We start from the raw sequence: 57,671 nt of genomic DNA, 5'->3' as shown, positions 1-57,671 counted from the left end.
ATTTCGAATGGCACTCGATTGGGCTGGAAGCGCGATGCTTAATCCCTTACCTGTCCGGTTGGCGAACCGACTCGCTTCATTAATCAAACTTTCAGGTGTCGAAGACGGCCTCTGCCTGAAGGTCAGCCAAGAAAAAACTGCGCAACAGCTTGGTGTTTCTCGTCAGAGCGTCAACCGCCAGCTGAAAATTTGGGAGGCGGAAGGCTTATTGGTTGTTCGATACAGCGCCGTCACAATTCTTGATCTACGAAAACTCAGAGAGATAGCAGGCGGCGCGTAAGTATCCAGTTCCCCACGCTACAAGGGAGGTTGACTGATCCAGGCAGCGTCAGCGCTATGGCAATAAGCGGCCACCCGCATTTGAATAGCTGCTGATGACAAAGCAGGGTGAGGACTACTATTTGTCAGAAATGATGAAGATAGACGTCAACGCCAAGACGCAATCATCTGTTTATCAGATTCTGCTCCATGGGCGCTTACCTATCTGGCGTCCAGTCAATGAGCGATATCCCGATGCGATACTGAATGCTGTTAGCACTCTGCTGCCGGAGATTGAATCACGAAAGCTCTACCATTTTGCGATAGGCATGGGAGGGCTGTCCCGATTTGCTTTGGACACTCCACTAACCAGGCTCAACGATTGACCACCGCTTTTCGGCCTGAGGTGCCAACGAAATGCCCTCTCTTCGAGGGCACATCGCCTTAGACGATGACATGAGGAAGGTATATTGCCTGGACAGTTACAGGCGTTCGACTCACTGCTTATAGTGCTGCTCGAACACGGCAACTTGTGCGGGTGTAATGAGTTGAAAGGGCACCCAGACTTCAGCGTCCACGGGTTCGCCTTTGATCATTTTTATCGCCGATTGCAGCGCTATGGTTGCCTGGGCCTTTGGGTCCTGAAACACCGAGGCTGCGAGCATTCCACGCTTGATTGCCGCCAGCCCGTCCGGCAAACCGTCAATCCCCACAATCGCCACGTCCCCCTTTGCCTTGCCAGCTTGCTGCAGTGCCATGGCTGCGCCGATAGCCATCTCGTCGTTGTTGGCCACGATGGCATCGAAGGATCTGCCCGCCAGCAACCAGTTACTGGTCAGGTCCATGCCTTTATTGCGCTGCCATTCGGCCGATTGCTGTTCGACGATGCTTATTCCGGGATAGTCCTTGAGCACCTGTTTGACTCCTTCGCTGCGGTCGTGCGTGGCGTTTTGTGCCAGGTCGCCCATGATGAGCGCAATAGTGCCTTTGCCTCCCATCTTTTCTGCCAGATAGCGCATCTGCAGTTGCCCTGCCTCAATGTCGTTGGAGGCTACTGTCGTAACGCCTTTGGGCAACACGCGCTCATCCGGGTGACGGTTGACGTAGACCAGTGGCATCTTCGCTTCTACTGCGGCGCGGGTCATATTCGCCGTGGCCGCGGTGTCTACCGGCAAGACGATGACTGCATCCACTTTCTGGCTCAGAAAACCCTGGACCTGATTGATCTGGCGGACCACATCGCCTTGAGCGTCCTCGAACTGGAGCTGGACGTTCTCTTTTCTGGCAGCGTCTTCCAGGCCACTGCGCACATAGGTCATGAAGTTATCGTCGACCCTGGCGATCGTGACGCCAATGCGATAGCTGGCAGTAGCCCATTGGCTGGAGGCCAGTAACAGCGTGGCGATAAGCAGTTTGCAAAGGGGCATGACAGGTTTCCTTTTGTTGTTATGAGTAAACGCTCGTCAGATAAACCGCGCAAATCCAGCGCTTCTCAAGAACGAGTGCGCCAGATGCATTTTCAATCCAGCGTGAATGCCTTTTTGAAGCGTTCGAGCGCCGCTTCACTGTCGCCGCTGGCCCAGCCCTCAAGCCCTACGACGCCGGTGTAGCCCATGTCAAACAGGGCTTTGGCGATCGCCGGGTAATGAATTTCACCCGTACCAGGCTCCTGGCGGCCAGGGACATCCGCGACCTGAATTTCTCCGATGGCGCTGCCGGATCGCTGGATGAGTTCGATCAGGTTTCCTTCACCGATCTGCGCGTGGTACAGGTCCAGGTTCATCTTCAGGTGCGGACTGCCCACGGCTTCTATCAGCGCCAGTGTGTCTTCGGCGCGGGCGAACGGCGTGCCGGGGTGATCCACGTGGGTGTTCAGGTTCTCCAGCAAGAACACCCGGCCAGCTTCCTCGCCAAGGCGGGCGAGTTTTTCCAGCGTTTTGCAGGCGCTCAACCACATGCGTCCGGTGACGCGGGCCACAGGCTTGACCGGCAAACCCTTGTCGTTCAGGCCCGTGCCATGCAGGTTCAGGCTCGGGCAATCGAGACGGGCCGCAACCGCCAGTGATTCGCGAGCGCTGTCGAGCAGGTGCCCGATTGCGTCGGTATCGGTCAGGTTGCCATGGGTGTAGCCGGTCATGGAGGTGAAATCGGCACCTGTGGCCGCCAGGGCTCCTATGTCCTTGTTGGTCCAGCCCCATATCTCGGCGCTGAAGCCCAGTGCGTGGATACGCCTGACACGCTCTGTAAACGGCAAATCCAGAAACACCATCTCGGCGCTGACCGCTAATGTGAACGGTATGAAACTCATGCGCCGACTCCTCGCGACACCATCACCGGCGTGCCTTGCTGGAACGATTCGATGCAGGCGCGGGCAATGGCCAGTGCCGCTCGTGCGTCTTCGCCGCTGGCCATGGGTTTCGCTCCGCTACGCAGGCACTCGACAAAATGATTGAGTTCAGCAATGTAGGCATCTCGCAGCAGATCGGTGTCCAGTCGCCGGGTGTCGGTTTGTATGCCGTCGGCCAGATAGCGGATCAGGTCAGAGTCATTGACGTTGCCCATTGTCAGCATGCCGGCGCTGCCGAAGACCTCTCCCCGGACATCGTGACCGTAGACTGCTTGAAAACTGGCTTCGGCGGTAGCAATGGCACCGTTGTCGAAACGGATCACCACCACTGCGGTGTCCAGAAATCCAGTGTGCTTGTGGTCCGGGGCAATCAGCGCATCGGCCATGACAAATACGCTGACTGCCTCGGCCCCAGGGTTCAGGTAACGCAGGGTATCGAAGTCGTGAATCAGGGTTTCGAGAAAGATCACCCATTGCGGTGAGGCAGACGGGTTGTTCAACGCAGGGTCGCGTGTTATCGAGCGCAACAGTTGCGGTGTACCTATGCGTCCCTCGACCACGTTCAGATGGGCTGTGCGAAAGCTTCTGGCGAAGCGCCGGTTGAAACCGACCTGCAAGGGCACGCGCGCATCGGCGGCGGCAGCGATGGCGCGGTCGGCTTCTTCCAGCGTAATCGCCATGGGTTTTTCGCAAAAGATACCCTTGCCGGCACGGGCCGCGCCGATGACCAGTTCCGCATGGCTGCGCGCGGGCGCTGCAATCAGCACGCCGTCTATGTCGGGATCATCCAGCAATTGCCGAGGGTCGTTGTACACCCGATCCACCCCCAGTTCTGCGGCCAGACGTGAGGCCTGGCCGGGGGTTGGGTCAGCAATGGCCGCAAGGCAGGCACCGGGAATGTGATGGGCGGCCGTCTGAGCGTGGAAACTGCCCATACGGCCTGCGCCGATCAGACCCAGGCGGATGATTTTTTTGCTCATGAAATAACCCCTTTTTAATTGTTGTTCGATTATTGCCCAGCCGTCAGATGCCGGGCACAGGTATAGAGCAAGGCCTGTGCCATAAAATAAATGATTGATATATAAGGAAATTTTAAGAAAATCCGATCCCTGAGTGTTCATTTAAATGACATGTCTATACTGACATGTTGAAAATATGAACACGGATAACCGTTATGCCCCTGCATTCGATGACCTTCAACGTGCAAGACCTCGACTACCTCGCAGCACTGGGGACTGTGGCGCTTAACAACGGTCCTGTACCCGAACTGGAACAGACCTGGCGAGCGCGTCTGGATGGACTTGTCGAGCGTCCCGCGACGGTCAGGAAAGTCATATGGGATTCGTGGAGCCGCAGCATCGCAGGCGGTGTGGACCCTGCAGACAGCGAATACCGGTTCGTCGACCCTCAGACGCTCGCGGCGACCCTGGCGGCCAATCGGGTACTGATTGCTGCAGCCGCTCAGGTCATGCATGGCTTGCTTGCCTATAACCCGAGAGGCCATATCAACCTCACCGACGCCGAGGGCACCACTCTGTATTTCTGCGGGCTGGATCTGACACCGGTAGGCACCCGCTTGCTGGAAGCGGTGCAGGGCACTAATTGCACAGGGCTGGCGCTGGCTGAGGATTCTCTGATGTATGTGCTGGCTGAAGAAAATTTCGGCACAAGCCTGCGTCAGCGACGGATGCATTGTGCAGCGGCACCCATTCGCAATGCCCAAGGTCAGACCCTGGCAATGCTGACCCTGACCGCCGAGCCTGGCTGGTTCCATTTTCACACCCTGGGCACTGTTCAGGCGGCAGCCGAGGCCGTCTCACGGCAAATGGCGTTACAGACGTTGCTGGAAGAACAGCAAACCGTGCTTGAAGTGCTCAACGAAGGCTTGGTGGTGCTGGACGAACGAGGCTGTATCAAGGCGCTTAATCGCTATGCCCGGCAGCTTTTTCGAGTCGGGCTGGACTTGCTGGGCAGCCCGTTCCAGCGCTTGGGGCACAGCGAATTGAACGAACAGATTCTGACGCGCATTGGCGAGGGACTGCGGGACCTGGACTGCACGTTCGAGCTGCATGATTTCAGCCAGTTGTCCTGTCTGGTTTCGGTATGTCCGTTGGAGCAGGGCGGGCGTGTGGTGTCGTTGCGAGAGAACCGTCGTATTCGGGAAATCACTCGGCGGATTGTCGGCACTCAGGCCCGCTATACGTTCGAGACCATTCAGGGCAGTTCCCGGGCCATTGAAGATGCATTGCACCTGGGAAGGATCGCCAGTCGCAGCGACTCCACCACGTTGATCCTGGGTGAGAGCGGCACTGGCAAGGAGTTGTTCGCCCAGGCAATCCACAATGCCAGTGACCGCAGGGGCGGACCTTTTGTGGCCGTCAATTGCGGCGCGATCCCCAGAGAGCTGGTGCAAAGCGAGTTGTTCGGCCATGTCGAGGGCGCATTCACGGGGTCGGCTCGAGGTGGCTCCGCGGGCAAGTTCGAGCTGGCCGATGGCGGCACTATCTTTCTCGATGAGATAGGCGACATGTCATTCGATGCTCAGGTCAGCCTGCTGCGGGTATTGCAGGAGGGAGAGGTGACACGCGTCGGGGCGAAAAACTCGCGGCAGGTGGATGTGCGCATCATTGCAGCCACTCACCGTAACCTGAGTCAGGCGGTGGCCGAGGGCGCCTTCCGCGAAGACCTGTATTACCGGCTCAACGTGCTCAACCTCACCGTGCCTCCGCTGCGTATGCGTCGTGAAGATATTTCGCTGCTGGCCCAGCATTTTCTTGATCGTTGTGCCCGGTCATTGCGCAAGCCAGTGCAGGGGTTTTCCGCGCAGGCGCTGGAATTTCTGGCTGCCTATGGCTGGCCGGGCAATGTACGAGAGCTGGAAAACACCATTGAACGTGCGACCAACCTGGCCATGGGCGAGTTTATCCAGCCAGGCGATTTACCCCTTGAAATCAGACAGCGTACCGGCCCCGCTGCAGCCACCCGGTTGCCAGCGCCCTTGGCGGCTCAGGACCTTGGCACCCACGAAATGCACGCGATCATTGCGGCGCTCGAAAACACACGAGGCAACATCCGCCTTGCTGCCCGACAGCTGAACGTCTCCCGGGGCGGGCTGTACAACAAGATGAGTCGGTTTGGTTTGAGCGCCGGGGATTTTCGAGGGCTCTGACCCGGTCAGGCGGTGGCATTCTCCGAGGTCACGATGTGTAGCGGGACATGTACCCGATGCCTGATCGGATCGAATATTTCCGTGGTCTGCAGCTCGACCAGCAGGTCCATCAGTGCCTCGGCAATCTGACGTGGCTGGGAATCGATTACTGCATCAACCAGCCCCCGCGCGAGTGCAAGGCGCGACAATTCGGTGGACTCCTGCACGATGCAGCACAGCGGCGGACGCCTGGGCAGTTGCGACAGCGCGTTGATGATTCCATCGCCACCGCCGCCCACCACGCACAGCCCGCGCAGATCGTCATGGCGGGCCAGCAGGTCGAGGCTCGCTTCTTCGGTGATGTCACAGTTGTCGAGGTTGATCAACGGCTCCAGTGGCCGTAAACCCGGTGCATGTTCGGCCAGGTAACTGTGCAGCCCCTCGACCCGTGCCTGATGGCCAAGAAAACGATGGCCACCGAGCAAGATGCCGATACTGCCTTCGCGTGCGCCGCAGGTGCGGGCCAGCAGCCATCCCATGGTGCGTCCGACCTGATAATTGTTCTGGCCGACATAGGGCTCATCGGCTTTCTCATGAATGTCTGAAAGCAGCGCTATCACCGGTACACCGGCCTGACGAATCTGCTCAAGGGCAGCGTTGATCTGCGGGTGGGCGAAGCTGACGACTGCGAGGCCGTCGCATTGCACTGCCAGATGCTCGAGCTGGGTAACGATAGCGCCTGGGCTGCGATCAAAGACATAGTCGAACTGGCAGGTCAGATTGGCGGCGACACGGCGCTGCGCTGCGTCGGCAATAGCGTGAGCGAGGTTGGCGTAGAACGCTTGGGCAGTGCCCAGCAGCAGTATGCCGAATCGGTAGGTGGGGCGTCGCTCCTGAATGCGTTGTCCAATCAGACGCGCTGCGAAATAACCCACCGCCTCTGCGGCCTTGAGCACTTGCTCCGCAGTGGCGGGGTTGACCGGGGCGCGGGCGTTCAGGACGCGATCGACAGTGGCGACACTCAAGCCCGCCTGCGCGGCAACGGTCGCGATGGTGGGGCGCTTGTTGTTATTCATGGTGAGCCCTTGATGCGTCTTGATAGAAAACTATCAAGCCCCGCAGATACTGGATGATAGCTTGATAGGGAATGTATTCAAGGCCTTGAGAGGGGTGAGTACGCTCTCTATATTTTCTGACGCAAGGTTCCTGAAAACCCCACACTTGCGGAGAACAATAACAATGCCTCAAGACAATACAGCCTGTCAGCGCGACTATCGCCTGACCGGCCCCGAAGCTGCGCGCGCAGCGGAAAAAGGCCTGGTATCTGCCGATTGGTACCAGTCGCCCATCCCCCGCCAACGCATGAAACAACTGATGCAGCGCCGTGACGCTCCTGCATTGCTCGACACTGCTATCTGGCTGCTGGCGCTGCTGGTGACCGGTTTTGGCGGCTACTGGTTCTGGGGCTCCTGGGCCTGTGTACCGTTTTTTCTGGCCTACGGTGTGCTCTATGCCACGGCATCCAACCCGCGCTGGCACGAGACTGGCCACGGCACCGCCTTCAAAACCCGATGGATGAATGACGGGTTGTATCAGGTGGCCAGCTTTATGTGCATGTTCGAGCCCCATGTGTGGCGCTGGAGCCATGCGCGGCACCACACCGACACTATCGTGGTTGGCCGTGATCCGGAGATCGTCGAGCCGCGGCCACCGAGTCTGGTGATGATGCTCTTGAGCCTGTTTCAGATTCCCTTGGTGATCAAAACACTCGGTGGTGTGTGTCGGCATGCTGTCGGCCACATGAGCGAGCAGGAGAAGGATTTCATTCCGGTAACCGAATGGCCCAAGGTGTTTCTTGCCGCGCGTATCTGGATCGTGATTTATGCCGGAGTCGTTGGCGCTGCACTTTATCTGCAGAGCTGGCTGCCCCTGATGTACGTGGGTTTACCTACGCTGTACGGCGGCTGGCTGTCTTACCTGTTCGGCCTTACCCAGCATGTAGGACTGGCAGAAGACGTGCTCGACCATCGCAGCAACTGCCGCACCATCTATATGAACCGGGTACTGCGCTTTCTGTACATGAACATGAACTACCACCTTGAACACCATATGTATCCAATGGTGCCCTACCATGCGCTGGCGCAACTGCATGAAGAGATTCGCCACGACTGCCCGCCGCCGTACGCCAATATGAGTGAAGCGTTCAAGGAGATCATTCCAACTCTGCTCAGGCAACGTCGCGACCCGAGCTATTTCATCAAGCGCCCTGTGGCAAATGGTTCAGCACCCGCCACTGCACACCCACAGGCTGAAGCCACACTCGGCTGACACCTTCCGATTGTTCCCGAACGAGAGAGAGCGCCATGAACAATCCATGGATTGATGTATGCGCCGTGGGCGACATACAGGAAGAAGACGTCATTCGCTTCGACCACGGCCCGCACACCTATGCCGTTTACCGTTCCGCCGACAACGAGTTTTTCGCCACGGCGGGCCTGTGCACCCATGAAAGGATTCACCTGGCCGACGGTCTGGTGATGGACCACGTCATCGAATGCCCCAAGCATAACGGTCGCTTCGACTATCGCAACGGCAAAGCCCTCGGGGCACCTGTCTGCGTCAACCTGAAGACCTTTGCCGTGCGCATAGAGGACGGCCGGGTTTTGCTTGCGGTCAGTGAATGAATGCCAGGAGTTACATGCCATGAATGCTCCACTTGTTATCGTTGGCGCGGGCCATGCCGGTGGCCGTGCGGCGTTGACCTTGCGCGAACAGGGTTACGACGGCCGGCTGATACTGATCGGCGACGAGCCGCACCTGCCATATGAGCGGCCGCCGTTGTCCAAGGGCGTGCTGCAGGGGACTGTGGAACTGAGCGGTTGCAGCCTGTGCGAGGAATCCGGACTTGCCGGGCTTGGCATCGAACATCTGGCGGGCAATCCGGTAATGCGTCTGGAGCCACAGCATCATCGTCTGCAACTGGCTAGTGGCGAGCGCTTGCCTTATGGCAGATTATTGTTGGCGACCGGAGGCAGGGCGCGTCGCTTGTCACAGATACCCGGGCACCTGAGCAATGTTTTCTACCTGCGCACTCACGATGAGGCGTTGGCGCTGCGTGGTGCCTTGATCCACGGTGCACGGCTGGTGATCATCGGTGCCGGCTTTATCGGCCTTGAAGTTGCAGCAACGGCGAGGGCCCTGGGTTGCCAGGTGACGTTGCTGGAAGCCGGACCTCGATTGGCCGGGCGGGTCCTGCCTGAGGAGGTATCCCGGGACCTTCTGGCATTGCACCGGCAGCACGGCGTCGATGTGCGGCTGAATGTGGTGCTCGAAGGCGTGCAAGGCAGTCAGCGAGCCGAGTCGGTGCAGTTGGTCGACGGTCAGAGAGTGCCTTGCGACGTGCTGGTGGTCGGAATTGGCATGCAGCCTAACAGTGAGCTTGCAGCAGCGGCCGGCCTCGAGGTGGGGCAGGGGATACGTGTTGACACTATGCTGCGCACCAGTGCCCCGGACATCTTTGCCGCCGGGGATGTGTGTGAGTTTCGGTTATGCCCGGACGGGGCCTACCAGCGTCAGGAAACCTGGCGTAACGCCGAAGCACAGGGGCGCCACGCCGCGTTGAATCTACTGGGGCACGAGCTTGCATTCGAGGGCGTTCCCGGCTTCTGGTCTGATCAGTATGACCAGAGCGTGCAGACCGTTGGCGTCATTGCACACACCCCGCCTTCAGCCAGCCGCAGCCTGGCGTGCGGTGGGCGGCTGCTGTTCTACCTTGATGCGGATCAGCGCCTGCGAGGTGCCTGTGGCCTGGCACTGGGCAATAGTGTTGCCAGGGATATAAAGCTGTGTGAGCGATTGATCGCTGCCAACACTCCGCTGAGCCTTGCAGCGCTCAACGACCCCGAGTGCTCGCTTAAACAACTGCTGAGGTCATGACATGGCTCGGTTTCTGGTATTTCAGTCGCTGTGGGCCATGCAGGATCATCGCGGCCAATGCGATCTTTCCATCGAAGCGCAGCTGGACAGGATCGCCGCCGCCGGCTTCGACGGGATCACCGACCATTACTCGCAGGCACCCGCTGTCGCCTGCCTGCATGCGGCGGCAAAGGCGCGCGGTTTGCAGATTGAAGGGCAGTTGTTTCCGCAGACGGTGGACGATCTTGCCAGAGCGCTCGACATCGCTTGCCGCTACGGTTGCCATCACCTCACCCTGCAGGCGGATGTGCGGCCGCGTAAGCTTGCTCAGGCGATGACCCTGGTCGAGGGCTGGCAGCGTCTCGCCGAGCAGGTGGATTTTCCGATTCTGCTGGAAACCCATCGATACCGCCTCACCAGTGATCTGTTATTTACCCTCGATCTGCTGGCACAGATGCCTGATCTCAAGCTATTGGCCGACCTGTCTCATTACGTGGTGGGGCGTGAGTTGCCAGAGTCCGCTGCAGCCGAAGACGACGAGCAGATTCACAATATCCTGCGCCACAGTTGGGGGTTTCACGGCCGCGTAGCCGATGGCGAACACGTTCAGGTGCCTCTGAGCTTTGCCCGGCATCGACCCTGGCTTGAACGGTTTTTGGGCTGGTGGCGTTATGGGATCGAGGATTGGCTGGCCCGGCCTCATAAACCGGCAAGCCTGTCTTTCACTTGCGAATTGGGCCCACCCCCGTATGCAATAACAGGACGTGACGGACGCGATATTTCAGATCGCTGGAGCGAAGCACTGTGGCTCAAAGCACTGATTCGCGAGGTCTGGAACGATTGCCTGGAGAAGCATGAACATCGTGCATGAGCCGTTCCAGGGCTTGGACACGCGTCCTCACGGCCTTTTACTTCCTTTAGGCCCGTCACTTGTCTGCTGATGAAGCAATGCACACGATTCGCTTCGCTGGCAGGTACCTCACCGGCTATCACTGCCAGAAGCTGACTACCCAAACCCTTCAAAAGTATACCGGTGTGTACATTTTAGATTGACGAGCAGTCGACATCGGTCTAAAACTATACACGCCGGTACAGTTCTGATTGCTGAATGCACTGCAGGCAAATGCACAGAGCTGTTCGGCAGCGCCTTTCAGAGCAGTCTGATGGTGAACCATTGAATGCCGTGCAATGCGGTATGGCCGGGCGTGCATAGCCCGCACCAGGAAAAAGAGAACGCCTTAATACAAACAATGCTGCTCAAGCGCGCTGCCTGTAAGCGTGCCTGATGGATGGTGAGCGTTTGAAATGTCAATGACCGGATCGAGTGGGAGAATTCTGCATGCGCGACGTTGAACAGATGAAGTGGGCCGGGCTTTTGTTACTGGGTTTTCTGGTCACGGGGTGTGCCAGTCACGACCCGTCGCCTTATTCAGGTATTGAGTCCTCGCTTGAGATGCGCCCCAACGAGCAGGACGGCACAGGACGCATACCGTTTAAATACACTGCCGCACCCAACTGGAACAAATACGATCAGATCATGCTTGAACCCGTGGTGATTTACTCGGGGGCGGATGCTCAGTTTTCAGGTCTGGAACGCACAGACAGAATAACCCTGGCCAACGATATGACGGTCAAGTTCTCAGAGGCGTTAGGCAGGCACTTTCGATTCACGGCGACGCCCGGGCGTGGGACGTTGAGGATTCGTCTCACACTGACAGGGGCCGAAACCACGGTAGCCGGGCTGTCTACGTTCTCCAGATTCGACATCGGCATGGGTTCCTACAACCTGGTTCAGGCTGCGCGCGACCGTAAGGGTACGTTTACCGGGTCTGTCAGTTACGCCGTCGAGATCTACGATGCGTCCACCTCGCAACTGCTGGAGTCCTATGTCACCCGGCAGTATCCAAAGGTCTATGACATCAGCTCGACCTTCGGACGTCTGTCGGCGGCGCAGGCAGGTATCTCAAGAGGGGCGGATGAGCTGGTTGACGTGCTGCTTTCCAGATAGATCATTGTCGGGGCTTCAGACCTGCTGACCGGGGCTTCCGGTCAGCAGGACATGCGACGATTAAAAATGATATTTATGAATGATAATAAATATAAAGATCAGAAATAATAATATTAGCTTATGACCAAATAGAATTATATTTTCGAAATTGATTCCGTTATGTTTGGTTTCAACAGCCTACCCCTTACCTCGGATGGTACCAGTCTTGATCGAGATTCTGTGTCTCGTGCCGCCAGCCCGCGCAGCATGACAGGGGCCATGTAGCACTGAGCCCCAAAGCAGAATCGTTGGAAGGGAGTTCGACGTATGTTGCCTGTTCAATCCTGCCATTGGCTTCATCTCTTTCGCTCTGTCGTTGACAGGCGTGTCGCAATACCTCCGCGCTCGACCGTTTTCCACCCCATGCCCCGTCCTCGCCGCTGAGTGCCGGACCCGGTCCGCAGATTTCTCTGCGCGTCGGTAATCACTTTTAAAACGTGCAGGCCACGCTGTCACCCCGACCGCCGGGATGCACGACTTCGCGATCTGGAGGGGTGGCTGGGATGACGGCCATTTCTGGAGTGGATATGAAACAAGCCTTACAACGTGTCCGTATCTCGACTGCTGTGCTGGGCTACTGCCCTTTGACGTTGGCGATAGGGGGCGTGTTGCTGTCAGGGACGATAAAGGCCGAGGAAAAAACAGCCGGGGATGACCCGCGTACCTTGTCCACCGTGGTAGTCACCGGTAATCGTGGTGCCGAGCAACGTACCGTGACCAGCAGCCCGGTGCCGATCGATGTGGTCAGCGCCAGACAATTACAGAGCACCGGCAAGCCCGGCCTGATGGAAGCGTTGAGCGCAGTGATTCCATCGCTGAGCCTGCCGGAAAAGACTGGCTGGGACGCCAGCGGTATCGCCCGTGCGCCGAACCTGCGTGGCCTCAGCGCCGCCGAAGTGCTGGTGCTGGTCAACGGCAAGCGCCGGCATACCAGTGCCACCCTGAACATCAACGGCATTAACACCGGGGCTGCTCCGGCTGACCTGGACCTGATCCCCACAAGTGCCATCGACCATGTTGAAGTGCTGCGTGACGGTGCGGCGGCCCAATACGGCTCCGATGCCATCGCCGGGGTCATCAACGTCATCCTCAAGGCCGACATCAACGGCACGTCGGTGACCAATGCCGGGCTTGGTTATGACGGCAAGAAGCAGACCGTGCAGCAAAGCCTCAACAAGGGTTTCGAAATCGGCGACGGGGGCATAGTGCAAATGGCGCTGGACGCCCGCAGCCAGAACGACGACAACAAGGCCAGCGCCAACGGTTACAGTTATGAGCAGGCCTACGACCTGGCAGGCAAGTCCACGTATGGCGGCTACGGCACGCCGAAGACCAATCTCCTGACCCTGGGTTACAACGCCGAACTGCCGATTCACGACAGCTTCAGTCTGTATTCCTTCACCACGTACTCACGGCGCAAGGCTGAGCAGGGGCAGAATTTTCGCCTGCCGACCATCACCAATACCATCACCACCGGACCTAATGGTTACCCGGCGGGGTACACGCCGACCTGGTACATCGACGAAGACGATTTTCAGGCTGCATTCGGGGGCAAAGGCACACTTGGTGAGTGGGCCTGGGATCTGTCCAGCACCTATGGACGCAACGAGGCAGAGCAGGGCACCACGCACAATCAGAACCCGTCACTTGGTGAGGCCACGCCCAACAGCTTCACTTCCGGCACGTGGATATCCACTGAGCTGACCACCAACCTGGACTTCAAGCGCAGCTTCGATATAGGCCTGCAAAAGCCTCTCGATCTGTCCTACGGCTTCGAACACCGGCGCGACACGTATGAGGTGCAGGCCGGTGACTACGAGTCCTATGCCAACGGTGGCTACTGCGTTGCACCCGGCAATTGCGCCTCGTCAGGGGCGCAGGTCACCAACGGTATCTCGCCCGAGGAACAAAGCAGCGCCTCGCGTAACAGTGTCGCCAGTTATATCGACGCAGGCTTCAACCCTGTGCCTGACTGGTATGTCGGCAGCGCATTTCGCTATGAACATTACAACCAGGGCGTGGGCGCAACGCGCAGCGGCAAGCTGACTACACGCTACGACTTCACGCCACAATTTGCCGTCCGTGCGACCGTCAGCAACGGCTTCCGTGCGCCGTCCCTGGCCAACAGCCTGTTCAGTGCGCGCTCGACCACCTACGGCGTGGTGGACGGCGTTTATCAGTCGATCAACTACGGCGTATTGCCAACCGGTTCCGGTGCTGCGAAAGCGTTGGGGGCCGAAAACCTCAAGCCGGAGCGCTCCACCAACTTCAGCCTCGGCTTCACGCTGACGCCTACCGATCGCCTGAACCTGACGGCCGATGCCTATGTGATCAATCTGCGTGACCGCATCACCCTGACCGGCACCCTGCTGGGCGACGAGGTCACTCAGGTGCTGCTCAACAATGGTATCGATTCGACCTCGGGCGGCCAGTACTTCATCAACGGTGCTGACACCCGCACCAAGGGCCTGGACCTGGTCAGCAACTACAGCCAGGACCTGGGCCAGTATGGCTCGGTGAAGTGGACGGCAGCGTTCAACTGGAACCAGACAAAAATTCTCGGCTACAAGGAGTCCACCGCAATCCTCGGTACCTCCTATGAGTTGATGGACCGCGAGGCGCGCAACCTCATCACCGGCGTGCAGCCACGCACCAAGCTGATTCTGGGCGGCGACTGGAGTCTTGAGCGCCTCAACCTGAACCTGACGCTGACCCGTTATGGCTCTTACAAGGAGGTCAATGCCTCGGCCGATCGTGATCTGGATCGAGTCTACGCAGCCAAATGGATCACTGATCTGGACCTTGGCTACACCCTCAGCAAAAACCTCGACGTTGCCGTCGGCGCCAAGAACCTGTTCGACATCTATCCGAAAAAGCAGGGGGTTCCCAGCAGCACCATGGTCAGCAGTTACGGCACCTATTCGCCCTACGGTTTCACCGGTGGCTACTACTACACCCGGCTGACTTACGCCTTCTAAGGCCAGCACCTGACAACCCCTATTGCCTGCGAGGAACAAACATGACCATTGTCGCCAAACCCTATGATTTCATTGATGAGGAGCGTCGTTATCCGCCGCGCCAGAGCCGGGCATCGACACCACCAATCAAGGCGTTGCAAGTGGTACCGGCCCGGCATCCCGGTCGCTGGATGGGGACGGTATTCGCTGCACTGGTGCTGATCGCCGTTGTGTATTCGCTGGCGACCAACCCCCGTTGGGAGTGGGGCGTCTTTGGCCAATGGTTCTTCTCTCCATCGGTGCTGCGCGGGCTTGGGCAGACGCTGCTGTTGACGCTGCTGAGCACGGTGTTCAGCATCGTTCTCGGCACGGCGCTGGCGTTGGCACGTCTGTCGGGCTCGCCGCTGCTGGCGGCGCTGGCCTGGGGTTACATCTGGTTTTTCCGCTCGATGCCGGCGCTGCTGGTGTTGATCATCCTCTACAACTTCGCCTACCTGTACGACCGTATCGTACTGGGGGTGCCGTTCACCCATCTGGTCTTCGCCGAATGGTCGACGGTAGATGTGCTCAGCCAATTTACGGTGGCGGTACTGGGCCTGAGCCTGATGCAGGCGGCGTATACCGCAGAAATCATTCGTGGCGGCCTGATCGGTGTCGACGCTGGCCAGCATGAAGCAGCCGCGGCCCTGGGCCTGCCTGCATCGCGACGGGTGTTCCGTATCATCCTGCCCCAGGCGCTGCGCTCGATTCTGCCTTCGGGATTCAACGAAATCATCGGTCTGGTCAAGGGTACGTCGATTGTTTACGTGCTGGCCTTGCCGGAGCTGTTCTACACCGTACAGGTCATCTACAACCGGACCCAGGCGGTGATTCCGTTGCTGATTGTTGCCACCGTCTGGTACCTGATCATCACCACGCTGCTGACCAGCGCGCAATACTACGTCGAGCGGCATTTTGCGCGCGGTACGGCGCGTGTCTTGCCGCCGACACCCCTGCAGCGAGTGCGCGGCTGGCTCAAGCCGGGGCAGGGGGATGCATCATGAGTGAGGTCTCGACGCCGGTTCGCGCAGGACGCATTCAGATCCAGGGCGTGGGCAAGCGCTTTGGTAGTCAGCAGGTGCTCAAGAACATCGACCTGACCATCGAGCCAGGCAAGGTCACGGTGATTCTCGGACCTTCCGGTTCCGGAAAATCCACATTGCTGCGCACCATCAACCATCTGGAAAAGATCGACAGCGGCTACATCACCATCGACGGTGACTACGTGGGCTATCGGCGCAAGGGTGATCTGCTCTATGAGCTCAAGGAGCGCGAGATTCTCAAGCGGCGGATCGAGGTCGGCTTTGTGTTCCAGAATTTCAACCTGTTCCCGCACCTGACCGCCTGGGAAAACATTGCCGAAGCACCTCTGGCCCACAAACGCTGGAGCAAGGCCGACGCGCAGGCAAGAGCAGGTGAGTTGCTGGCCAGGGTCGGTCTGGCGGACAAGGTGGACGCTTACCCACGCCAGCTTTCCGGTGGTCAGCAGCAGCGGGTCGCCATTGCCCGGGCGCTGGCGCTGGACCCCAAGGTGCTGCTGTTCGATGAACCCACCTCGGCCCTCGATCCCGAACTGGTCGGCGAGGTGCTGGACGTCATCAAGGGGCTCACTCGTCTGGGTGTCACGCTGGTGGTAGTGACCCACGAGATCGGCTTTGCCCGGGAAGTGGCGGACCACGTGGTGTTTCTCTGTGATGGCCAATTGATTGAGCAAGGGCCGCCGGAACAGGTGTTCCACCACCCCCGACATCCTCGCACCGCTGCCTTCCTCGGCAAGGTGCTGTGAATTTTCCGTTTTCAAGGAGCAATTACTGATGTTAGTGAACACTGCCCGTATGGCCCTGCTGACGATTGCCGTCGGCGTGGCGCAAAGTGCTTTTGCTTCGACTGCGCAACCGATCGACCTTAGCCCCGACCGACAACGCATCCATGTACCGCGCAATGAGGCTGCCATCGCGCAGATCCCGGCGGGCTTCAAATTTGCCCAGCCGGGCAAGTTTACCGTGGCGGTTTCCGGTGTGGCCGGGCCGCCTTTGGCGCTGCTGGCTAATGACGACAAGACCACCATCGGCAGTGAGGCCGATACCGCGCAGCTGGTGGCGGACAGCCTGGGCCTGCAATTGAACGTGGTGCAGACCAGTTGGGAGGACTGGCCGCTGGGCGTCAGTTCGGGAAAATACGACGCAGTGATCAGTAACGTCACCGTGACCGAAGCGCGCAAGAAGCGCTTTGATTTCGCCACCTACCGTCAGGATGTCCTGGGCTTCTACGTCAAGGCCAACAGCAACATCAGCGAGATAAAACAGGCGTCGGACATTGCCGGGCTGAAGGTCATCGTCGGCTCCGGCACCAATCAGGAAAAGGTCTTGCTGGCATGGAACGAGGCCAACGAAAAGGCTGGTATCAAGCCTGCGCTGTTGCAGTATTTCGATGACCAGGCGGCTGCGCAGCTTGCCATTCAGTCGGGTCGCAGTGATGCGCTGTTCGGGCCCAATTCGGTGTACGCCTATTCGGCCGCCATTACCGGTGGCATCAAGCGGGTAGGTACGGTCAACGGCGGCTGGCCACTGCAGGCGGATATCGCCGTGACCACGCGCAAGGACAATGGCCTGGTCAAGCCGATTCACACTGCACTGGAAGGCGCGATTGCCGGTGGACAGTACGAGCAGGTGCTCAAGCGCTGGGGCCTGGACGTGGAGCGTGTCGACCGGTCGCTGATCAACCCGCCCGGCCTGCCGGATTGAGGCCTTCGAGGGAGTATGAGGACATGGGACTGACACGACGTGAAGCACTTTCCAGCATCGCTGCCGTGGGCGGCGAAAAGGCCGTCAAGGACGCGCTTGCGGTGCTGGGGCTGGGACCTTCGTCACACCGAAGGCCCCAACCGCTGAAACTCGGCGACGGACTGGGGCATGGCACCCGCGTACTGGTGCTGGGGGCCGGTATCGCCGGACTGGTTACTGCGCTGGAGCTGAAACGGGCAGGGTTTACCGTGCAAGTGCTGGAGGCCCGTGATCGGGTGGGCGGTCGTAACTGGACCCTGCGCAATGGCGATCGGGTGAGCTACAAGGATGGCCGCACGCAGACCGTGGGCTTCGACCCGGGGCTGTATTTCAATGCCGGGCCGGCGCGCATTCCCAGCCAGCATCGCACGCTGCTCGATTACTGCAGTGAGCTGAGCGTGCCGCTTGAAGTGCTGGTCAACAGCAGCCATGGCGCTCAGGTTCGCCCGGATCTGAAAAAGCCGGCTTTCACTGTCGGCCAAGCCATCAACGATGCTCGCGGCCACCTCTCGGGCCTGCTGGCCAAGGCCGTAAAGCGCGATGCGCTGGACGATGTATTGAGCGATGAAGAACGCCGGCGTCTATTGGCGTTTTTGCAGGTGTACGGCGACCTCTCGCAGGAGCTGGCGTATGAAGGCAGCCTGCGTTCGGGACACCGGGAGTCGCTCTCGCATCCGGGAGCATTGCCGATCAGTGCGCAACCGCTGGCGCTGGAGTGCCTGCTGCATCCCGAGCTGTGGGGTGCGCTGCTGCACACTGAATTTCCCGAGTTCTCGGCCACCATGTTTCAGCCGGTCGGCGGCATGGACCGTATTACCGATGCTTTTTACCAGCGCCTCACCGAGCAGGTGCAATTGGGCGCACAGGTGCGGCAGATCCGTCAGCGGGATGAGGGTGTAGCGGTCACCTACCACGACAAGCACAGTGGCCGCGAACAGACAGTGCACGCCGATTATCTGGTGTCGACCCTGCCACTGCCTTTGCTGGCCAGGCTGGACACCGACTTCAGCGACCCGGTCAAGGCTGCCTTGCTCAGCACCCGCAACGATCAGGCAACCAAGGTGGCGTGGCAATCCCCGCGGTTCTGGGAAACCGATTACCGGACTTACGGTGGCCTGTCGTGGATCGATCATCCGGCACGTCTGTTGTGGTACCCCAGCAATGACCTGAACACCCGCGAAGGTTTGCTGGTTGCCGGTTATGTAACCGGGGAGGGGGCCGATGTGTTTGGCGCGAAACCCTTCGATGCGCAATACGCTGCCTCCAGAGAGGCAGTAGAACTGCTGCATCCGGGTTATTCGCATCACTTGCGCAGTCCGCTGGCAGTGTCCTGGGAGCTGATCCCCTATAGCGAAGGCCCATGGCTGCAACGCGAACATTTTCCGGCCGATGCCAGCGCCTTGCTGGATCAGCCTCACGGACGTGTGTACTTCGCTGGCGACGGCCTGGTGCAGAGCGGCGTCGGCATCTGGCAGGAGTCTGCCGCCAACTCGGCGCGCCATGTGGTCGGGCAACTCGGTGAGCGTGTCACCCGACAACGACAGACCGCAGTCCTTGCGGCGTCGTGAACGCCTATTGCAGCAAAAACGTCCATTGAAGGAGAAATACCATGAGTGACAGCATTGAACGCACCAGCGTTGGCGACTTTCCGATTTCGCAAACGGTGACGGTGCCAGCCTCGAGCAGCCTGATATTCGTCAGCGGAACGTTGCCGGACGTTGACGACCCGCATGCCCCTGCGGGTACGCCCGCCGCCTACGGCAACACCGAAGTGCAGACGGTTTCGGTGTTTAACAAGCTGCGTAAAATCCTCCGGCAACAGGACCTCGATCTGGGCGATATCGTCCAGTTACGAGTGTTTCTGGTAGGTGCCGAGGAAACCGGCGGCAAGCTCGATTTTGCCGGTCTGCAGGCCGGTTACACGCAGTTCTTCGGGACTCCCGACCAACCCCTGAAACCCGCACGCACGGCACTGCAGGTGGTGGCGCTGCCATTGCCGGGAGCGCTGATAGAGGTCGAGGCTATAGCGGCCAGGCGCACGTGAACACAGTGCCTTCTTTGTAGCCTTGAATGCGCGCTTTCGAGGGTCAGTCTTTATCGGGCAAAACTTTTTCCCAGTGCATCAGCAGATCTTCACGCAGCATGCCCAGTGCCTGTCGTTGGGTCTTCAGGTCAGGTGAGAAAAAGGCGGCATCAAATATGATGCCCATGCGCTCGTGGCTCTTCTCGGCTTGTAATTGTGCCTTTTTCGCCTGCTCGGGCTGCATGTCCGAGAAGCTGAAAACCGGGAGCATGTTAAGTGTCCAGCTTTTGGGCAAAGGCTGACCACTGGCGAGCAAGGCACCTGCGTAGCACTCGGCCAACTGCTGCGAGCCCCGCATCATTCCGGCTCTGTACAACTCCTGCTCGGTGCGGCTGGACGCAAGTCTGGGATAGATCCGGGCAGCGGCTTTGGCAACTTCACCGATGGCGTCATCGTCGCCGCCGAAGAACGCCTTCAGCAGCGTATCTTCGCCAACAGCGCCTTCAATGCGTTTCGCCGCGCCGGGCCAGGAGTCTCCTGTGGCCAGTTTGAAACCGTGATAAGGGTCTTTGGCCAAAGGGATCGGCAAAAGACGTTTCGGCGGTGGCAGCTTTTCCGTGAGATGAGTGGTCAGACCTTCGTTCAGGGCTTTCCAGTGCGGATGATTGATGTGGCGATCCCGGAACTCCGGGTGGGTGTAACAGTGTATGAACTCGTGGCCTGCGACGTTGGCCGGGTGACGTTCAAGCGCAATGTTGGGGTTCAGTTTCACCTGTTGGGTTCTATAGTTCCACAGACCTGCTACGCCAGAAGGGATGTCGTGCGTGACATCCGCCTTTGCTTTGAAACAGTCACTGTCTTTAGGAATATGGTTGCCATAACGCTCCAGGACCGTGTGGTTACCTTGTACCAGATCTGCTGGCGAGGAACGATGCTGGAGGTTGATGGCGGCCCACAGACTGCCACCCGGATCTTTCGCAAAGTCTCCTGGAAATCTCGCCATGCGGTAGCCGGCAGTCAATGAAAGAACGCCCACCATCATTTGAGCAAAAAGCTTTATCGGATTGATATTCGATGTTTGTCGATCAGGCGCGGGGCCCGCTTCATCTGTTGCCACGCTGCCGGATGTTGAAGAACTCGCGTGCGCCGCCTCGCTCGCCGCCGCGGCTGACGCTCGCAAGCGCAAAGGCGATGGCGCGTCCATGGGCGGCAGTGGCCGCTGACCTTGCGCAGCATCCAGTCGCATCGGCGTGGGGCTTGCGGGGCCCTCAACAGCATGGGCCGTAGTGGCTTGTACGGTAGGATCAATTTTGTTCAACATGGGTTCTGCCCTCAACGATGACGCAGGCGCTGGGCGGTGTTACGCAACTCAAGCGTCGTTTCGGCAAAGTTAGCCAACAGGTTTTCGAATCGGGCCTTGTCCAGCGCGAGAAAGTCATGCTCGTAGGAGTACACCAAAGTGTTTTCATCCGGGTTGATGGTCAAGGCACCGCGCCGCAGCCGCAGACCCGGAAACGCGTGGGCAAGCAGATTGCGCAAGAGCATGTCGTCCTGAGGATCAGCGCGCAGATCGATGATCTCAGCCAGCATCGTGAGGCTATCGCCGATCACATGCAGTGAGAGGTTCATTCCTTTCTGCCACTCGACAGCCTGCGTCGCAGGCTTGTCATTACCCGCTTGACCACGCATATCCAGAAGCTTTTGGAGGGTGAATGATGAGTTCATTGCCAATACCCGTAGACATTCATATCTTCGGTGAGTGGCTGGAACGCAAGCTACGGTTCCTTGTATCCCGATCAATAGTTGTGTCTATCGAAGCCAGCAAGTCCGGGATCAACTGCTCAGCTACCGCTGATCACCGCCGACCGGCCCGCGTACTGACATCCACCCATACCGCCAGTACCAGGATGCCGCCCTTGACGATCATCTGCCAGTAGCTGTCGACGTCGAGCATGGACATGCCGTTATCGAGACTGGTGATGACCAGTGCGCCGAGCAGGGCACCATAGACAGTGCCCGAGCCACCGCGCATGGATGTGCCGCCGATGAAGCAGGCGGCTATGGCGTCCAGTTCGCCCATGTTGCCGGCCGAGGGCGAGCCTGCTGCCAGACGTGCGGTGTTGACGAGCCCGGCGAAGGCGCACATGACGCCCATGATGCCGAAGATCCACAGCTTCACAGCCTGCACGTTGATGCCGGATAACCGCGTTGCTTCCATGTTGCTGCCGACCGCGTACACACGCCGTCCGAATACCGTCTGGCTGGTGACGTAGCTGAACACACCGAGCAGAACCAGCAACAGCAACACCGGTACGGGGATCCCGTCGTAGCTGTTGAGCACGTAGACGAACCCACTCAGTACAGCACCGATCAGCACTACGCGTAATCCATCACGAATCATCGAATGGGCTGCCAGCCCATGCAGAGCCCTGTTGCGCCGTTGTCTCCAGGTCAGCAAGAGCGTCAGTGCCAACAACAGGATACCCAGCCCGGTTCCCACTGTGTGCGGTAGATAGCCCTGGCCGATGTAAACCAGCGACGGCGAAACCGGGGCGATGGTCGTACCGCCGGTAATCCCCAGCAGAATGCCACGAAACGCCAGCATGCCACCCAGACCGACAATGAACGACGGAATCCGCAGGTAAGCAGTCATGTAGCCATTTGCCAGGCCGATCATCAGGCCGCACAGCGCTACCAGACTGAGGTTCGCCAGCAGCGGGACGTGGTACACCACATCCAGAATCGCCGCCAGGCCGCCGAGCAGGCCAAGCAATGAACCCACTGACAGATCAATCTCGCCGCTGATGATCACCAGCACCATGCCGCACGCCAATATGCCGGTAATCGACATCTGCCGCAGCAGGTTGGAGAGGTTGCGCGGAGTCAGAAACCCGCCATCGGTCTGCCAACTGAAGAACAGCCAGATAACGGCAATGGCGATCACCAGTGCAAGCATTTTGTAGCGGGTGAAGAACTGTTTGACCTGATTCATCTACGCGGTCTTCCGGGCATTATGGTGAGGGTCCTCTGAATGGCTCAGGGCCGCGGCGAGCACCTGCTCCTGAGTGAGTTCATGGTTGATGAAGTCGCCGCGTAACTGGCCTTCGCCAATCACCAGCACACGGTCGGACACCCCCAGCACTTCGGCCAGCTCCGAAGACACCATGATGATCGAAACGCCCTCGGCTGCCAGCGCGCCCATCAGCTTGTAGATCTCGTACTTGGCACCGACATCGACACCGCGCGTGGGCTCGTCGAGAATCAGCACGCGCGGCCGGGTCATCAGCATCTTCGCCAGCACGGCTTTTTGCTGGTTGCCACCGGACAGACTGGTGATCGGCAGAAACGGGCTTGACGTCTTGAGGTGCATGCGCGAGATTTCCCGGTCGATGCTGCCCAGCTCGGCCTCGGCGTCGATGCGGGTCATTCTCGAGTAGTTGCCAAGTACCGCGAGGGTGATGTTCTGCCCCACGCCCAAGTCCGGAATAATGCCTTGGCGTTTGCGGTCTTCAGGGACCATGCACAGTCCGGCGCGGATTGATTTGAGCGGCGTACGTGTGTCGATTGCCTGGCCATCGAGCCACACTTCACCGCTGTATCGACCGGGATAAGCGCCGAACAGGGCCGACACCAGTTCGGTGCGGCCCGCGCCCACCAGCCCGGCGATACCGAGGATTTCCCCGCGCCTGAGGACGAACGATACATCGTCGACCCGCTTGCGCCCGGGGTTATCGACGTCGTAGCAGGTAATGTGCCGCGCTTCGAAAATCACCTCACCGACGTCATGGCGTTCGGTGGGGTAGAGGTTGCTCATCTCGCGTCCGACCATCTGCGTGATGATCTGCGGGATGTCCATGTCTGCCATGGCTGTGGTGGCGATGTGTTTGCCGTCGCGAATGACTGAAATGGTGTCGCACACCGCCGCCACCTCGTCGAGCTTGTGCGAGATGTACACGCACGCCACGCCTTTGGCTTTCAGGTCCCGAATAATGTCCAGCAGCACCTCGATCTCCGAACGGGTCAGGGCCGAGGAGGGCTCATCGAGAATCAGCAGACGCGCCTTCTTGTTCAATGCCTTGGCGATTTCCACCAGTTGCTGGTAACCGCCGCCGTACCGGGAAACCGGCAGCGCCACGTTCATGTCCGGCACTTTGAGCTCACGCATCAAGACTTCGGCACGGTGGATCATGGCCGGATAGTTCATACGCCCGCCGGAAAGCGTCAGCTCATGACCCATAAAGATGTTTTCGGCCACCGACAGGTCCGGAACCAGCGTCAGTTCCTGATGAATGATGACGATCCCGGCCGCTTCCGTTTCGCTGATCGATTGAGCCTTGAGCGGTTGGCCGTCCCAGAGAATCTCGCCATTCCAGGTGCCGTAGGGGTAGACCGCCGACAGGACCTTCATCAACGTGGATTTGCCCGCGCCGTTCTCGCCGCACAGGCCGACGCATTCACCGGGCCTGACCTTGATGTCGATGCCGTTCAGGGCCTTGACGCCGCCAAAGCTTTTGACGATGCCGTTCATTTGCAGCAGGTAGTCGGACATGGCACAGGGCTCATACGAAGGTGTGATGGCTTGGCCTGAGCGGCGACCCTGCCTGATCGCGCTGCAGGGTCGCGCTCTGGCTTCTAGCGACGTATCAACGATCGAGGGTTCATTGCCCGTCAATCTGCGCCTTGGTGTAGAACCCGTCTTTCTCCAGCAGGTCGATGTTGTCCTTGGTCAGCGGCGTCGGGGTCAGCAGGATGGTGTCGACTTTCTTGCTGCCATTATCGTATTGCGAGCTGAAGTCGGGTTTCTCGTTGCGCACCAGTTGCACCGACAGTTTGGCGGCTTCGCTGGCGATCAGCTTCAGCGGCTTGTAGACGGTCATGGTCTGAGTGCCATCAATGACCCGCTTGACCGCCGCCAGGTCTGCATCCTGCCCCGAGATCGGCACCTTGCCCGCGAGTTTCTGCGCGGCCAGTGCCTGAATTGCGCCCCCGGCGGTGGCATCGTTGGAAGCAACAATGCCATCGATCCTGTTGTTATTTCGGGTCAAGGCATTTTCAACAATGCTCAGGGCTTCGGTGGGGTTCCATTCCTTTACCCACTGTTGGCCGACGATTTTGATATCGCCTTTGTCAATGGCTGGCTGCAGCACCTTCATCTGGCCTTCGCGCAGAATTTTGGCGTTATTGTCGGTGGGCGCGCCGCCCAGCAAAAAGTAATTGCCTTTGGGGGCTGCTTTCAGCACGCCACTGGCCTGCATCTCGCCGACTTTTTCGTTATCAAAGGAAATGTAAGCGTCGATGTCGGCGTTAAGGATCAGACGGTCATAGGACACTACCTTGATCCCGGCCTTTTTGGCTTCGGCAACGGCGTTGGTCAACACGGTGGCATTGAACGGCACGATGACGATCACGTCGACGCCACGGGAAATGAGGTTTTCGATCTGCGAAATCTGTTTTTGCTCGTTGGCATCGGCTGATTGCACGAAGACCTTGGCGTCGAGCTTTTCCGCCGCTGCCACGAAGTAATCGCGGTCGCGTGACCAGCGCTCCAGACGCAGGTCATCAATGGAAAAACCTATTTTCGGGTGGGCGGGGTCGGCCATGACCGGCAGGGAAAGCAGGGCCAAGGCGCTGGCGAGCAGTGTGCATTTCAAGGTGTTCATAGGTGCGTCCTTTTATTGTTGTTTGAGACACTTAATGACTGAGCGTAATATCGGTAGAACTGTAGAGCGTTGCCGAGCGCCGCAGGTAAAGATTTGTCGCAAGAATGTCACGGCGGCGTCGGTATCGGTCTGGCTTCAGGAGTAGATGAAACGATTGACCACGCCTTCGAGCCATTCCTGGCGACCGCTGACAGCCTGCGGGTTCAGCTCGTTTTCGAAGGCATGTTCCGCAAGCGACGCAAGGCTGAATTCGCCCGCCAGCAGTGACTGCCCGAATGGCTGCCGCCAGCCGGCGTAGCGCTGATCCTTGAACTGCTGGAGTCTATCGTTGTGCACCATGGCCGCTGCACGCTCCAGCGCCAGGGCGAGCACATCCATTGCCGCGACATGGCCGTGGAACAGGTCGACCTCGTCGAGGCTCTGACGGCGGACCTTGGAATCGAAATTGAAACCGCCGTGGGTGAAGCCGCCAGCCTTGAGGATTTCGTAGGTGGCGAGGGTCATCTCCTCGACGCTGTTGGGGAACTGGTCAGTGTCCCAGCCGTTCTGAGGATCGCCGCGATTGGCGTCGATGCTGCCGAAGATACCCAGCGAAACCGCCGTGGCGATTTCGTGATGGAAACTGTGCCCGGCCAGGGTCGCGTGGTTGGCTTCGATGTTGACCTTGATCTCGTCTTGCAGGCCGTATTGATGGAGAAAACCGAACACCGTGGCACTGTCATAATCGTATTGATGCTTGGTTGGCTCCTGCGGCTTGGGTTCGATCAGCAGGTCGCCTTTGAAACCGATCTTGTGCTTGTGCTCGACTACCATGCGCATGAAACGGCCCAGTTGTTCGCGCTCATGCTTCAAGTCCGTATTGAGCAGGGTTTCGTAACCCTCACGGCCCCCCCACAGGACGTAGTTGGCCCCTTTGAGACGCTGGGTGGCGTTCATGGCACTGAACACCTGTGTCGCTGCGTAGGCGAATACTTCAGGGTCCGGGTTGCTGGCAGCACCTGCAGCAAATCGCGGGTTACTGAAGCAATTGGCGGTGCCCCACAGCAGCTTGATCCCGGTCTGCTCCTGATGGCGTTCCAGATGATCGACCATGTGCGCGAAGTTGTTGCGATACTCCTTCAGCGAGCTGCCTTCCGGTGCTACATCGGTGTCATGGAAACTGTAATAGTCGATGCCGAGCTTGGAGAAAAATTCGAAAGCCGCTTCGGCCTTGCCGACCGCCAGTTCCAGAGGTTCTCCAGAACCTTGCCATGGACGCTTGAAGGTCCCGACACCGAACATGTCGGCACCCGGCCACACGAACGTGTGCCAGTAGCAGGCTGCCATGCGCAAGTGCTCGCGCATGGGTTTGCCGAGGATCAGCTTGTCGGCATCATAGTGGCGAAAAGCAAGTGGCGAGTCGCTGTCAGGGCCCTCGTAGCGGACCCTGTCGACGTCGGGGAAGTACGGCATGTGCGTTTTCCTTATTGTTCTTGGTGATGCCTCGATACTAGCAATGGCCCCAGCGCTTCTGATTATGAAAATCGTCAACGCGCAGTGCGATTTTGAGTATTGAGATTGCTCCTGCACGCGCCTAGTCTGTGGACAGCGGCGTCGTGCTGAGCGAACCGACATGAGATCCGGCATAAAAATAATGAAAACCGTTCCCCCTGTTCACCGCATTGCGTTGTTGTTCAACGGCAGCAAGATATATGACCGCGGCATCATTAGCGGTATAGGCAACTACCTCAGCAGTACCCGGGTGTCCTGGGATCTTTTTCTGGAAGAGGATTTTCTCTGTCGTCTGAAAGGCATCGAGCGCTGGCAGGGCGACGGGATCATTGCCGATTTCGATGACCCGCTGATCGGTGAGGCCTTGGCCGGGATCAGGCTGCCGGTGGTGGCGGTCGGTGGGTCCTATCAGGACGACCGCGCCTACCCGAAGGGCATTCCTTATGTTGCGACCGACAATAACGCCTTGATCAAGGCGGCCTACGAACACCTTATCGAGGCGGGCCTGACCCGCTTTGCCTGCTTCAGCCTGCCTGAAGCACAAGCCAACCGTTGGGCGCAGGAGCGTGAGCAGGCCTTTCGCCGACTGCTGCAGCGCGATGGTCTTCACGCCGAGGTCTATCGCGGCCTGGGGACCAGCGCACCTCTCTGGGACAGCGCCGTAGAGCAGCAGATTGCCTGGCTGCAAAGCCTGCCCAAGCCCATCGGCATCATCGCCGTGACCGACGCCCGCGCTCGCCAGTTGCTGCAGGCCTGTCTGACAGCCGGCATTGCCGTGCCGGAGCAAGTGGCACTGATCGGCATCGATAACGATCCTCTGACCAGAACCCTTACCCGCGTACCGTTGAGTTCCGTGGTCCAGGGCACTGACACGATGGGCCGAACTGCGGCGCGCCTTTTGCACCAGATGCTGCATGGCATGCCTTCGTCGGGCACGCACGTCCTGATACCGCCGGAAGCTGTCAACGTACAGGCTTCCAGCCTGCATCAGCCGCTCGGCGACCCCTACGTGATGCAGGCGCTGCTGTTTATCCGGCAATACGCCTGCCAAGGCATCAAAACCGCGCAGGTGGCTGCTTACGTGGGTGTTTCGCGCTCGTCGCTGGAATCGCACTTTCGCCGGGTACGGGGCTGCAGCGTGCATGACGAGATTCTGCGTTTCAAACTGGCCGCAGCCGCACGCGGGCTGGAAAACACGGACACTGCGATTGCCGACATTGCCCGCGACTGCGGTTTCCGGTCGGCGCAATACCTGCACACAGTATTTCGCCGGGAGTTTGGTTGCACGCCGCGCGAGTACCTGCAGGGTGCCAATGCGGCGGTGCAACGAATGAGCGCGTTATAACGTCAGGCCGCCACCACCCTTATCGTCCAGAAGTCGGTGGACAGATTCTCATCCAGCAGATAGCTGTAGGGCAGGGTGAAGTAACCATCCATCCCCCAGCCAGCGCCCCATGAGTTGCGCAATATGAAATGCTGATGGGCATCGTTGTAACCTACCGCCAATACGCAGTGACCTCCCAGCATCTTTTCGTGGGGGGCCGGCATTGTGGCATGCCCGGTCTGGGCAACTTTCTTGCTTTCAAAGCTTTCGTAGACAGAGAAGCCGATGACGAACGGGTAGCCGGCAGCCAGACAGCCTTTCATCTGGTTGAGGTTCTGAGCAACTTTCTGATAGGAAACCGCCTTGTACTTTCGTGCGTCTTTGTAACAGGCGGGTGAAGGCTTCACAGCAAACTTTTCAATATCATAAGGCCACTCTTTTTCAGGGCAATCACCTTGTTTCGCTACACTTTTAATTCCGTGGCGGATCATCGCTCCGCTGTCCGAATCGACGGTATGCTCAATGACACGTTCGTTGTAATAGATAAACAACCGGGAAGGCGCGAACGTCGGGGTCAGCTTTTGCTTCATGCGATCGAACTGAATCGCTGCTGCAATACCGTTTGCCGTACAACTGCCCAACTGGCCCTGATCGTAGACAGGCGGACATTGAGGTCGCAGATCGACTGCATGCGGAAGTGCCACTAACGCCTCGGCAGGCGCGGCGTACAAATGATCGCGATGATCAGGCAGATCGCGAATCCATCCATACTGTTTCACGGTATAGGTCATTGCGCATCTCCTTGAAAGTCACTGTCAGGAAAATTGACAACGCCCATGTAAACAGTTTTTGGTCGAGCCAGAATTAAAGTTTGTTTAGTGCGTAGTGTGCTACGCGTTAGCTGGACAGGCCACCCGCCACCAGGCCTGTTGTGAGGGATGCCAGTTAGATTCAATGCGTTGAATGGCCGTGCGGGAGAGAGATCCGCTTCTTCTGGTGCGTATCGCTGGCGAAAAACATCACTAGAAGTGGCAACACGATGTTGCCAGAGCGCGCTGTTTACTGTCACCTCATAACCGTACCGATTAGTGCATTTAAATTGACAGCTCACGATGCTCGGGCTAAAACGTACGACTTGGTACAGTTATGGGCGAGGCGCACGTCGCCCCGTGCAAGATGAGAGGTGGAGACGATGCAGCTGCATGAAATATTGACTGTTCACCTGCGTGTCGATAAGCCTCAAGTGCTTTGCAGGCCCCAACGCGGGCAACGCAGCAGCGGTGAAATACTGGGCGGAGCATTTCGCGGCGATCGACTTCAGGGGCAGGTCCTTGCCGGAGGCAGTTTTTTTCTCGTGCCTCAGGATGGCGATCTTGCACGGTTCAGCCTTTACTACACGTTGCTGACTGATGACGGAGTAAAGATAGACGTCGTAGGGGAAGGCCTGGTGGCCGCCGATGAAACGGAGCGGGCACCTTTAGCCCAGGCGCACTGTCGGTGCACGTGCAGCAAGCAGTTCAGCGTTCCTTCCGGTGCCCATGATTACCTGCAGAGAAACCTGTATGTCGGCAGATTGAGGGTTACGGCGGGGGACGACAGCCTGCTGGTCAGTATTTTTCAGGTGAACGAAATGCGCGAAGGTTCTTGAAAGAAGCGACCTGATATGAGGGCACTCAGGGTGGCAACGTCTGCCGGATTTCAAACGCTCGACATATTGCCTCACGGCAGGCCATTGCGCTTTTGCGTCAAAGGGCGTGAGGGGGTTGTCCCTCATGCCGAGCGTCTATCTGTTCGTCCGGTCATGCCACGAGCGGATTATCCGGCAAAGAAGCTCAAACCCTTGCCGATTGCACACTCATAGCTCACCGGCTTGCCGACCGATTGATAGCCGGGAACGCTCAGTGTCGTCATGCTGAACGCGGCTGTGCCGTCCGAGCGTATCTGGTAGCGAATGAATTGCTCGATGGGCTTGTTATCGCGGTCGAGGGTGAAGTGGGTGTCCGAGAACGCAAGAGTGCCGTCGGGGGTGATGCGGTAGGCATCGATGCGTTTGCCGCCTTTGGTCCTGGACGGCTCGGCCCCTGCGACCGAGGATTTGCATTGCCCCAGGTCTATCACCACGGCGACCGACTCTCCGGTGTTCAGCGCCTGGACGATGGCGGTCTGGCTGTCCAGCGCGTCGCCTGCGTGAACAACACCAGGCAGTGAAAGGGCAAATAACGCAGCGGCGTAGTAATGTTTCATGGCAGCTCCAGTAAGTCAGGCTGAAGATTGGAAAGACCCGTCGTCTCGCGATTATCGAGCGTCGCGAAACCTACCATAAGGTTTGCCTCAGGTGGGCCTTGAATAGCAGTGGCACAGCTCTGATTCGTGGTTCTTCATCCTTTTTCCCGATCAGCCGATAGAGATGACGGTATTCATTTATTCGTCTGCTCCGGGAAGGGGATTGAACATGCTGAGACAGCTGAAAATAGCCGCGCGGACCTCCGCCTGCTTTGCGTTGATGGTCGTGCTTGTCATAGGGCTTGGTGTCTTCAGCCTTCAGCAATTACACAGCATTCGCGAACAGTCGCTCGAAATCGAAAATGACTCCCTTCCCGGGATCGCGTTGGGTGACGACATCGCCCTTGCGTTCGAGAAAACCCGCACCACCGTGGCAAAAATGCTGTCCACGCATGACAGTGCGCAGGTCGCCCTGGCCCATACCGAATTCCTCGACAAGAAAGCCGGCTTTCAAAAAGCCATCCAGGCCTACAGCCCGGTTATCAGCGAGGATGACGAGCGCGCACTGATCAATGGGCTGACAAGTGCTTATCAGGGCTACAGCGAACGCGCCGAGCAGGTCTACACACTCATCAATGAGGGCCAGGCAGAGGCCGCAAGGCAGATCGTCTGGGGCGAGATGAGGGCGATGGCGGAAGGTATCGAGAAATCTCTGGGCAAGCTGGAAAAGATCAACGACGACTCCGAAGCCGAGTCCAGCGCTACGGCCTCATCGGTTTACGACAATGCCCTGATCGTTACTCAGGCGGTCATGCTTCTGACCGTGTTGCTTACCGTTCTGCTTGCCTGGCGTCTGACCAAGAGTCTGGCAGTGCCGATCAGTCAGGCACTGTTGACCTCGGAAACCATTGCATCGGGCGATCTGCGTCCGACCCGGATCGACCGTGAGGGCGTTGATGAAGCCGCCTTGTTGCTGCAATCGATGGAGCGCATGCGTGGCAATCTGAGCCAGACCCTGACCCAGGTAGGCGATGCCGCCCACCAGTTGGCCTCGGCCACAGAGGAAATGAGCGCACTGATGGTCAACAGCAACGCCGATCTGGTGGTACAGAACAGTGAGATAGAAATGGCCGCCACCGCCGTCACTGAAATGAGTCAGGCAGTAGACGAAGTGGCGCGTAACGCAGTGACCACTTCGGAAGAGTCCAGAGCCTCTTCGGTTTCTGCGCGCCAAGGCCAGGAAGAGCTCAATCAGACCGTCAAGTCCATCCTTGAATTGACCCGCAACGTCGGTACTGCATCCGTCGAGGCGCAGGCACTGGCAACCCGGACGCTGGACATCACCAAGGTGCTGGATGTCATCCGCGCGGTGTCCGAGCAAACCAACCTGCTGGCCCTCAATGCCGCTATCGAAGCGGCACGGGCCGGCGATGCGGGACGGGGTTTTGCCGTGGTAGCCGACGAAGTACGCGCGCTGGCACATCGCACCAGCGAATCCACTCGCGAAATCGAAACCATGATCGGGCACATCCAGCAGGGCACCAAAAGTACCCTGGTGGCGCTTGAAGTCAGCACCGAGCAGGCACAGCGCACCAAACAGCAGGCCGAATCGGCAAACGCCGTGCTGGCCAGTATCGCCAGTTCGGTCATGGTCATCGATGAGCGAAATACGGTGATTGCCAGCGCATCGGAAGAGCAGGCGCTGGTTGCGCGGGAAGTGGACCGCAACTTGGTGCGGATTCGTGATTTGTCGGCGCAATCGGCTGTACGCACCGGCCAGACCGGCAGTGCCAGCCAGTCGCTGGCAGAGCTGGCGAGTGATCTGACTGTCACGCTAGGACAGTTCAAGCTCGGCTAAACGGACAGGTCTGCTCTCGCTGTTGTCCGGGCAACAGCGAATCGACAATGTGTTCGGCACCTCCGTTCGCGAGTCTGGCTTTCCGGCGCAGGCGCAAGCCGGCGCAATGGCCCGAAACGCCTGTAGTATAAGCCTGCCACTGAAGCAGGACGGACCCACAGGGCTTTGGGCATGACCTGTGCACTGCTGATCAGGATTGTTTTCCTGAGCCAGCGGAGCCACCCGAATGCCTGATGCCGTCCCGACTTACACGCCAACCCGCCTGCGCCTGCATGCAATAGGGCGCGCTCTCGCGCTGACGCTGTTGGCCACCAGCCTTGTCGCCACGGCACATGCCGATGACAGCGACGTACCATCGCTGGCGGGCAAGCGCATCGCAATCAGTATGACCGGCACGAGCCACTACTTCGATATCAAGGCGTTCCAGGCACAGGTGGACGAGGTCAAGCGTCTGGGAGGTACGCCCATAACGCTTGATGCGGGTCGCAACGACAAGAACCTGGTCAATCAATTGCAGACGGTGGTCACGCAAAAGCCTGATGCAGTGATTCAGACTCTGGGCACGCTCAGCGTTATCGATCCCTGGCTAAAGCGCATCAGCAAAGCGGGAATTCCGCTGTTCACCATCGACGCGCCTTCGCAATACAGCCTTAACAACACCACGTCCGACAATGTCGCCACCGACAAGGCGCTGGCCGGGCAGTTGATCAAGGACGCAGGCGGCAAGGGGAACGTGCTGGTATTCAATGGTTTTTATGGCGTGCCGGTCTGCGCCATTCGTTATGACCAGCTCAAATTGGCCCTCAAGGATCAGCCAGAATTGAAAATCATCGAGCCGGAGTTGCGCGACGTCATTCCAAACACGGTTCAGGACGCCTACTCGCAGGTCTCGGCGCTGCTCAACAAGTACCCCAAAGGCAGCGTTTCAGCGATCTGGGCGGCCTGGGACATCCCGCAACTGGGGGCCAGCAAGGCGCTGATCGACGCCGGAAGAACCGAAATCAAGACCTATGGCGTCGACGGCACCCCGGAGGTGCTTGAGCTGATGCGCCGCGAGGACTCGCCGATCGGTGCCGTGGTTGCTCAGCAGCCAGCGCTGATCGGCAAGACGGCGGTGCAGAACGTCGCCCGCTATCTGGCTGGACAGCGCGATCTGCCCAAGGAGACCCAGGTGCCGACATTGCTGACCACCGCTGCCAATCTGCCGCAGGTGCAGCAACTCAGAGGCGATGACTGACACAGGAGATCGACCATGGGATCAGCCATTGCAGAGAGTACGACACCGCCTGCCTTGCACTTGACGGGCATCAGTAAGCGCTTCGGTGCCACCCAGGCGCTGGACAGGGTAAACCTGCGCGTGGAAGCCGGAACGATTCATGGACTGGTGGGTGAAAACGGCGCAGGCAAGTCGACCTTGATCAAGGTCCTCGCCGGTATTCACCACGCCGATGCGGGCTGCCTGAGTATTCATGGCCAGCAGTTCGACAGCTTTTCGCCGCGCCAGATCGAAGCCGCAGGCGTGCATTTCATTCATCAGGAGCGACTGCTGCCAGGCAGCTTCACCGTGGGTGAGGCGCTGTTTTTCGGGCAGGAAATCAAGCGGGGGCTGTTCGTCGACCGGCGCGCTCAGGAGCGCGAAGCGGCCCGCTTGCTGGACGATTATTTTGCCATGCGACTGCCGGTCGGGGCGCTGGTGCGCGATCTGGACAGCGCTCAGCGACAGATATTGCAGATTACCCGCGCATTGCTGGCCAAACCGCGGGTGCTGGTGTTTGACGAACCCAGTGTGTCACTGGTCAAGCAAGAGGTGGACCGCTTGCTGGCCATTGTCCGGCGCTTTCGCGATGAAGGGCTGACCATTGTGTACATCTCCCATTACTTGCAGGAAATCCAGGCGCTGTGTGATCAGGTCACTGTGCTGCGCAATGGCCGCGATGTGGCGGTGGTTGATCCAGCGCTTGCCAGCCCTGCGCAGATCGCTCGGCTGATGGTCAATCGTGACGTGGGCGAGCAGTACGTCCGAGCGCAGACGCTGCCTGGCCAACCGGTGCTTCAACTGAACGGGCTGGGAGCAGGGCGCTTTTACGAGGGTGTTGACCTGAGCGTCCGGCGTGGCGAAGTGGTGGGGCTGACCGGGCTGGTCGGTTCGGGTGCCAAAGAACTGCTCAAGAGCCTGTTCGGGCTGCTCATGCCGGATCGCGGCGACTGTCTGTTGAATGGCCAGCCGTTGCACCTGAATTCACCACGTGACGCGGTACGCAACGGCATTGCGCTGGTCCCCGAAGAGCGTCGCACTCATGGCGTGGCGCCTGCGCTTTCGGTGCTCGAGAACATGACCCTGGCCAGTCTCGGGCGATTCAGCCGTTGGGGCTGGCTCGACGCTGCTGCGCAGGCCAGGGAAAGCGGACGTCTGATCGATGAACTGGCAATCAAGGCCTCAGGCCATGATGCGGCGGTTCAATTGCTCAGTGGGGGCAACCAGCAAAAGGTTGCCCTGGCCAAGTGGCTGAGCCGGCACTCGACGCTCTACCTGCTGGACGAGCCCAGCGTCGGGGTCGACATCGGTGCCAAGGTGGAGATCTATCGGTTGATTGCCCGGCTTGCCGAAGGCGGGGCGGCGGTGCTGGTGCTGTCGTCGGACTTACCGGAGCTGATCGGTATCACTCAGCGCATTGTGGTGTTGCACAGAGGGCGTATCGCAGGCGAGTTCGATTCGCTGAGCACTGACAGCGATCAGTTGCTGGCCTGCGCCACCGGGGCCAGCGAAAACCCTCACAACAGCACGGAAAACCTTCAGGAGCCCCAGCATGTCAGCGCTTGAAACATCATTCAATCAGGCGGGCGATCCACCGCACCTTTGGCGCGTGAAGCTGGCACAGCGCGGTTCGTTGCTGGTGTTTCTGGCTATTCTGCTCGGCTTCGCTGCCAGCGCGCCCAACTTTCTCAGCATTGACAACATCAGCAACGTGTTCGCCCAGTCGGCCGTGCTCGGCATACTGGCCCTGGGGCTGACGTGCGTGGTTATCGGTGGCGGCTCCAACGTGGTCAGCGGTGGGCTAGACCTCTCGCTGGCGGCAAATCTGGGTTTGTGCGCAGCTGTCTACAGCAGCCTGAACAACGCAGGTATCGACGCCTGGCAGGCGATTGCCCTGACGCTCGGTTGCGGCTTGCTGGTCGGCGCTCTCAACGGTCTGGCGGTGGTGTTTTTACGTCTGCCACCCTTATTGGCGACGCTTGCCAGCATGAACCTGATTGCAGGGCTGGAGCTGGTGCTGACCCAGAACACTGTACTGGCGACCGATTCCGCGCTGCTGGACAGCCTGGTGTCCGGTGTCTGGCTGGGCGTTCCGGCGCTGGCCTGGGTGCTGCTCGGTGTTGCAGCGCTGCTGTGGCTGTTGATTCAGCACAGCGCGTTTGGACTGCGGCTGTACGCCATCGGTGAGTACCCGCAAGCAGCAATCGCCGCCGGGCTGAATCTGCAGGGCTATGTGTTCGCCAGCTACCTGATCGCCGGTGGTTGCGCCGCCATAGCGGCGTTCTGCTCCGCAGCGTTTTTCAGCGGCAGCACCACCGGTTCCGGCGACATGCTGCTGTCAGTGGTGGCCATCGCCTTTCTCGGCGTGGTGTTCTCGCGACGTCTGACCGCCAACATTCCCGGCACCCTGCTGGCGACGTTGTTGCTGGGCTTTCTGATCAATGGCTTTCAATTGCTGAACATTTCCAGTTTCTGGGTCAATGGCGTGCAAGGCGTGTTGATTCTGTTGGTCGTGGCATTTTCCGGGGCGCTGGGCCGCCGGGAGGGTGAACAATGAACACGCTGACCCTGAACGCTTCTTCAAACGTGGTGAAAGTCCTGTCGCGCCTGTTGCCGGCGGTCCTGCCGTCGCTGGTACTGGTCATCCTGCTGTTTTTCGCGATCAATGCACCGGGTTTTCTGAGCTGGGGCAATCTGTCGAGCCTGGTACTGAACAATTTTGTATTGCTGGCCATCGTGGCGCTCGGTATGACCTGGGCAGTGGCTGCTGGCGGTATTGATCTGTCGGTGGGGACGGCGCTGGACTTTGCCAGCCTCGGCTTTGTGGTGGCGCTCAATGGCGGCCACGGCCTGGCTGTTGCCATCGCGGTGGCCTTGCTGGCTGGCGGTAGTGCAGGCGCGTTCAATGCAATTTTGATCGCCGGTCTGCGTATTTCACCGTTTCTGGCGACGCTGGGTACGCTGTTTATCGGCACCAGCGTGCAACAACTGTTGTCCGACGGTGGCCAGCCGATCTACATCGCTCAGGGCGCGCTGCCGGGTATCAGTGCTGTGCTTGTCCTGGGCGTGCCTTTGCCGCTCTTGGTGGCCGCGGCGCTGGCAGGGGTTTATGGGCTGGTGCTGGCGCGCGGGCGTCTGGGGCGGGAAATACTGGCGCTGGGAACGCAGCCGCAACTGGCGTACTACTCGGGCCTGTCGACCCGGCGCATTGCCATGCAGGTGTTTTTCGCCAGCGCCCTGGCCTGCGCAGTGGCAGGTATTCTGCTCAGTTCCACGGTCAACGCCTACGTACCGATGTCAGGCAATGCCTATCTGATCAATGCCGTCGGCGCGGTGTTCATCGGTACGACGCTGAGTCGTCAGGGGCGTCCCAACATCGTGGGGACCTTATTGGGCGTTCTGTTCATCAACGTCATTGCCAATGGTTTGTTGTTGATCGGCTGGAATTTCTATTGGCAGCAGGTTGCGACCGGGGCGTTGATTTTTCTGGTGCTGGCGTTCAGCTTTGCCAGTCGCCACCTGCTGCGTAACGCTGCGTAACGCGGCGTGAAGGGGCGGCTCAGACTTTGCCTGTGCCGCTGCCGATCTGCCAGACAAAGGGCGGCTCGGTGCCGTTGATACGCCAGTCGCCGACAATGCGCGCCTTGTAGATAAGCGGATTGTGTGATGCCGCTGTCCGCGCATTACGCCAGTGTCGATCCAGCGCCTTGTTGACGCTGACACCTGACGCGCCCAGAGCGTTGAACAGCTCGGTGGCGGCGCGCAGCACCAGTTCCGACACAATCACCTGAGCCTTGGCCGTCTCGATTTCTGCTGCAATGTTGGCGTTTTTTTCCTGCTGTGCATCATTGCCGAAACGTGCCACATAAGCGCGTTGCAACGGCTCTGCGCAACGCAGTGTTGCGGCCTCGGCGGCGTAAACCTGCGCGGCTATCTGACCCACCACTTGCTGCACCTGAGCGTCCTGGCTGACGCTGCCAGCGTTGCCATGGCTGAAGATGCGTTTGCGGTCGCGCACTTCCTGAGCGATGTCGCGTTCGACGGCCCGGCCAATACCTGCCAGAACGGCCAGCAGCACCAGTTGATAAAACGCCGTCTGGTACTTGAAACGCTGCTCGAACGGGATGACATGGGGGGCGGGCAACGGCACATTGTCGTACACCGACGTGCCGCTGCCGGTGGTGCGCTGGCCGAACCCGTCCCAGTCATCACTGTGGCGCACGCCCGCATGCCTGGCGTCGACCACTGCAATCACATCGGCCCCAGTGTCGGCGCGCTGGGCGTAGACGTCGATCCAGTCGGCGAAAATGCTGCCGGTACTGTAAAACTTGGTGCCATTGAGTACGAAGCCATCGCCCTCGGGGGTGACTTTGGTGATCACGTCGCCGATCTTCACCGCGCCGACCTCGGTCCAGCCATTGCCAACCAGATCTCCTGCTACAAAACGCGCAAACCATTTGTCACGGTCCGCGCCGGGTGGTGCATTCAGTCGGTCTTCGACGAACGCGAAATGCGCTCGCAAGGCCTGTGGAATATTCGAATCGGCCTCGGCGAGTTCGATCAGCAACTGAAACAGCTGGCTGACCGAAGCACCTGCGCCGCCATACTCGGTGGGCACACGCACCGCGCCAAAACCGGCTTGCTTGAGCCAGGCAATCGGCTCGTAGGGCAGGGCGCGGGCCTTTTCGCGCTCGACGTTGCCAGCGCCGATCTCACGGAAGATCGGCCTGAATCGGCTGGCCAGAGTTTCGTAATCAGTCCCCAGCGAAAGTGGGTTTGAGCCGGTTGATTGAGTCATGCAGTGCTCCTGGACGCGAAGAAATCGGCACATGGGCCGGGTGACGGTTCGCCTGGGTCTTTGCATGCTTTGTGCCTGAATGTAACGCCATGATTTTCATAGGGTTTATTTTTGTTTGCGGATTTGCCTGTTGTCCCGGCAACAGCGGCGCAACAGCTTGCCTGCAAACCGCACAGCGAGAGGACTCATTCAGAAATTGCAAGTCATTGATATCGATCAGATTGTTCGACTGGCACGCTCGCTGCTATGGCTTCATCGATCCTTTATCGACGGAAGCGCAACATGTCCGATTCATTGCCCCTGGCGTTGCTACAGCAGGTTCACAACCGCGCTGAACAGACGGCCTTGCGTTACAAGCAATTCGGTATCTGGCAGCAGCTTAGCTGGGGCGAGCTGACCACTGACGTCCGGCGCCTGGCCGCTGCCTTGAAAGGCATCGGGTTCGGTGCGCAAGACAACCTGTTCGTTCTCAGCGAGGCAAGGCCCGAAGCGCTGCTGTTGACGCTGGCGGCGCATTGGCTCGGAGGTCGCGTCAGCCTGCTTGATCCGCGTGCGGATAACCGCGCATGGCTGGCAGCCCGGTCTCCGGAGTTTGCAGTGGCGGACGGGCTGCAATCGCTCATACAGCTGCGCACGACCTCATCGGGCATCGTCGTATTGCTGGATAAGCGTGGCCTGAATGAGGCCGACGCCAGCGGGGTGATCGACTACGCCCGATGGTTGAACGGCGCTGCCGGCGACGCTGGCGATCCAGTGCACAGCCCGGCTGTCGCCTTCGTGTTTCCGTCTGGCGACGCGTCGCCGAGCCTGCAATTGGGTCATGTAGAGTTGCTGTCGGACGCAAGGAAAATGGTGCGCCTGCACGGATTTTCCGAGCGCGATCAGGCATTGGCGGCCAGGGTATTTGCCGCCAGCGGGCAGGCGCGCTACCTGCTGGCACCGTGGCTGGTTGCCGGTTTTTGCCTGAATTTCCCCGAGGCACCGGGCACCCGCGACAACGACCGTCGCGAGCTGGGACCCACGCTGGTGCTGGGCACCCGTGAATCCTATGCACGTCTTGAGCTGTGGGCCAGAGAACGCTTGCCGTTGCCGGGCAGTATCAGCCACCGGCTCTATCTATGGTCAATGGCACCTGCTACGGGTGCCATACGACGCTGGCTGGGGCACTGGTTGATTCGCCGCCCGTTGCTGGATGTATTGGGCATGAGCCGGTTGACCAAACCATTGTTGGCAGGCGATGCGCTGACGCCGCAGAGTGAAGCGTTTTTCACTGCGCTGGGCATCAGCCCCGTCAGGCTGGGAGAGGCGAGAGTCAGCCAGCCGGGCGAGCCGGCAGAGCACATGCTGCAAACGCCTGCTCTTCTGAGCATGCCGTCTTGAATGGCCTGGCCCCTGCGGCGCTGCTGGAGCTGGACGATATTTCTTTATCTTTCAAAGGTGTCAAAGCCGTTACCTCGATCAGTTTTGCGGTGGCCACTGGCGAGATCTGCGCGCTGATAGGCCCCAACGGCGCGGGCAAGAGTTCATTGCTCAACGTCATCAATGGCGTGTATCAGGCGCAAAGCGGCTCGATCAGTTATGCCGGTCAGGCCCGTCGCCGAATGCGTCCGCATCAGGCCGCCGAAGCCGGTATAGCCCGGACCTTCCAGAACATCGCCTTGTTCAAGGGCATGAGTGTGCTGGACAACGTATTGACCGGGCGCAATCTCAAGCGGCGCAGTACCTGGTTCGAGCAGATGTTGCGGATCGGTCGGGCACCAGCCGAAGACGACGAGCAGCGCTGGCATGCCGAGCGGGTCATTGAGTTCTTGCGTATCCATCCGTGGCGCCATGCACTGGTGGGCAAGCTTTCCTATGGCCTGCAGAAACGTGTCGAACTGGCCCGCGCGCTTGCAGCGGAACCGCGTTTGCTGCTGCTGGACGAGCCGATGGCCGGGATGAATGCCGAAGAGAAGCACGAGATGAGTCAGTTCATCCGCGACATCAACCGCGAGTTGGGCACCACCGTGGTGCTCATCGAACATGACATCAGCGTGGTAATGGGCCTCAGCGATCATGTGGTGGTACTCGATTACGGTCGCAAGATCGGTGACGGCTCACCGGCGCAGGTCCGTGCCGACCCTCAAGTGATCGCCGCGTATCTCGGCACGCGTCGCTCGTCTGCGGTGAGGAAGCCATAAGCCATGGAGTTCTTTTTCGAAGTGCTGATTGGCGGCCTGCTGGCAGGCGTCATGTATTCGCTGGTGGCGATTGGCTTTGTACTGATCTACAAGGCGTCGGGGGTGTTCAATTTCGCTCAGGGTGCCATGGTGCTGTTCGCGGCACTGACGTTTGTCAGCCTGCTGGAACGCGGCCTGGCATTTTTCTGGGCGTTTCTGGTGACCTTGGCGAGCATGGTGGTGCTGGCGTTGTTGATCGAAAAGACGGTCCTGCGCCCACTGGTCAACCGTCCGCCGATCATCCTGTTCATGGCCACCCTCGGGCTGTCTTACATGATCGAAGGCCTGGCTCAGGCGTTATGGGGTGCGCAGGTTCACGGCCTGGAGCTGGGCATCCCTGACGAGCCACTGGAAATTCGCGGCATGCTGCTCTCGCAGTTCGACCTGTTTGCCGCGGGGACGGCTGCGGTGCTGGTGATTGCCCTGTCGTTGCTGTTCAACCGTACCCGGATAGGCCTGTCGTTGCGTGCCGTGGCGGACGACCCGCTGGCCTCGCTGGCGGTGGGTATCCGTCTGCCACGCATCTGGGCGGTGGTCTGGGCCGTGGCCGGGTTTGTCGGGCTGGTGGCCGGGCTGCTTTGGGGCGCGCGGCTGGGGGTGCAGTTTTCCCTGTCACTGGTGGTGCTTAAAGCGCTGCCGGTATTGATCATCGGCGGGTTTTCCTCGATTGGCGGCGCCATTGTCGGCGGTCTGATCATCGGTGCGGCCGAGAAACTGGCCGAGATTTACCTGGGGCCGATCATCGGCAGCGGTATCGAAAACTGGGTGCCGTATGTGCTGGCGCTGTTGTTTCTGCTGGTTCGTCCTGCCGGCCTGTTCGGCGAGCGGGCGATAGAGCGCGTCTGACTTTCATCAAGGATCAATGCCATGCTTTATCGAGAAACCGCACAACTGGCGAGTCGCTACGCGGATGAACGCCGGGTGTTTCGTCTGCGCCAGGACCGCATCGGGCTCTGGGGCCTGTTGGCATTCGCTTTCATCGCAGTGCCGTTGCTGGGTAACGATTACTGGTTCAGCGCGATCCTGATTCCGTTTCTGGTGCTGTCGCTGGCGGGGCTGGGGTTGAACCTGTTGACCGGTTACGCCGGGCAATTATCGCTGAGCTCGGCTGCGTTCATGGCGGTGGGTGCTTTTGCTGCCTATAACCTGCAACTGCGGGTGCCGGGCATGCCGTTGCTGCTCGGTTTTGCGCTGGGTGGGCTGGTGTCTGCGCTGGTGGCGTTGCTGTTCGGGCTGCCCAGCCTGCGAATCAAGGGTTTCTACCTGCTGGTCTCGACACTCGCCGCGCAGTTTGTGGTCGAGTGGGTGTTGACCCGTTTCAGTTGGTTCACCAATGACAATGCGTCCGGCGTGATCACCTCGCCGCCACTGATGATCGCCGGGGCGAGCTTCAGCTCGCCGCAAGGCCGTTATCTGTTGACGCTGGGGCTGGTGGTGGTGCTGTTCTGGCTGGCCAGAAATCTGCTGCGTGGCGAGCTGGGCCGCAACTGGATGGCCGTGCGTGATATGGACACTGCTGCTGCGGTGATCGGCATCCGCCTGTTCAAAGCCAAGTTACTGGCGTTCGCTATCAGCGGTTTCTACCTGGGAATTGCCGGCTCGCTGTGGGCGTTCGCTTATCTGGGCACCGTCGAGCCGCATGGTTTTGACCTCAGCCGGTCGTTCCAGATTCTGTTCATCATCATTATCGGCGGGCTGGGAAGTGTGCAGGGCAACTTCTTCGGCGCGGCGTTCATCGTGCTGTTCCCGATTCTGCTCGGCAACCTCAGCGCCTTGCTGCCGGTTGGCCTGATCGACTCCGGGCAACTGGAAAACATTCAGAAGATGCTTTTCGGCGCCTTGATCATCGCTTTTCTGATGAAGGAGCCCGAAGGGCTGGCGCGTCTCTGGCAGCGCTTTCGTCAGCGCGCGCGCGTCTGGCCGCTGCGCTATTGACCGGTTACTCACCCACAAAAACCTCGTATACCTCAAGGAATACGCCTATGAAACACCGAAAATCCCTGTTGCGTCTGGCCCTCGGTCTGGCCCTGCTGGGGGGCGGCCTGGTCACTACTGCACAGGCTGCCAATGAGCAGTATTTCCCGCTGCAGAGCTACCGGGTTGGCCCTTACGCCGCGGGCGGCACCGGTTTTTTCGGTGGTTTCATCGACTACCTGCAATACGTCAATGCCAACGGCGGGGTCAATGGCGTCAAGTTGACCTGGTCGGAGTGCGAAACCGAATACGTGGTGGAGAAGGGCGTCGAGTGCTACGAGCGGCTCAAGGGAGGGCTCAACGGTGCTCCGGCGGCGGCGACCAACCCGCTTTCCGTAGGCATCGCCTACGCCACGCTGGAACGCTCCACTGCCGACAAGCTACCGCTGATCACCATCAACCACGGGCGCACGGATTCCACAGACGGCAGTGTCTTTCCCTATGTGTTTCCACTGCAGTTGAACCCGTATTCGGAAGTGTCGGCCATCGTCAATTACATCGGTCAGCGTGAAGGCGGCCTGGCGTCGCTCAAGGGCAAGAAAATCGCGGTGCTGTATCACGGCTCGCCGTATGGCAAGGAAACCAATGGCGTGCTGGAAACCCTGGCAAAAAACTACGGCTTCGAGCTGACCACTCTGGAAGTACCGCACCCCGGTAACGAACAGCAATCGCAATGGCTGAACATTCGTCGCCTCAAGCCCGACTGGGTGATCCTGCGTGGTTGGGGGGTGATGAATCCGGTGGCACTGAAGTCGGCGCAGAAGGTTGGTTTTCCGGTTGATCACATCATTGGCAATATCTGGAGCAATTCCGAGGAAGACGTGATTCCTGCCGGTGCAGCCGCCAAGGGCTTCATTTCGATCACCACGCACCCCTCCGGCACCAACTTCCCGGTGCTGCAAGGCATCAAGACGGCGGTGCTCGACAAGGGCCAGGGCAATCTGACGGACCCCAAACGCTTCGGCACTGTGTATTACAACCTCGGGGTGGTAAACGGCATTCTTAACGTCGAAGCGCTGCGCATTGCGCAGGCTCGATTCGGCAACACACCACTGACCGGTGAGCAGGTGCGCTGGGGGTTCGAGCACTTGAACCTAGACGACGCACGCTTGCAGGCGCTCGGCGCCAAAGGCCTAGTGCAGCCATTGAAACTGTCGTGCTCTGACCATGAAGGCGGCGGTGCGGTGCGCTTCCAGCAATGGGACGGCCAGCGCTGGAACCTGATCAGCGACTGGATACAGGCCGATCGTGCCTTGTTAAGGCCCATCATCGAGGCATCGGCTTCTCAATACGCCAGGGAAAAAGGCATCACCCCGCGCGATTGCACCCAGGAGCAGTGACCTGATGACGCTTATCCCGCCTGCCTCTTCCTCTGCCGAGACCCTTTTGTCGGTGGAGCAGATCGAGGTGTTTTACGAGCAATCCATCCTCGCGTTGCGTGGGATCAGTCTGCAGGTTCGGCAGGGCCAGATCGTGGCCTTGCTGGGCGCCAATGGCGCGGGCAAAAGCACCACGCTCAAGGCCATTTCCAGCCTAGTGCAGGCCGAGCGGGGTGAGGTAGTCAGTGGCTGTATTCACTATCTTGGCCAGCCAGTCACCCGTTCCGATCCGTCGGCACTGGTCAGAAAAGGGCTGGCACAGGTGCTGGAAGGTCGCCATTGCTTCACCCACTTGAGCGTCGAGCAGAACCTGGTGATCGGTGCATTCGTGTCGCGGCCTTCACGGGCAGAGCTCAAGGCCAGGCTGGAACAGGTTTATGACTACTTCCCCAGGTTGCGTCTGCTGCGCAAGCGCCTGACCGGCTACACGTCAGGCGGCGAGCAGCAAATGGTCGCCATTGGCCGGGCATTGATGTCTCAGCCTCGATTGCTGCTGCTTGATGAGCCTTCCATGGGTCTGGCACCGCAGGTCGTCGAAGAGATTTTCGACACCCTGGCACGGCTCAATCGTGAAGAGGGCCTGAGCCTGCTGGTGGCCGAGCAGAACATCAATCTGACGCTGGAATACGCGCATTTTGGCTATGTGCTGGAGAACGGCCGGGTGGTGGACTCAGGAACAGCAGAGCAACTGGCCGGTCGCGAGGATATCCAGAACTTCTACCTGGGCGCGGCGGCTGAAGCGTGAATGGGGCGTCTCGAGGTAATGCTGTTCGTCCAGCAACAGTGTTCGGACATTTTGCTCTGCGTGGCACCGACGCTAATCAGGATTTAAATGCAACCCTATGTTTTGAATAGAAAATAATTTACGGCACGGGCTGTGCACTGTTCAAGGTCAAGCGTGTTGAGTGTTTTCAACCTGTCGCCAACGAGCAGGAGCCAGTCCATGAGTAACCTACCCTCAATCCCCCTTGCAGCGCCGCTCAGGGCGCACGTCATCAGTTCCGATGCCGAAGCCATTGAAGTCGCCAGAGCACTGGCCAGCCAGTTTGCCGAGGAGGCGTCGCTACGTGACCGCGAACGCCGTCTGCCGGTCGCCGAGCTGGATGCGTTTTCTGCCAGCGGCCTGTGGGCTATTACGGTACCCAAGGCTTACGGCGGCGCAGGCGTTTCCTACGTCACTGTCGCGGAGGTGATCAAGATCATTTCTGCCGCCGACTCTTCGCTCGGGCAGATCCCGCAGAACCATCTGGGCGTGCTCGATATCCTGTTGCAGACCGGCACCGAAGAGCAAAAGCGCAACTACTTCGGCAAAGCGCTGGCCGGCTACCGTTTCGGCAATGCGTTTTCCGAGTCGAAAAGCAAAAACGCCGGAGCCTTCCAGACCCGTATCCGCTTCGATGGCGAGCACGCGGTGCTGGACGGTGAGAAGTTTTACTGCACCGGCGCGTTGTTCGCGCACATTGTGCCCGTGGCGGGGGTCAACGAGCAGAATCAGGCTTTTATTGCCTTCGTCGAGCGCGACAATCCGGGGCTGACGATCATCGACAACTGGGACGGCTTCGGTCAGCGTACCACCGCCAGCGGCGGGGCAGTACTGAACGCCGTCCGCGTGCCGTCGAGCGCGGTGATACCTGCGCACCGGGCATTCGATGAGCCAACCGCCGACGGGCCGATTTCGCAGATCATTCAGGCGGCGGTGGACACCGGCATCGCGCATGGCGCTTTCGAAGAAACCCTCAAGCACGCGCGGCTGGCGCGGCCCTGGATCGACAGCAAGCAGGATTTCGGCTGGCAGGACCCGTTCAGCATCGCCACCATCGGTGACTTGCAGTGGCGGCTGCACGGCACCGATGCGATCCTCGCCAAAGCGGGGCAGGCCATCGACCATGCGCTTGCCGAGCCGAGTGAATCCAGCGTCGCGCGCGCCTCGGTGATCGTCGCCCAGGCCAAGGTGCTGTCGGCACAGATCGCTTTGCTTGCCAGTAGCCAGCTGTTCGAACTGGCCGGTACACGCTCGGTGCTGGGCAAACTCAATCTTGACCGTTACTGGCGCAATGCGCGCACCCACACCCTGCATGACCCGGCACGCTGGAAATATCACCTGATCGGCAATCAGGTGCTCAACGGTATTGCACCGCCACGCCATGCCTGGAACTGATCAAGGAGTATGCCCATGACGCATCCCGCTATTACCGCACAACTGGCGGTCGCCGCCGAAGACCTTGGGCTGGCGCGCCAGGGCCTGCAAGACACCCTCGATTACCTGCTTGAGCAAGGGCGGCCATGGGCGCTCAGTGACCTGCAGCGCATTGTTGATGACCCCTATGTGATCAGCAAAGTCGGGGATCTGCAGATTCGCCTGGATGTTGCTGCGGCGCTGCTGGAACGCGCGCAGAGGCTGGAGGCCTCGCCCGAGCAGCGCTTGATTGCCAGCAGCGAGGCGGTTATCGCCAGTGCCGATGCCCTGCAGGCGGTTGGCAATATTCAGTATGAATTGACCGGCCAGCGTCCGCCATCGCCAGCCCGTAGCGAGCGTGAGCCGCTACGCTGGCACTATCAGGTCATCGGCAATCAACGCCTCAACGGCGTCGTTCCGCCGCAGCTTCAGGAGTAAGTGTATGCCTCGTCAAATTCGCCTCAACGCCTTCGATATGAACTGCGTCGGCCATCAATCGCCTGGTCTTTGGGCTCATCCTCGTGATCGCTCCTGGCAGTACAAGGACCTGGAATACTGGACCGATCTGGCCAGAATCCTTGAGCGCGGCAAGTTCGACGAGTTGTTCATTGCCGACGTGCTGGGCATTTACGATGTTTATCGCGGTAACGGTGAGGCGGCCATTCGCCAGGCCACGCAGGTGCCGGTCAATGATCCGTTGCAGCTTATTCCGCCCATGGCGCTTGTGACCGAGCACCTGGGTTTCGGTCTGACCGCGTCGCTGTCGTTCGAACACCCCTATCCGTTTGCCCGTCGTCTATCGACGCTGGATCACCTGACCAAGGGCCGTGCCGGCTGGAACATCGTCACTTCGTACCTGGAAAGCGGTGCGAAGAATCTGGGGCAGAAAACCCTTACCGAACACGACGCGCGCTACGACTACGCCGAAGAGTATCTGGAGGTGTGTTACAAGCTCTGGGAAGGCAGCTGGGAGGAGGGCGCGATCCTGCGTGACCGGGAGCGTCGGGTATTCAGTGACCCGAGCAAGATTCACGAGATTCGCCACGTCGGCAAACACTTCCAGGTGCCCGGCATCCATTTGTGCGAGCCGTCGCCGCAACGCACGCCGGTTCTCTATCAGGCCGGCGCTTCAAGCCGCGGCAAGCAGTTCGCCGCCGAGCACGCCGAGTGCGTTTTTGTTGCTGCGCCTTCCAGGGTACTGCTGAAAAAGACCGTGGCCGATATTCGCCGTCGCACCGCAGAGGCCGGTCGCGATCCGTCCAAAGTGCTGATTTTCAACTTGCAGACGGTGATCCTTGGCGAAACGGACACCAAGGCCAAGGCCAAATTCGAGGAATACAAAAGCTGGGTCAGTTATGACGGCGCGATGGCATTGATTTCCGGCTGGACCGGTATCGACTTCAGCCAGTTCAAGCCCGACGAACCGCTTCGGCATGTGCATACCAACGCCATTCAGTCGGCAGTCGAAACCTTTTCCACTGCCGACCCGAACACGGTATGGACGCCGCAGGCGCTGGCCGATTGGGTCGGTATCGGCGGCTTCGGCCCGTTGTTTGTCGGCAGCCCGGAAACCGTGGCCGACCTGCTGCAGGAGTGGGTTGAAGAAACCGACGTGGACGGCTTCAACCTGGCCTACGCGCTGACCCATGAAACGTTCATTGATGCGGTGGACCTGCTGGTGCCGGAGCTCCAGAAACGCGGCGTCTACAAGACCGAGTACGCCAAAGGCACCCTGCGCGAGAAACTGTTCGGCGAAGGGCCTCGCCTTGACGCAGGGCATCCGGGCGCTGCCTTTCGCGACTTGGCTGCACTGCATCGCGCTCGCCAGACGGAGAGTGCCTGAAGTGTGATGACTGTCCTTGCGCAGGCGGCGCAGCGCAGATTTGTGACGCGGAGCGTCACGACAGGCATTCCCACGCTGGAGCGCGAGGAACGATCATCGCAGCTATCGTATGTCGCTCTGCGTCGCATGCCGCTCTGGACGCTCCGCGCCCGATGTTCGGTGCTCGGAACGGCATGGATGATGATGTGGGCTAAGCGCTATGACGGTCACAGCTCCAGCTTGTAGCCCACGCCATAAAGCGACTGGATCGGATCATGGCCAGGGCAGGCCTGTTCCAGTTTGCGGCGCAGGTTACGGATGTGGCTGTCCACGGTGCGGTCGGTCACTACACGATGATCCGAGTAGAGCCTGTCCAGCAGATGGTCGCGGGAAAACACCCGACCCGGTGCGCGGGCGAAGGTGGCCAGCAGACGCAGTTCGACCGGAGTCAGGTCCAGGCTGACACCATTGAACGAGGCCTGATAGTGTGCCTCGTCCACCTGTAACCCCTTGGTCGCATGCGGGCCGGCTGAAGAGGTACGACGCAGTATTGCCTTGACGCGAGCGACCATTTCACGCGGGCTGAACGGTTTGCAAATGTAGTCGTCCGCGCCGAGATCCAGGCCCAGCAAACGGTCGATTTCCTCGACTCGTGCGGTGATCATGACAATGGGTACGGCGCTGAAACTGCGCAGTTCCCTGCAGATGTCCATGCCATCACGACCGGGCAGCATGATGTCGAGCAGGATCAGTTGTGGCGCGTTCGCTCTGACGGCGGGCACAACGTCCAGCCCATTACTCAGGCAGTGGGTCGAATACCCGGCCGCAATCAGGTAGTCGCGCATCAGCGATGCCAGCTTGGGCTCGTCTTCGACAATGAGAATAGGTGTTTCAAGGCTTGTAGCGGTCATGGTCGCAGGTGTCCGGGCAGGCACAGGGTCAGCCAGAGGCCACCGGTGGGCGAGTGGTCGGCGCTGAGGCCGCCGCCGTGGGCGAGGGCGATGCTGTGACAGATCGCCAGCCCCAGACCCGCACCGCCGCTGGCGCGGTTGCGCGATGTTTCACCGCGATAGAAGCGTTCGAACAATCGTGGCAGTTGCTCGGGATCGACGCCGGGGCCGGAATCCATGACGTCCACACGCACTTGATCACCTCGCAGGCTGGCACGCACCCGCACCGAGCCGCCGGCATCGGTGTAGCGCACCGAGTTTTCCAGCAGGTTGCTGATCAACTGTTGCAGGCGGCCTGGGTCTGCGTGTACCGACAAGGGTTGAGTCGCAAGTTCCAGTTGCAAACCCAATTGACGCGCGGCGCAACGCTCCTCGAACATCTCAGTGATGTTTGTCAGCAACTCTGCGAGGTCACAGTCGACCTTGCGGTAGGTCAGGGCGCCCACATCCGCCAGCGACAATTCGTAGAGATCATCCACCAGCTTGCTGAGCATGCCGACTTCACCCTGTAGCGACTTCATCGATGCCTGATCCAGGGTGCGCACGCCGTCCTCGATGGCTTCCAGTTCGCCACGCAGTACTGACAGCGGGGTGCGCAGCTCATGGGAGACATCGGCCATGAATTCCCGGCGCATCTTTTCATTGCGCTCCAGGGTATAGGCCAATTGATTGAAGTCGCGAGCCAACTGGCCTACCTCGTCGTTGGAGGAAACCGCCACGCGGCTGCTGTATTCCCCTGCGGCGAGCCGATGGGTCGCCGCGGCAACACGTTTGACCGGGTCGAGCAGCGTGCGGGCAATCCACCAGGCAATCAGCACGGCTAGCAGCAGCGACAGCACACCCATCGCCAGGCTGGCACGCAACTGGTACTGCTGAAAGCGCTCGCCGCCCGCTTCACTGACGCTTTGAAAGGGTGTGACGGCCAGCCAGCCCACGATTTTGCCGGCGACTTCCACCGGGCGCATGAACTCATCGTCATGCACGCCCGGAAACCCCATTACGAGGTTCTTCTGCGCATCCAGCAGGGCGATGCGAAACACTGCGCCAGTCAGATCGGAAGTGGGTGGCGTGGCCAGTCCGGGAATGGCGAAGTCCTGCGCGGGCTCCGGGCGCATCACCTCAAACCAGCGATCCTTGTTGTCACGCATGAACTCCCAACTGCCTTCGCGAGCATAGGCAGCGGCCAGGCGTGGCAGGACCGGCGACATGCGCTGCATGGCCTGTTCGTTGAGATAGCCGAGAAAGCCACGGGCAAAACTCCAGTTCGCGGTCAGACCCATGATCAGGATCACTGACAGCACGCTGGCCAGTACCGCGACAAACAGTTTGGTGGAGATGCTCGATTTCATGAAGGCTCGGGTTTTCCCTGAAGACGGCGTCCATTTAGGCCTTCGTGACCGCAAGTTTCAAGTCAACACAGCAATCTTCAATTTTCCTGCACATTTGCCTCGCACTCTGACGTCAGGCTTTCGCCACAACGTCCTGAGGCAATCATGTTGAGCAAGATTTTCGCCAAATACCTGATGACGGTGACCTTTGTCATCTACGCAGCCCTTACCAGTGTTCTGAGCGGTTGTTCAGGGGATGATTCGCCGCCCGCTGCGCCAAAACCGACTGTGTCAGTCATCACTGTCCAGCCGCGCAACCAGGCGCTGGCCACCGAGCTGGCGGGGCGCACTCAAGCGTTCATGGTCGCCGAGATACGGCCTCAGGTCAGTGGCATCGTTCAGCAGCGGCTGTTCGTCGAGGGTGCTGACGTCAAGGCCGGTCAGCCTTTGTATCAACTCGACAGCGCGACTTACCAGGCTGCGCTGGCAGAGTCACTGGCCACGCTCGCCAAGTCCCGTGCCACGCTCAAATCGGCGCAGGCGACCGCCAAGCGAGATATAGGGCTGGCAAAGATAGACGCCATCAGCCAGCAGGATAAAGAAGACGCCGAAGCCAGTGTGCTGACCGCCGCCGCCGAGGTAAAAGTGGCGCAGGCCGATGTGCAGACTGCGCGTATCAACCTGGCTTACACACGTATTACTGCGCCCATCAGTGGCCGTATCGAGACCTCGACCGTCACCCCCGGTGCATTGGTGGTGGCCCAACAGGACACGGCGCTGACCACGGTTCAGCAACTGGACCCGATTTACGTCGATGTCACGCAGTCCACCACCGAGTTGCTGCGCCTCAAGCGCGACCTGGCCAGCGGCAAGCTGCAAACCAACGGCGATGGTGAAGCCCGGATCACCCTCAAGCTGGATGACGGCAGCACTTATAACCATGACGGCCGCCTGCAATTCAGTGGCGTCAGCGTCAATGAAGGCACCGGTACCGTGACGCTGCGTGCCAGCTTCGCCAATCCGGAGCGGCTGTTGCTGCCCGGCATGTACGTGGTGGCGGTGCTGGAGCAGGCGCAGGATCACAACGCGATCCTGATTCCGCAAAAGGCCGTCAGCCGCAGTGCCAGCGGCCAGACCACCGTGTTACTGGTAGTCGACGGCAAGATCGAGCAGCGGGTGATCAGTGTCGATCGCACGGTGGGCAACCAGTGGTGGGTGAGCAGCGGGCTCGAGGCCAATGAGCAGGTGGTGGTCGAGGGCGGTCAGAAAACGCCGGTGGGCACCGAGGTGACTGTTCAAAACGCCGACACCCCGAATTCGCCATCGCCGAGCGGCACTGTCGCTGCCACTGATGTGAAGGAGCGCTGAACATGGCTCGTTTCTTCATTGATCGGCCCATCTTCGCCTGGGTCATTGCCATCTGCATCATGTTCGCCGGTGCTTTGTCCATCAGTCAGTTGTCACTCGAGCAATACCCCAATATCGCGCCGCCGACGGTAAAAATCTCCGCCACCTACACTGGCGCATCGGCCAAGACCGTCGAAGACTCCGTCACTCAGGTCATCGAGCAGCAAATGAAAGGGCTCGACAGGCTGACTTATATGTCTGCCTCCAGCAGCTCGGCAGGTAGCGCGAGCATCAGCCTGACCTTCGCCGCAGGCACCGACCCTGATGTGGCGCAGATGCAGGTGCAGAACAAACTGCAGCAGGCCGAATCGCGCCTGCCGCAGAGTGTGCAGAGCGAAGGCTTGACGGTGACCAAGGGCAGTTCCGACTTTCTGATGCTGGTCGCCCTGGCCTCTGACAACGAAAGCGTGACCGGTACGCAGATCGGTGATTACATTTCCAGCACGCTGCTCGATCAGCTCAGCCGGGTAGATGGCGTCGGCGACGTGCAGACGCTGGGTTCGGGATACGCGATGCGTATCTGGCTGGACCCGGCCAGGCTGGAGAAGTACGCACTGATGCCCTCCGACATCAGCTCGGCCCTGGAGGCGCAGAACACCGAAGTCTCTGCAGGCCAGTTGGGAGCATTACCTGCGGTTGAAGGCCAGCAACTGAATGCGACTATCAGCGCTCGCAGCAAGCTGCAGACGCCCGAGCAGTTCGAGAAGGTGGTCGTCAAGTCTTCCAGCGACGGTGCTGTCGTGCTGCTGAGCGATGTGGCGCGGGTAGAACTGGGCAGCGAAAGCTATGACATCAACTCTGCACTCAACGGCAGGCCAGCGGCGGCGATGGGCATTCAACTGGCGTCCGGCGCGAATGCGCTGAGCGTCGGTGAAGCGATCAAGGCCAAACTGAAGGAGCTGGAACCGTTTTACCCTGCGCAGATGCAACTGAAAACGGTCATTGCCTATGACACGACGCCCTTCGTCAGCCTGTCGATCAGGGAAGTGGTGAAGTCGCTGGGCGAGGCAATCGGGCTGGTTGTGCTGATCATGTTCCTGTTCATGCAGAACCTGCGCGCTACCCTGATTCCCGCGATCACCGTACCGGTGGTGCTGCTGGGCACGTTCGGTGTGCTGGCACTGTTTGGTTATTCGATCAATACCCTGACCATGTTTGCGATGGTTCTGGCTATCGGGCTGCTGGTCGACGATGCCATTGTGGTGGTGGAAAACGTCGAGCGGGTCATGGGCGAAGAGCACCTGAGCCCGCTGAAGGCAACCCGCAAATCGATGGATGAGATTACCAGCGCGCTGATCGGCATCGCCCTCGTGCTGAGTGCGGTATTCATTCCAATGGCCTTTTTCAGTGGTTCCACCGGGATCATCTATCGGCAGTTTTCAGTGACCATCGTTTCGGCCATGCTGCTTTCGGTACTGGTTGCGATGACCCTGACACCGGCGTTGTGCGCAACGATGCTCAAAGCCTCTGATGCTCAGTTGCATGCACGACGGGGTGGCTTTTTCGGCTGGTTCAACCGCACTTTCGACCGTAGCGCCGACCGTTATCAGCGAGGTGTGAGTGGTGTGATCAAGCATCGCGGACGGGCTGTGCTGGTATACGTACTGGTGCTGGTGGCTATGGCGGTGGGTTATGTCAGCCTGCCCACGTCGTTTTTGCCTGATGAGGACCAGGGCGCGCTGATGGCGCAGATTCAGCTGCCGGTCGGCGCTACCGACAGCCGTACGCAGGCGGTGATGAGGCAGTTCGAGACCTACATGCTCAAACAGCCTGAAGTCGAGGCGTTGATCAGCATCTCGGGGCTCGGGATGGGTGGCAACAGCCAGAACACCGCCAGGGCGTTCATCAAGCTCAAAGACTGGAGCGAGCGTTCTGGCAAGGGGCAGGGCGCAGCGCAGGTGGCGCAGCGGGCGACTCTGGCGCTGGCAAGCATTGGCGACGCCAGCGTGTTTGTCATGCAGCCGCCTGCGGTGCGCGGGCTGGGGCAGAGCTCGGGTTTCGATGTGCAACTCAAGGACCTCGGCGGTGTGGGACATGAGGCGCTGGTCGCGGCACGCGAGCAGTTTATCGACCTGGCGAGGAGGAACCCGAGCATGCTGGGCGTGCGCAGCAACGGCCTGGACGACACGCCGCAGTTGAAAGTGACCATCGACGACCGCAAGGCCGGTGCGCTGAGCCTGTCCACCAGTGATATCAACTCGACCCTGTCCACTGCGCTGGGCGGCAGCTATATCAATGACTTCCTCAATCAGGGGCGAGTGAAGAAAGTCTATGTGCAGGGCGAGGCCACCTCGCGCATGCAATCGGCCGACCTGGATCATTGGTTCGTGCGCAACAGCAATGACGAAATGGTCCCGTTCTCGTCGTTTGCCCGCAGCAGCTGGAGCTACGGCTCGCCATTGCTGGAACGCTACAACGGCAATTCGTCGCTTGAAGTGGTGGGTGATCCAGCGCCGGGTGTCAGCTCGGGGACGGCAATGGATGCCGTTGAAGCAATCATCAAGCAGCTTCCCGAAGGCATCGGTTACGAGTGGACCGGACAGTCCTACCAACTGCGTTTGTCCGGTGCTCAGGCACCCATGCTCTACGCGGTTTCAGTGCTGTTCGTGTTCCTCTGTCTGGCAGCCTTGTATGAAAGCTGGTCGGTTCCGTTTTCGGTCATGCTCGTGGTGCCGCTGGGCGTGGTCGGCGCGGTTCTGGCGACGCGGCTCAGCGGTTTGAGCAATGACGTGTACTTTCAGGTCGGGCTGTTGACCACAGTGGGCCTGGCGGCAAAAAACGCAATTCTGATCGTCGAGTTTGCCAAGCACCTTCAGGAACAGGGGAAAAGCCTGCATGAAGCCACCCTGATTGCTGCCCGGCAACGCCTGCGCCCGATTCTTATGACTTCGCTGGCGTTCATGTTCGGTGTACTGCCGTTGGCCCTCAGCACCGGCGCAGGTTCGGCTGGGCGCAATGCAATCGGCACTGGCGTGCTGGGTGGCATGTTCAGCGCTACCGTGCTGGGGATTTTTCTGGTGCCGCTGTTCTTCGTCGAAGTCCGTCGCCGCTTCAGTCGTTCTTCAGGCAATGCTGCGGTTGCCCGACCCACATCTACAGGTGAAGCATGATGCGTCTTTTGTGGCCTTTGCTGGCTTTTACGGCGCTGCTTACCGGCTGCGTCAATCTGGCGCCTGACTACCAGCGCCCTGAAGCACCGGTCCCGCGCCAGTGGCTGCCGGCGACTGCCGGCAAACCAGCTGCGTCAGCCAGTGTTCCCACGGATATCGAGTGGCAAAACTTTTTCACCGACAAGCGCCTGGTGCGCCTGCAAACTCTGGCGTTGGAGAACAACCGCGACCTGCGCCTGGCCAGCCTCAATGTCGAAAAAGCGCAGGCTCAGTACCGCATCGAACGTGCCGCGAGCCTGCCGACCCTTGATGCCAGTGGCAGCGGCACCCACACGCGCACACCGTCGTCGACTTCCATGAGCGGAGGGTCTTCGATCAGCCACGAGTACAGCGCGCAGCTTGGTTTGAGCAGCTATGAGCTGGATGTCTTCGGGCGCATCCAGAACCTTCAGGACGAAGCGCTCGAGGATTACCTGGCCTTGACCGAAACACGGCGCAGCACACAGATCAGCCTGATCGCCGAAGTGGCGACCGGCTGGTTGACCCTGGCCGCCGACAACCAGCTTTTGAAGCTGGCTGAGGATACGCTGGCCAGTCAGCAGCAGAGCTACGACCTCACCAGAAGCAGCCATGCGCTGGGCGGTTCTTCAGGGCTGGAAGTGGCCCAGGCGCAGACAACGGTCGAATCGGCGAGGGGCGACGTGGCGCAATATAAAAGTCAGATTCTCCAGGACCGTAACGCCCTGCGTCTGCTGGTGGGCAGCGATCTACCCGAAGAGCTTCTGCCCGATGCCGACCTGCAATCGGTGACGCATTTGGTGCAGGTGCCGGATGGCCTGCCTTCCAGCCTCCTGCAACGTCGCCCGGATGTGTTGAGTGCCGAGCACACGCTCAAAGCAGCGAACATCGACATTGGCGCAGCGCGTGCAGCGTTCTTCCCCAGCATCACCCTGACCGCCAGTGCAGGCTCTTCCAGCTCCAGCCTGTCGGGTCTGTTCAAGTCCGGAACCGGTGCGTGGAGCTTTGCGCCAGGCATCAGCGTGCCAATTTTCGACGGGGGAGCCAATAAGGCCACGCTTGACTCGGCCAGGGTCGAGAACCGGATACAGATTCAGACCTATCAGCAGACGATCCAGACCGCATTCAAGGAAGTGGCCGATGCGCTGGCGGTGCGCAGCACGCTGGATGATCGGGTTGCTGCGCAGCAGGCCTATACCGATGCCAGCCGCAAGAGCTATGAATTGGCCGATGCATTGTATCGTGGCGGTTCGCAAAGTTACCTGGAAGCACTTGAGTCACAGCGTTCACTGTACAGCGCCGAGCAGGAGCTGATTTCCCTGCGCCTGACTGAGCAGAGCAACAGGGTAACGCTCTACAAGGTCATGGGCGGCGGATGGAATCCGGGGTGATTTTTTCTACTAGCCTTTGAATAATCGCCAGGCTTAAACGTTTTACCCTTACCTGCAGTGCGGTCATTTTTGTGCTCGCACGGTGGTTTTGATCCTTCATGAACAGGAGTTCTCATGAAACCCTCCCAGCCGAAGTACGCGCGCGCTCTGTTGTTGCTGGTCACTTCCCTCACGATTCAGACGTCGGCTCAGGCACGCACGCCGTCCTCTGCAACGACCGACAATATTGCCCGGCTTGCAGTGGTCAAGCCGGTCGGCGCGTGCTCTGCACTGGCCGACGTGGACCTCAACGATATCGGCGGGCAGGGCAGTCGGGTGCTGACAGCCAGCGAATCGTCCCGGGACGGCGTGGCAGTGTGTGCCGTGGAGGGGCGTCTGGCACCGGAGATCGGTTTCAGGCTTGAGCTGCCAACCGCTGCCTGGCAACAGCGCTATTTGCAAGTCGGCTGCGGTGGGCTGTGTGGCAACATCAACTCGACTGTGCGCGCCGCTGACGGCTGCACGCCTTTGAATACCGGTGCGTTCGCAGTGGCGTCCACCGACATGGGGCATCGTGCGGCAGACAACCATTTTGGCGACGACCCGCAGAAACGCGCCGATTTTGCCCATCGCGGCGTTCATCTCACGGCGCTGGCGTCGAAGAAACTGATCATGGCGTTCTATGGCCGCAAAGCCGAATACGCCTACTTCAGTGGCTGCTCGGATGGCGGCCGTGAGGCATTGATCGAAGCCCAGCGTTATCCGGAAGATTTCGACGGCATCATTGCCGGGGCTCCTGCGCTCAACTTTCAGGTACAGAAAACGCTCTATCACGGCTGGATGGCCCGCTCCAACAGAGGGTCGGATGGCAAGCCGATCCTTTTCGCCTCCCGATTGCCGTTGTTGCACAAGGCCGTACTCGATCAGTGCGATGTGCTGGACGGGCAGATCGACGGCCTTATTGCGGACCCGCGCATCTGCCACTTCGACCCCGCGGTGTTGCAATGCAAAGCTTCTGCCGACAATGCCAACTGCCTGAGCGCAGAGGAAGTGGCCACCGTCAGACGTTTCTACGAAGGGCCTAAAGACGCCGTCAGCGGCGCACGGTTGACCATGGGCGGCCCTCAGCCGGGCTCGGAACTGGCCTGGGCGGGCGTGTTCGTGCCAGTGAGCGCCGATCAGACCGTTTACAGCGAGACGGCTGCACGGGAAGCCATTGGCAATGTGGTGTTCGAGAAAAACCCTGGTGCAGATTTCGATCTGAATGCGCTGAACTTCGACAAGAAAACCTTTGATCAACTACGCCCGCTGCATACGCTGTACGACGCTACCAACCCTGATCTGTCGCGATTCGCCAGTCGCGGCGGCAAGCTGATTCTCTGGCACGGCTGGTCCGACCCGAACATCTCGCCGCTCAATACCCTCGCGTACCACGAGGCGGTCGAAGCGCAGATGGGCAAGAGCCGCACCGAGGCATTCTCGCGGCTATACATGTTGCCCGGCGTCTATCACTGCGGCGGCGGGGAGGGGCCAAGCCTGATTGATCTGCTGACGCCGATCATGACCTGGGTCGAGAAAAGCCAGGCACCGGATGCCATCGTCACCCGACAGGCAGGGCCCGAGAAGGCTGGCAACAGGCAGAGACCACTTCGTGAGGCACTGCCTGCATCCATGGTGAAGGAAAACGTAGGTAACCGAGGGCGTACCCGCATGGTTTTCCCTTACCCGTTCATGGCCGAGTATGACCACAAGGGCTACTCGAAAAACGCAAACAGCTACCAGCGTGCCCAAC

The 57,671-nt window shown here is 59.6% G+C and carries 47 protein-coding genes and 2 pseudogenes (2 of these 49 only partly in view); 34 read left to right on the top strand and 15 right to left on the bottom strand.

Annotated elements, in window-relative coordinates; translation table 11 throughout:
• Positions 1-280 carry the final stretch of a Crp/Fnr family transcriptional regulator gene (locus ALO80_RS07980; RefSeq protein ID WP_159420662.1) on the top strand. Its footprint begins 392 nt before the window's first position, so only the last 280 of its 672 coding nucleotides appear in the window; its start codon lies off the left edge, out of view; it ends in the stop codon at positions 278-280.
• A gap of 475 nt (positions 281-755) precedes the next feature.
• Here ALO80_RS07980 and ALO80_RS07970 read toward each other — a convergent pair whose 3' ends face one another.
• From ALO80_RS07970 to ALO80_RS07960, 3 genes are all read right to left on the bottom strand, one after another.
• A complete protein-coding gene (locus tag ALO80_RS07970) occupies positions 756-1,685 on the bottom strand; it encodes a sugar ABC transporter substrate-binding protein (protein WP_055008578.1) in 930 nt (309 codons plus the stop codon).
• Positions 1,686-1,777: 92 nt separating this feature from the next.
• Positions 1,778-2,566: a TIM barrel protein gene (locus ALO80_RS07965; RefSeq protein WP_055008577.1), complete on the bottom strand. Its 789-nt coding sequence runs from the start codon at positions 2,564-2,566 to the stop codon at positions 1,778-1,780.
• On the bottom strand, positions 2,563-3,585 hold the full coding sequence (locus ALO80_RS07960) for a Gfo/Idh/MocA family oxidoreductase (protein ID WP_055008576.1): 1,023 nt from the start codon (positions 3,583-3,585) through the stop codon (positions 2,563-2,565). The genes ALO80_RS07965 and ALO80_RS07960 overlap by 4 nt, the downstream gene beginning before the upstream one ends.
• A gap of 194 nt (positions 3,586-3,779) precedes the next feature.
• On the opposite strand from ALO80_RS07960, the gene ALO80_RS07955 reads away from it, so the two are divergent.
• Positions 3,780-5,774 (top strand): sigma-54 interaction domain-containing protein, encoded by a 1,995-nt coding sequence (locus ALO80_RS07955; protein ID WP_055008575.1) that lies wholly within the window; start codon positions 3,780-3,782, stop codon positions 5,772-5,774.
• Positions 5,775-5,779: 5 nt separating this feature from the next.
• Here the strand turns inward: ALO80_RS07955 and ALO80_RS07950 are convergent.
• Positions 5,780-6,843, bottom strand: a pseudogene (locus ALO80_RS07950) (LacI family DNA-binding transcriptional regulator).
• 149 nt (positions 6,844-6,992) lie between these two features.
• Here ALO80_RS07950 and ALO80_RS07945 point away from each other — a divergent pair.
• The 11 genes from ALO80_RS07945 to ALO80_RS07895 all read left to right on the top strand — a co-directional run bounded on the left by ALO80_RS07945 (position 6,993) and on the right by ALO80_RS07895 (position 19,538).
• Positions 6,993-8,081 (top strand): fatty acid desaturase family protein, encoded by a 1,089-nt coding sequence (locus ALO80_RS07945; RefSeq protein WP_055008573.1) that lies wholly within the window; start codon positions 6,993-6,995, stop codon positions 8,079-8,081.
• 35 nt (positions 8,082-8,116) lie between these two features.
• Positions 8,117-8,437 (top strand): MocE family 2Fe-2S type ferredoxin, encoded by a 321-nt coding sequence (locus ALO80_RS07940; protein ID WP_054987476.1) that lies wholly within the window; start codon positions 8,117-8,119, stop codon positions 8,435-8,437.
• A 19-nt stretch (positions 8,438-8,456) separates the two neighbouring features.
• Positions 8,457-9,689 (top strand): NAD(P)/FAD-dependent oxidoreductase, encoded by a 1,233-nt coding sequence (locus tag ALO80_RS07935; protein WP_055008572.1) that lies wholly within the window; start codon positions 8,457-8,459, stop codon positions 9,687-9,689.
• A 1-nt stretch (position 9,690) separates the two neighbouring features.
• Positions 9,691-10,539 carry a sugar phosphate isomerase/epimerase family protein gene (locus tag ALO80_RS07930; protein ID WP_055008571.1) on the top strand — a complete coding sequence of 283 codons (849 nt, stop codon included), beginning with the start codon at positions 9,691-9,693 and terminating at the stop codon, positions 10,537-10,539.
• Positions 10,540-11,007: 468 nt separating this feature from the next.
• On the top strand, positions 11,008-11,676 hold the full coding sequence (locus ALO80_RS07925) for a DUF3313 domain-containing protein (protein ID WP_055008570.1): 669 nt from the start codon (positions 11,008-11,010) through the stop codon (positions 11,674-11,676).
• 566 nt (positions 11,677-12,242) lie between these two features.
• Complete coding sequence (locus tag ALO80_RS07920; RefSeq protein WP_055008569.1) at positions 12,243-14,693, top strand: TonB-dependent receptor plug domain-containing protein; 2,451 nt, start codon at positions 12,243-12,245, stop codon at positions 14,691-14,693.
• A gap of 41 nt (positions 14,694-14,734) precedes the next feature.
• Positions 14,735-15,715, top strand: coding sequence for an amino acid ABC transporter permease (locus ALO80_RS07915; protein WP_055008568.1), 981 nt, complete (start codon positions 14,735-14,737; stop codon positions 15,713-15,715).
• Positions 15,712-16,497 (top strand): amino acid ABC transporter ATP-binding protein, encoded by a 786-nt coding sequence (locus tag ALO80_RS07910; protein ID WP_055008567.1) that lies wholly within the window; start codon positions 15,712-15,714, stop codon positions 16,495-16,497. Before ALO80_RS07915 ends, ALO80_RS07910 begins: the two co-directional genes overlap by 4 nt.
• A gap of 28 nt (positions 16,498-16,525) precedes the next feature.
• Positions 16,526-17,455, top strand: coding sequence for an ABC transporter substrate-binding protein (locus tag ALO80_RS07905; protein ID WP_055008566.1), 930 nt, complete (start codon positions 16,526-16,528; stop codon positions 17,453-17,455).
• 23 nt (positions 17,456-17,478) lie between these two features.
• Positions 17,479-19,062 carry a flavin monoamine oxidase family protein gene (locus ALO80_RS07900; RefSeq protein WP_055008565.1) on the top strand — a complete coding sequence of 528 codons (1,584 nt, stop codon included), beginning with the start codon at positions 17,479-17,481 and terminating at the stop codon, positions 19,060-19,062.
• A 41-nt stretch (positions 19,063-19,103) separates the two neighbouring features.
• A complete protein-coding gene (locus ALO80_RS07895; RefSeq protein WP_055008564.1) occupies positions 19,104-19,538 on the top strand; it encodes a RidA family protein in 435 nt (144 codons plus the stop codon).
• A gap of 43 nt (positions 19,539-19,581) precedes the next feature.
• On the opposite strand, the gene ALO80_RS07890 is transcribed toward ALO80_RS07895, so the two are convergent.
• The 6 genes from ALO80_RS07890 to xylA all read right to left on the bottom strand — a co-directional run bounded on the left by ALO80_RS07890 (position 19,582) and on the right by xylA (position 26,629).
• A complete protein-coding gene (locus ALO80_RS07890) occupies positions 19,582-20,520 on the bottom strand; it encodes a type III effector (protein ID WP_235812456.1) in 939 nt (312 codons plus the stop codon).
• 329 nt (positions 20,521-20,849) lie between these two features.
• Positions 20,850-21,242, bottom strand: a complete 393-nt coding sequence (locus ALO80_RS07880) for a CesT family type III secretion system chaperone (protein WP_235812455.1) — start codon at positions 21,240-21,242, stop codon at positions 20,850-20,852.
• Positions 21,243-21,372: 130 nt separating this feature from the next.
• Positions 21,373-22,509 carry a sugar ABC transporter permease gene (locus ALO80_RS07875; protein WP_055008562.1) on the bottom strand — a complete coding sequence of 379 codons (1,137 nt, stop codon included), beginning with the start codon at positions 22,507-22,509 and terminating at the stop codon, positions 21,373-21,375.
• Positions 22,510-24,066: a D-xylose ABC transporter ATP-binding protein gene (xylG, locus tag ALO80_RS07870; protein WP_055008561.1), complete on the bottom strand. Its 1,557-nt coding sequence runs from the start codon at positions 24,064-24,066 to the stop codon at positions 22,510-22,512.
• Between the two features lie 109 nt (positions 24,067-24,175).
• A complete protein-coding gene (gene xylF / locus ALO80_RS07865) occupies positions 24,176-25,177 on the bottom strand; it encodes a D-xylose ABC transporter substrate-binding protein (protein WP_055008560.1) in 1,002 nt (333 codons plus the stop codon).
• 135 nt (positions 25,178-25,312) lie between these two features.
• On the bottom strand, positions 25,313-26,629 hold the full coding sequence (gene xylA, locus ALO80_RS07860; RefSeq protein WP_055008559.1) for a xylose isomerase: 1,317 nt from the start codon (positions 26,627-26,629) through the stop codon (positions 25,313-25,315).
• A gap of 181 nt (positions 26,630-26,810) precedes the next feature.
• On the opposite strand from xylA, the gene ALO80_RS07855 reads away from it, so the two are divergent.
• Positions 26,811-28,013, top strand: coding sequence for a XylR family transcriptional regulator (locus tag ALO80_RS07855; RefSeq protein WP_055008558.1), 1,203 nt, complete (start codon positions 26,811-26,813; stop codon positions 28,011-28,013).
• Between the two features lie 2 nt (positions 28,014-28,015).
• Here ALO80_RS07855 and ALO80_RS07850 read toward each other — a convergent pair whose 3' ends face one another.
• A complete protein-coding gene (locus ALO80_RS07850; protein ID WP_055008557.1) occupies positions 28,016-28,783 on the bottom strand; it encodes a C1 family peptidase in 768 nt (255 codons plus the stop codon).
• A 392-nt stretch (positions 28,784-29,175) separates the two neighbouring features.
• On the opposite strand from ALO80_RS07850, the gene ALO80_RS07845 reads away from it, so the two are divergent.
• The gene (locus ALO80_RS07845) at positions 29,176-29,640 is read left to right on the top strand and encodes a DUF3237 family protein (protein ID WP_055008556.1); all 465 of its coding nucleotides are present in this window, start codon (positions 29,176-29,178) and stop codon (positions 29,638-29,640) included.
• 167 nt (positions 29,641-29,807) lie between these two features.
• Here ALO80_RS07845 and ALO80_RS07840 read toward each other — a convergent pair whose 3' ends face one another.
• A complete protein-coding gene (locus ALO80_RS07840) occupies positions 29,808-30,236 on the bottom strand; it encodes a VirK family protein (protein ID WP_055008555.1) in 429 nt (142 codons plus the stop codon).
• A 163-nt stretch (positions 30,237-30,399) separates the two neighbouring features.
• Between ALO80_RS07840 and ALO80_RS32470 the strand changes: the two are divergent.
• From ALO80_RS32470 to ALO80_RS07815, 6 genes and pseudogenes are all read left to right on the top strand, one after another.
• A pseudogene (locus tag ALO80_RS32470) lies at positions 30,400-30,918 on the top strand (MCP four helix bundle domain-containing protein); the annotation flags it as partial.
• Positions 30,895-32,073 carry a methyl-accepting chemotaxis protein gene (locus tag ALO80_RS07835; RefSeq protein WP_375233305.1) on the top strand — a complete coding sequence of 393 codons (1,179 nt, stop codon included), beginning with the start codon at positions 30,895-30,897 and terminating at the stop codon, positions 32,071-32,073. The pseudogene ALO80_RS32470 and the gene ALO80_RS07835, both read left to right, overlap by 24 nt.
• 226 nt (positions 32,074-32,299) lie before the next feature.
• Positions 32,300-33,310 carry a sugar ABC transporter substrate-binding protein gene (locus tag ALO80_RS07830; RefSeq protein WP_055008553.1) on the top strand — a complete coding sequence of 337 codons (1,011 nt, stop codon included), beginning with the start codon at positions 32,300-32,302 and terminating at the stop codon, positions 33,308-33,310.
• Between the two features lie 15 nt (positions 33,311-33,325).
• Positions 33,326-34,894: a sugar ABC transporter ATP-binding protein gene (locus ALO80_RS07825; protein ID WP_055008552.1), complete on the top strand. Its 1,569-nt coding sequence runs from the start codon at positions 33,326-33,328 to the stop codon at positions 34,892-34,894.
• Positions 34,881-35,885: an ABC transporter permease gene (locus tag ALO80_RS07820; protein ID WP_055008551.1), complete on the top strand. Its 1,005-nt coding sequence runs from the start codon at positions 34,881-34,883 to the stop codon at positions 35,883-35,885. The genes ALO80_RS07825 and ALO80_RS07820 overlap by 14 nt, the downstream gene beginning before the upstream one ends.
• Positions 35,882-36,868 (top strand): ABC transporter permease, encoded by a 987-nt coding sequence (locus tag ALO80_RS07815; RefSeq protein WP_055008550.1) that lies wholly within the window; start codon positions 35,882-35,884, stop codon positions 36,866-36,868. The genes ALO80_RS07820 and ALO80_RS07815 overlap by 4 nt, the downstream gene beginning before the upstream one ends.
• A gap of 19 nt (positions 36,869-36,887) precedes the next feature.
• On the opposite strand, the gene ALO80_RS07810 is transcribed toward ALO80_RS07815, so the two are convergent.
• A complete protein-coding gene (locus ALO80_RS07810; RefSeq protein WP_055008549.1) occupies positions 36,888-38,126 on the bottom strand; it encodes an acyl-CoA dehydrogenase family protein in 1,239 nt (412 codons plus the stop codon).
• Positions 38,127-38,408: 282 nt separating this feature from the next.
• On the opposite strand from ALO80_RS07810, the gene ALO80_RS07805 reads away from it, so the two are divergent.
• The 9 genes from ALO80_RS07805 to ALO80_RS07765 all read left to right on the top strand — a co-directional run bounded on the left by ALO80_RS07805 (position 38,409) and on the right by ALO80_RS07765 (position 47,717).
• The gene (locus tag ALO80_RS07805) at positions 38,409-39,506 is read left to right on the top strand and encodes an AMP-binding protein (protein ID WP_055008548.1); all 1,098 of its coding nucleotides are present in this window, start codon (positions 38,409-38,411) and stop codon (positions 39,504-39,506) included.
• Between the two features lie 5 nt (positions 39,507-39,511).
• On the top strand, positions 39,512-40,306 hold the full coding sequence (locus tag ALO80_RS07800) for an ABC transporter ATP-binding protein (RefSeq protein ID WP_055008590.1): 795 nt from the start codon (positions 39,512-39,514) through the stop codon (positions 40,304-40,306).
• A 3-nt stretch (positions 40,307-40,309) separates the two neighbouring features.
• Entirely contained in the window at positions 40,310-41,191 is an 882-nt protein-coding gene (locus tag ALO80_RS07795) for a branched-chain amino acid ABC transporter permease (protein WP_055008547.1), read from the top strand.
• A 21-nt stretch (positions 41,192-41,212) separates the two neighbouring features.
• Positions 41,213-42,280, top strand: a complete 1,068-nt coding sequence (locus tag ALO80_RS07790; protein WP_055008546.1) for a branched-chain amino acid ABC transporter permease — start codon at positions 41,213-41,215, stop codon at positions 42,278-42,280.
• 47 nt (positions 42,281-42,327) lie between these two features.
• Positions 42,328-43,659, top strand: coding sequence for an ABC transporter substrate-binding protein (locus ALO80_RS07785; RefSeq protein ID WP_055008545.1), 1,332 nt, complete (start codon positions 42,328-42,330; stop codon positions 43,657-43,659).
• 4 nt (positions 43,660-43,663) lie between these two features.
• Positions 43,664-44,443 (top strand): ABC transporter ATP-binding protein, encoded by a 780-nt coding sequence (locus ALO80_RS07780; RefSeq protein ID WP_055008544.1) that lies wholly within the window; start codon positions 43,664-43,666, stop codon positions 44,441-44,443.
• A 198-nt stretch (positions 44,444-44,641) separates the two neighbouring features.
• Positions 44,642-45,856, top strand: coding sequence for an SfnB family sulfur acquisition oxidoreductase (locus ALO80_RS07775; protein WP_055008543.1), 1,215 nt, complete (start codon positions 44,642-44,644; stop codon positions 45,854-45,856).
• Between the two features lie 15 nt (positions 45,857-45,871).
• Positions 45,872-46,312: an acyl-CoA dehydrogenase gene (locus tag ALO80_RS07770; RefSeq protein ID WP_055008542.1), complete on the top strand. Its 441-nt coding sequence runs from the start codon at positions 45,872-45,874 to the stop codon at positions 46,310-46,312.
• Positions 46,313-46,316: 4 nt separating this feature from the next.
• Positions 46,317-47,717: an LLM class flavin-dependent oxidoreductase gene (locus ALO80_RS07765; protein ID WP_055008541.1), complete on the top strand. Its 1,401-nt coding sequence runs from the start codon at positions 46,317-46,319 to the stop codon at positions 47,715-47,717.
• A gap of 206 nt (positions 47,718-47,923) precedes the next feature.
• On the opposite strand, the gene ALO80_RS07760 is transcribed toward ALO80_RS07765, so the two are convergent.
• The gene (locus tag ALO80_RS07760) at positions 47,924-48,607 is read right to left on the bottom strand and encodes a response regulator (RefSeq protein ID WP_055008540.1); all 684 of its coding nucleotides are present in this window, start codon (positions 48,605-48,607) and stop codon (positions 47,924-47,926) included.
• The gene (gene baeS / locus ALO80_RS07755; protein WP_055008539.1) at positions 48,604-49,995 is read right to left on the bottom strand and encodes a sensor histidine kinase efflux regulator BaeS; all 1,392 of its coding nucleotides are present in this window, start codon (positions 49,993-49,995) and stop codon (positions 48,604-48,606) included. Before baeS ends, ALO80_RS07760 begins: the two co-directional genes overlap by 4 nt.
• Before the next feature lie 144 nt (positions 49,996-50,139).
• Between baeS and ALO80_RS07750 the strand changes: the two genes are divergently transcribed.
• From ALO80_RS07750 to ALO80_RS07735, 4 genes are all read left to right on the top strand, one after another.
• Entirely contained in the window at positions 50,140-51,342 is a 1,203-nt protein-coding gene (locus tag ALO80_RS07750) for an efflux RND transporter periplasmic adaptor subunit (protein ID WP_055008538.1), read from the top strand.
• 2 nt (positions 51,343-51,344) lie between these two features.
• Entirely contained in the window at positions 51,345-54,491 is a 3,147-nt protein-coding gene (locus ALO80_RS07745) for an efflux RND transporter permease subunit (RefSeq protein ID WP_055008537.1), read from the top strand.
• Positions 54,491-55,900, top strand: coding sequence for an efflux transporter outer membrane subunit (locus ALO80_RS07740; protein ID WP_055008536.1), 1,410 nt, complete (start codon positions 54,491-54,493; stop codon positions 55,898-55,900). Before ALO80_RS07745 ends, ALO80_RS07740 begins: the two co-directional genes overlap by 1 nt.
• Before the next feature lie 114 nt (positions 55,901-56,014).
• A protein-coding gene (locus tag ALO80_RS07735) for a tannase/feruloyl esterase family alpha/beta hydrolase (protein WP_055008535.1) crosses the window boundary here: on the top strand, positions 56,015-57,671 show its 5' portion. The gene runs 83 nt beyond the window's last position; the window shows 1,657 of its 1,740 coding nt (coding positions 1-1,657); its start codon is at positions 56,015-56,017; its stop codon lies beyond the right edge, outside the window.

Origin of the sequence: Pseudomonas caricapapayae, assembly GCF_001400735.1 — a bacterium.
Taxonomy (GTDB): Bacteria; Pseudomonadota; Gammaproteobacteria; order Pseudomonadales; family Pseudomonadaceae; genus Aquipseudomonas; species Aquipseudomonas caricapapayae.
The sequence above is the reverse complement of the archived record's forward strand: the minus strand, read 5'-3'. Positions and strand labels throughout refer to the sequence as shown.

Bases quoted from the DNA above. Each gene is read 5' to 3' on its own strand.
- xylA (WP_055008559.1), bottom strand. From the start codon at position 26,629: ATGCCGTACTTCCCCGACGTCGACAGGGTCCGCTACGAGGGCCCTGAC.
- xylG (WP_055008561.1), bottom strand. From the start codon at position 24,066: ATGTCCGACTACCTGCTGCAAATGAACGGCATCGTCAAAAGCTTTGGC.
- ALO80_RS07775 (WP_055008543.1), top strand. From the start codon at position 44,642: ATGAGTAACCTACCCTCAATCCCCCTTGCAGCGCCGCTCAGGGCGCAC.
- ALO80_RS07810 (WP_055008549.1), bottom strand. From the start codon at position 38,126: ATGACTCAATCAACCGGCTCAAACCCACTTTCGCTGGGGACTGATTAC.
- ALO80_RS07780 (WP_055008544.1), top strand. From the start codon at position 43,664: ATGACGCTTATCCCGCCTGCCTCTTCCTCTGCCGAGACCCTTTTGTCG.
- ALO80_RS07960 (WP_055008576.1), bottom strand. From the start codon at position 3,585: ATGAGCAAAAAAATCATCCGCCTGGGTCTGATCGGCGCAGGCCGTATG.
- ALO80_RS07925 (WP_055008570.1), top strand. From the start codon at position 11,008: ATGCGCGACGTTGAACAGATGAAGTGGGCCGGGCTTTTGTTACTGGGT.
- ALO80_RS07955 (WP_055008575.1), top strand. From the start codon at position 3,780: ATGCCCCTGCATTCGATGACCTTCAACGTGCAAGACCTCGACTACCTC.
- ALO80_RS07895 (WP_055008564.1), top strand. From the start codon at position 19,104: ATGAGTGACAGCATTGAACGCACCAGCGTTGGCGACTTTCCGATTTCG.
- ALO80_RS07830 (WP_055008553.1), top strand. From the start codon at position 32,300: ATGCCTGATGCCGTCCCGACTTACACGCCAACCCGCCTGCGCCTGCAT.
- ALO80_RS07900 (WP_055008565.1), top strand. From the start codon at position 17,479: ATGGGACTGACACGACGTGAAGCACTTTCCAGCATCGCTGCCGTGGGC.
- ALO80_RS07910 (WP_055008567.1), top strand. From the start codon at position 15,712: ATGAGTGAGGTCTCGACGCCGGTTCGCGCAGGACGCATTCAGATCCAG.
- ALO80_RS07840 (WP_055008555.1), bottom strand. From the start codon at position 30,236: ATGAAACATTACTACGCCGCTGCGTTATTTGCCCTTTCACTGCCTGGT.
- ALO80_RS07745 (WP_055008537.1), top strand. From the start codon at position 51,345: ATGGCTCGTTTCTTCATTGATCGGCCCATCTTCGCCTGGGTCATTGCC.
- ALO80_RS07785 (WP_055008545.1), top strand. From the start codon at position 42,328: ATGAAACACCGAAAATCCCTGTTGCGTCTGGCCCTCGGTCTGGCCCTG.
- ALO80_RS07770 (WP_055008542.1), top strand. From the start codon at position 45,872: ATGACGCATCCCGCTATTACCGCACAACTGGCGGTCGCCGCCGAAGAC.
- ALO80_RS07875 (WP_055008562.1), bottom strand. From the start codon at position 22,509: ATGAATCAGGTCAAACAGTTCTTCACCCGCTACAAAATGCTTGCACTG.
- baeS (WP_055008539.1), bottom strand. From the start codon at position 49,995: ATGAAATCGAGCATCTCCACCAAACTGTTTGTCGCGGTACTGGCCAGC.
- ALO80_RS07750 (WP_055008538.1), top strand. From the start codon at position 50,140: ATGTTGAGCAAGATTTTCGCCAAATACCTGATGACGGTGACCTTTGTC.
- ALO80_RS07760 (WP_055008540.1), bottom strand. From the start codon at position 48,607: ATGACCGCTACAAGCCTTGAAACACCTATTCTCATTGTCGAAGACGAG.
- ALO80_RS07740 (WP_055008536.1), top strand. From the start codon at position 54,491: ATGCGTCTTTTGTGGCCTTTGCTGGCTTTTACGGCGCTGCTTACCGGC.
- ALO80_RS07915 (WP_055008568.1), top strand. From the start codon at position 14,735: ATGACCATTGTCGCCAAACCCTATGATTTCATTGATGAGGAGCGTCGT.
- ALO80_RS07820 (WP_055008551.1), top strand. From the start codon at position 34,881: ATGTCAGCGCTTGAAACATCATTCAATCAGGCGGGCGATCCACCGCAC.
- xylF (WP_055008560.1), bottom strand. From the start codon at position 25,177: ATGAACACCTTGAAATGCACACTGCTCGCCAGCGCCTTGGCCCTGCTT.
- ALO80_RS07920 (WP_055008569.1), top strand. From the start codon at position 12,243: ATGAAACAAGCCTTACAACGTGTCCGTATCTCGACTGCTGTGCTGGGC.
- ALO80_RS07805 (WP_055008548.1), top strand. From the start codon at position 38,409: ATGTCCGATTCATTGCCCCTGGCGTTGCTACAGCAGGTTCACAACCGC.
- ALO80_RS07945 (WP_055008573.1), top strand. From the start codon at position 6,993: ATGCCTCAAGACAATACAGCCTGTCAGCGCGACTATCGCCTGACCGGC.
- ALO80_RS07795 (WP_055008547.1), top strand. From the start codon at position 40,310: ATGGAGTTCTTTTTCGAAGTGCTGATTGGCGGCCTGCTGGCAGGCGTC.
- ALO80_RS07970 (WP_055008578.1), bottom strand. From the start codon at position 1,685: ATGCCCCTTTGCAAACTGCTTATCGCCACGCTGTTACTGGCCTCCAGC.
- ALO80_RS07835 (WP_375233305.1), top strand. From the start codon at position 30,895: ATGAGGGCGATGGCGGAAGGTATCGAGAAATCTCTGGGCAAGCTGGAA.
- ALO80_RS07790 (WP_055008546.1), top strand. From the start codon at position 41,213: ATGCTTTATCGAGAAACCGCACAACTGGCGAGTCGCTACGCGGATGAA.
- ALO80_RS07850 (WP_055008557.1), bottom strand. From the start codon at position 28,783: ATGACCTATACCGTGAAACAGTATGGATGGATTCGCGATCTGCCTGAT.
- ALO80_RS07825 (WP_055008552.1), top strand. From the start codon at position 33,326: ATGGGATCAGCCATTGCAGAGAGTACGACACCGCCTGCCTTGCACTTG.
- ALO80_RS07935 (WP_055008572.1), top strand. From the start codon at position 8,457: ATGAATGCTCCACTTGTTATCGTTGGCGCGGGCCATGCCGGTGGCCGT.
- ALO80_RS07890 (WP_235812456.1), bottom strand. From the start codon at position 20,520: ATGGCGAGATTTCCAGGAGACTTTGCGAAAGATCCGGGTGGCAGTCTG.
- ALO80_RS07905 (WP_055008566.1), top strand. From the start codon at position 16,526: ATGTTAGTGAACACTGCCCGTATGGCCCTGCTGACGATTGCCGTCGGC.
- ALO80_RS07880 (WP_235812455.1), bottom strand. From the start codon at position 21,242: ATGAACTCATCATTCACCCTCCAAAAGCTTCTGGATATGCGTGGTCAA.
- ALO80_RS07855 (WP_055008558.1), top strand. From the start codon at position 26,811: ATGAAAACCGTTCCCCCTGTTCACCGCATTGCGTTGTTGTTCAACGGC.
- ALO80_RS07940 (WP_054987476.1), top strand. From the start codon at position 8,117: ATGAACAATCCATGGATTGATGTATGCGCCGTGGGCGACATACAGGAA.
- ALO80_RS07965 (WP_055008577.1), bottom strand. From the start codon at position 2,566: ATGAGTTTCATACCGTTCACATTAGCGGTCAGCGCCGAGATGGTGTTT.
- ALO80_RS07930 (WP_055008571.1), top strand. From the start codon at position 9,691: ATGGCTCGGTTTCTGGTATTTCAGTCGCTGTGGGCCATGCAGGATCAT.
- ALO80_RS07765 (WP_055008541.1), top strand. From the start codon at position 46,317: ATGCCTCGTCAAATTCGCCTCAACGCCTTCGATATGAACTGCGTCGGC.
- ALO80_RS07815 (WP_055008550.1), top strand. From the start codon at position 35,882: ATGAACACGCTGACCCTGAACGCTTCTTCAAACGTGGTGAAAGTCCTG.